The 53,930-nt window shown below is 70.7% G+C and carries 55 protein-coding genes (1 of these 55 cut by a window edge); 30 read left to right on the top strand and 25 right to left on the bottom strand.

Annotated elements, in window-relative coordinates; genetic code table 11:
- The 9 genes from IAI53_RS04575 to IAI53_RS04615 form a co-directional block, all read left to right on the top strand.
- A protein-coding gene (locus IAI53_RS04575; RefSeq protein WP_187716944.1) for an urease accessory protein UreD crosses the window boundary here: on the top strand, positions 1–446 show its 3' portion. The gene continues 439 nt to the left of window position 1, outside the view; the window shows 446 of its 885 coding nt (coding positions 440–885); the start codon falls outside the window, past its left edge; its stop codon occupies positions 444–446.
- A 150-nt stretch (positions 447–596) separates the two neighbouring features.
- A complete protein-coding gene (ureA, locus tag IAI53_RS04580) occupies positions 597–899 on the top strand; it encodes an urease subunit gamma (protein WP_187716945.1) in 303 nt (100 codons plus the stop codon).
- Positions 900–913: 14 nt separating this feature from the next.
- The gene (locus tag IAI53_RS04585; protein ID WP_187716946.1) at positions 914–1,219 is read left to right on the top strand and encodes an urease subunit beta; all 306 of its coding nucleotides are present in this window, start codon (positions 914–916) and stop codon (positions 1,217–1,219) included.
- Positions 1,219–2,928 carry an urease subunit alpha gene (ureC, locus tag IAI53_RS04590; RefSeq protein WP_187716947.1) on the top strand — a complete coding sequence of 570 codons (1,710 nt, stop codon included), beginning with the start codon at positions 1,219–1,221 and terminating at the stop codon, positions 2,926–2,928. The genes IAI53_RS04585 and ureC overlap by 1 nt, the downstream gene beginning before the upstream one ends.
- 101 nt (positions 2,929–3,029) lie before the next feature.
- Positions 3,030–3,515 (top strand): urease accessory protein UreE, encoded by a 486-nt coding sequence (gene ureE / locus IAI53_RS04595; protein WP_187717957.1) that lies wholly within the window; start codon positions 3,030–3,032, stop codon positions 3,513–3,515.
- An 11-nt stretch (positions 3,516–3,526) separates the two neighbouring features.
- Positions 3,527–4,234, top strand: coding sequence for an urease accessory protein UreF (locus tag IAI53_RS04600; protein ID WP_187716948.1), 708 nt, complete (start codon positions 3,527–3,529; stop codon positions 4,232–4,234).
- A gap of 123 nt (positions 4,235–4,357) precedes the next feature.
- Positions 4,358–4,981, top strand: coding sequence for an urease accessory protein UreG (gene ureG, locus IAI53_RS04605; RefSeq protein WP_187716949.1), 624 nt, complete (start codon positions 4,358–4,360; stop codon positions 4,979–4,981).
- Positions 4,982–5,012: 31 nt separating this feature from the next.
- The gene (locus IAI53_RS04610; RefSeq protein WP_187716950.1) at positions 5,013–5,588 is read left to right on the top strand and encodes a HupE/UreJ family protein; all 576 of its coding nucleotides are present in this window, start codon (positions 5,013–5,015) and stop codon (positions 5,586–5,588) included.
- Between the two features lie 199 nt (positions 5,589–5,787).
- A complete protein-coding gene (locus IAI53_RS04615; RefSeq protein ID WP_187716951.1) occupies positions 5,788–7,245 on the top strand; it encodes a TrkH family potassium uptake protein in 1,458 nt (485 codons plus the stop codon).
- Positions 7,246–7,353: 108 nt separating this feature from the next.
- Here IAI53_RS04615 and kdpE read toward each other — a convergent pair whose 3' ends face one another.
- A complete protein-coding gene (gene kdpE / locus IAI53_RS04620; protein WP_187716952.1) occupies positions 7,354–8,049 on the bottom strand; it encodes a two-component system response regulator KdpE in 696 nt (231 codons plus the stop codon).
- Entirely contained in the window at positions 8,046–9,557 is a 1,512-nt protein-coding gene (locus tag IAI53_RS04625; protein ID WP_187716953.1) for a DUF4118 domain-containing protein, read from the bottom strand. Before IAI53_RS04625 ends, kdpE begins: the two co-directional genes overlap by 4 nt.
- Before the next feature lie 115 nt (positions 9,558–9,672).
- Here IAI53_RS04625 and arsS point away from each other — a divergent pair, with 115 nt between their 5' ends.
- Genes arsS through IAI53_RS04640 form a run of 3 tightly spaced genes read left to right on the top strand, consistent with a single transcriptional unit; the run spans position 9,673 to position 12,065 of the window.
- Positions 9,673–10,677 (top strand): arsenosugar biosynthesis radical SAM (seleno)protein ArsS, encoded by a 1,005-nt coding sequence (gene arsS / locus IAI53_RS04630; protein ID WP_187716954.1) that lies wholly within the window; start codon positions 9,673–9,675, stop codon positions 10,675–10,677.
- 33 nt (positions 10,678–10,710) lie between these two features.
- A complete protein-coding gene (locus IAI53_RS04635; RefSeq protein WP_187716955.1) occupies positions 10,711–11,370 on the top strand; it encodes a hypothetical protein in 660 nt (219 codons plus the stop codon).
- Positions 11,371–11,384: 14 nt separating this feature from the next.
- On the top strand, positions 11,385–12,065 hold the full coding sequence (locus IAI53_RS04640; protein WP_187716956.1) for a haloacid dehalogenase type II: 681 nt from the start codon (positions 11,385–11,387) through the stop codon (positions 12,063–12,065).
- A gap of 5 nt (positions 12,066–12,070) precedes the next feature.
- On the opposite strand, the gene IAI53_RS04645 is transcribed toward IAI53_RS04640, so the two are convergent.
- Both IAI53_RS04645 and IAI53_RS04650 read right to left on the bottom strand, forming a co-directional pair.
- The gene (locus IAI53_RS04645) at positions 12,071–12,307 is read right to left on the bottom strand and encodes a zf-HC2 domain-containing protein (RefSeq protein WP_187716957.1); all 237 of its coding nucleotides are present in this window, start codon (positions 12,305–12,307) and stop codon (positions 12,071–12,073) included.
- Positions 12,301–12,939 (bottom strand): sigma-70 family RNA polymerase sigma factor, encoded by a 639-nt coding sequence (locus IAI53_RS04650; RefSeq protein ID WP_187716958.1) that lies wholly within the window; start codon positions 12,937–12,939, stop codon positions 12,301–12,303. The genes IAI53_RS04645 and IAI53_RS04650 overlap by 7 nt, the downstream gene beginning before the upstream one ends.
- A gap of 294 nt (positions 12,940–13,233) precedes the next feature.
- Here IAI53_RS04650 and IAI53_RS04655 point away from each other — a divergent pair, with 294 nt between their 5' ends.
- The 4 genes from IAI53_RS04655 to IAI53_RS04670 are packed head-to-tail and all read left to right on the top strand — an operon-like array spanning position 13,234 to position 15,749.
- Entirely contained in the window at positions 13,234–13,542 is a 309-nt protein-coding gene (locus IAI53_RS04655) for a BufA1 family periplasmic bufferin-type metallophore (RefSeq protein WP_187716959.1), read from the top strand.
- A 23-nt stretch (positions 13,543–13,565) separates the two neighbouring features.
- Positions 13,566–14,453, top strand: a complete 888-nt coding sequence (bufB, locus tag IAI53_RS04660) for an MNIO family bufferin maturase (protein WP_187716960.1) — start codon at positions 13,566–13,568, stop codon at positions 14,451–14,453.
- The gene (locus tag IAI53_RS04665) at positions 14,450–15,226 is read left to right on the top strand and encodes an HvfC/BufC N-terminal domain-containing protein (protein ID WP_187716961.1); all 777 of its coding nucleotides are present in this window, start codon (positions 14,450–14,452) and stop codon (positions 15,224–15,226) included. Before bufB ends, IAI53_RS04665 begins: the two co-directional genes overlap by 4 nt.
- On the top strand, positions 15,219–15,749 hold the full coding sequence (locus IAI53_RS04670; protein WP_187716962.1) for a DoxX family protein: 531 nt from the start codon (positions 15,219–15,221) through the stop codon (positions 15,747–15,749). Before IAI53_RS04665 ends, IAI53_RS04670 begins: the two co-directional genes overlap by 8 nt.
- 13 nt (positions 15,750–15,762) lie before the next feature.
- On the opposite strand, the gene IAI53_RS04675 is transcribed toward IAI53_RS04670, so the two are convergent.
- From IAI53_RS04675 to IAI53_RS04700, 6 genes are all read right to left on the bottom strand, one after another.
- Positions 15,763–17,490: a GGDEF domain-containing protein gene (locus tag IAI53_RS04675; protein ID WP_187716963.1), complete on the bottom strand. Its 1,728-nt coding sequence runs from the start codon at positions 17,488–17,490 to the stop codon at positions 15,763–15,765.
- Position 17,491: 1 nt separating this feature from the next.
- The gene (locus IAI53_RS04680) at positions 17,492–18,562 is read right to left on the bottom strand and encodes an ABC transporter substrate-binding protein (protein ID WP_187716964.1); all 1,071 of its coding nucleotides are present in this window, start codon (positions 18,560–18,562) and stop codon (positions 17,492–17,494) included.
- Positions 18,563–18,657: 95 nt separating this feature from the next.
- A complete protein-coding gene (locus IAI53_RS04685; protein WP_187716965.1) occupies positions 18,658–18,882 on the bottom strand; it encodes a hypothetical protein in 225 nt (74 codons plus the stop codon).
- Between the two features lie 10 nt (positions 18,883–18,892).
- Positions 18,893–19,504: a YitT family protein gene (locus tag IAI53_RS04690; RefSeq protein ID WP_187716966.1), complete on the bottom strand. Its 612-nt coding sequence runs from the start codon at positions 19,502–19,504 to the stop codon at positions 18,893–18,895.
- 146 nt (positions 19,505–19,650) lie between these two features.
- Positions 19,651–21,024, bottom strand: coding sequence for a DUF3999 domain-containing protein (locus tag IAI53_RS04695; protein WP_187716967.1), 1,374 nt, complete (start codon positions 21,022–21,024; stop codon positions 19,651–19,653).
- Positions 21,021–23,771, bottom strand: a complete 2,751-nt coding sequence (locus IAI53_RS04700; protein ID WP_187716968.1) for a DUF2339 domain-containing protein — start codon at positions 23,769–23,771, stop codon at positions 21,021–21,023. Before IAI53_RS04700 ends, IAI53_RS04695 begins: the two co-directional genes overlap by 4 nt.
- A 183-nt stretch (positions 23,772–23,954) precedes the next feature.
- Between IAI53_RS04700 and IAI53_RS04705 the strand changes: the two genes are divergently transcribed.
- From IAI53_RS04705 to IAI53_RS04725, 5 genes are read left to right on the top strand one after another with little or no spacing between them, the layout of a single operon-like run.
- Positions 23,955–26,114, top strand: a complete 2,160-nt coding sequence (locus IAI53_RS04705; protein ID WP_187716969.1) for a dihydrolipoyl dehydrogenase family protein — start codon at positions 23,955–23,957, stop codon at positions 26,112–26,114.
- Between the two features lie 3 nt (positions 26,115–26,117).
- Positions 26,118–26,813 (top strand): TIGR04283 family arsenosugar biosynthesis glycosyltransferase, encoded by a 696-nt coding sequence (locus IAI53_RS04710; protein ID WP_187716970.1) that lies wholly within the window; start codon positions 26,118–26,120, stop codon positions 26,811–26,813.
- Positions 26,814–26,816: 3 nt separating this feature from the next.
- On the top strand, positions 26,817–27,458 hold the full coding sequence (locus IAI53_RS04715) for a TIGR04282 family arsenosugar biosynthesis glycosyltransferase (protein WP_349771891.1): 642 nt from the start codon (positions 26,817–26,819) through the stop codon (positions 27,456–27,458).
- Entirely contained in the window at positions 27,455–28,198 is a 744-nt protein-coding gene (locus IAI53_RS04720; RefSeq protein WP_187716971.1) for a DUF3047 domain-containing protein, read from the top strand. The genes IAI53_RS04715 and IAI53_RS04720 overlap by 4 nt, the downstream gene beginning before the upstream one ends.
- Positions 28,195–29,337, top strand: coding sequence for an FAD-dependent oxidoreductase (locus IAI53_RS04725; RefSeq protein WP_187716972.1), 1,143 nt, complete (start codon positions 28,195–28,197; stop codon positions 29,335–29,337). The genes IAI53_RS04720 and IAI53_RS04725 overlap by 4 nt, the downstream gene beginning before the upstream one ends.
- Here the strand turns inward: IAI53_RS04725 and IAI53_RS04730 are convergent.
- Positions 29,306–30,481: a trans-sulfuration enzyme family protein gene (locus tag IAI53_RS04730; protein WP_187716973.1), complete on the bottom strand. Its 1,176-nt coding sequence runs from the start codon at positions 30,479–30,481 to the stop codon at positions 29,306–29,308. The two genes, IAI53_RS04725 and IAI53_RS04730, sit on opposite strands and share 32 nt — an antisense overlap.
- A gap of 192 nt (positions 30,482–30,673) precedes the next feature.
- Here IAI53_RS04730 and IAI53_RS04735 point away from each other — a divergent pair, with 192 nt between their 5' ends.
- Positions 30,674–31,615, top strand: a complete 942-nt coding sequence (locus IAI53_RS04735; RefSeq protein ID WP_187716974.1) for an alpha/beta hydrolase — start codon at positions 30,674–30,676, stop codon at positions 31,613–31,615.
- 274 nt (positions 31,616–31,889) lie between these two features.
- On the opposite strand, the gene IAI53_RS04740 is transcribed toward IAI53_RS04735, so the two are convergent.
- From IAI53_RS04740 to leuE, 4 genes are all read right to left on the bottom strand, one after another.
- Positions 31,890–33,017, bottom strand: coding sequence for an HD-GYP domain-containing protein (locus IAI53_RS04740; RefSeq protein ID WP_187716975.1), 1,128 nt, complete (start codon positions 33,015–33,017; stop codon positions 31,890–31,892).
- A 137-nt stretch (positions 33,018–33,154) separates the two neighbouring features.
- Positions 33,155–34,015 carry an HDOD domain-containing protein gene (locus IAI53_RS04745; RefSeq protein ID WP_187716976.1) on the bottom strand — a complete coding sequence of 287 codons (861 nt, stop codon included), beginning with the start codon at positions 34,013–34,015 and terminating at the stop codon, positions 33,155–33,157.
- Between the two features lie 56 nt (positions 34,016–34,071).
- Positions 34,072–34,680, bottom strand: a complete 609-nt coding sequence (xpt, locus tag IAI53_RS04750) for a xanthine phosphoribosyltransferase (RefSeq protein ID WP_187716977.1) — start codon at positions 34,678–34,680, stop codon at positions 34,072–34,074.
- A gap of 99 nt (positions 34,681–34,779) precedes the next feature.
- Positions 34,780–35,439, bottom strand: coding sequence for a leucine efflux protein LeuE (leuE, locus tag IAI53_RS04755; RefSeq protein WP_187716978.1), 660 nt, complete (start codon positions 35,437–35,439; stop codon positions 34,780–34,782).
- Positions 35,440–35,655: 216 nt separating this feature from the next.
- Here leuE and IAI53_RS04760 point away from each other — a divergent pair, with 216 nt between their 5' ends.
- Together IAI53_RS04760 and IAI53_RS04765 are read left to right on the top strand one after the other, a co-directional pair.
- On the top strand, positions 35,656–37,095 hold the full coding sequence (locus tag IAI53_RS04760; protein ID WP_187716979.1) for a dihydrolipoyl dehydrogenase: 1,440 nt from the start codon (positions 35,656–35,658) through the stop codon (positions 37,093–37,095).
- Positions 37,096–37,143: 48 nt separating this feature from the next.
- Positions 37,144–37,680: a peroxiredoxin-like family protein gene (locus tag IAI53_RS04765; protein ID WP_187716980.1), complete on the top strand. Its 537-nt coding sequence runs from the start codon at positions 37,144–37,146 to the stop codon at positions 37,678–37,680.
- 19 nt (positions 37,681–37,699) lie between these two features.
- Here the strand turns inward: IAI53_RS04765 and IAI53_RS04770 are convergent, their stop codons facing one another.
- Positions 37,700–38,968, bottom strand: coding sequence for a glycerate kinase type-2 family protein (locus IAI53_RS04770; RefSeq protein ID WP_187716981.1), 1,269 nt, complete (start codon positions 38,966–38,968; stop codon positions 37,700–37,702).
- Between the two features lie 5 nt (positions 38,969–38,973).
- Positions 38,974–39,453 carry a tellurite resistance TerB family protein gene (locus IAI53_RS04775; RefSeq protein ID WP_187716982.1) on the bottom strand — a complete coding sequence of 160 codons (480 nt, stop codon included), beginning with the start codon at positions 39,451–39,453 and terminating at the stop codon, positions 38,974–38,976.
- 152 nt (positions 39,454–39,605) lie between these two features.
- Here IAI53_RS04775 and IAI53_RS04780 point away from each other — a divergent pair, with 152 nt between their 5' ends.
- Both IAI53_RS04780 and IAI53_RS04785 read left to right on the top strand, forming a co-directional pair.
- Entirely contained in the window at positions 39,606–40,556 is a 951-nt protein-coding gene (locus IAI53_RS04780) for an SdiA-regulated domain-containing protein (protein WP_187716983.1), read from the top strand.
- 117 nt (positions 40,557–40,673) lie between these two features.
- Entirely contained in the window at positions 40,674–41,921 is a 1,248-nt protein-coding gene (locus IAI53_RS04785; protein ID WP_187716984.1) for a nitronate monooxygenase, read from the top strand.
- A gap of 107 nt (positions 41,922–42,028) precedes the next feature.
- Here the strand turns inward: IAI53_RS04785 and IAI53_RS04790 are convergent, their stop codons facing one another.
- A complete protein-coding gene (locus IAI53_RS04790) occupies positions 42,029–42,289 on the bottom strand; it encodes a DUF3862 domain-containing protein (RefSeq protein WP_187716985.1) in 261 nt (86 codons plus the stop codon).
- Between the two features lie 352 nt (positions 42,290–42,641).
- Between IAI53_RS04790 and IAI53_RS04795 the strand changes: the two genes are divergently transcribed.
- Together IAI53_RS04795 and IAI53_RS04800 are read left to right on the top strand one after the other, a co-directional pair.
- Positions 42,642–43,352, top strand: coding sequence for a DUF6498-containing protein (locus IAI53_RS04795; RefSeq protein WP_187716986.1), 711 nt, complete (start codon positions 42,642–42,644; stop codon positions 43,350–43,352).
- Positions 43,352–44,158, top strand: a complete 807-nt coding sequence (locus IAI53_RS04800; RefSeq protein WP_187716987.1) for an N-acetylmuramoyl-L-alanine amidase family protein — start codon at positions 43,352–43,354, stop codon at positions 44,156–44,158. The genes IAI53_RS04795 and IAI53_RS04800 overlap by 1 nt, the downstream gene beginning before the upstream one ends.
- Here IAI53_RS04800 and IAI53_RS04805 read toward each other — a convergent pair.
- The 6 genes from IAI53_RS04805 to IAI53_RS04830 form a co-directional block, all read right to left on the bottom strand.
- Entirely contained in the window at positions 44,143–45,777 is a 1,635-nt protein-coding gene (locus IAI53_RS04805; protein ID WP_187716988.1) for a methyl-accepting chemotaxis protein, read from the bottom strand. The two genes, IAI53_RS04800 and IAI53_RS04805, sit on opposite strands and share 16 nt — an antisense overlap.
- A 256-nt stretch (positions 45,778–46,033) precedes the next feature.
- Positions 46,034–46,585, bottom strand: a complete 552-nt coding sequence (locus IAI53_RS04810; protein WP_187716989.1) for a chromate transporter — start codon at positions 46,583–46,585, stop codon at positions 46,034–46,036.
- Positions 46,582–47,175, bottom strand: a complete 594-nt coding sequence (locus IAI53_RS04815) for a chromate transporter (RefSeq protein ID WP_187716990.1) — start codon at positions 47,173–47,175, stop codon at positions 46,582–46,584. Before IAI53_RS04815 ends, IAI53_RS04810 begins: the two co-directional genes overlap by 4 nt.
- A gap of 159 nt (positions 47,176–47,334) precedes the next feature.
- Positions 47,335–48,534 carry a zinc ribbon domain-containing protein gene (locus IAI53_RS04820; protein ID WP_187716991.1) on the bottom strand — a complete coding sequence of 400 codons (1,200 nt, stop codon included), beginning with the start codon at positions 48,532–48,534 and terminating at the stop codon, positions 47,335–47,337.
- 40 nt (positions 48,535–48,574) lie between these two features.
- Positions 48,575–49,216 carry a zinc ribbon domain-containing protein gene (locus tag IAI53_RS04825; RefSeq protein WP_187716992.1) on the bottom strand — a complete coding sequence of 214 codons (642 nt, stop codon included), beginning with the start codon at positions 49,214–49,216 and terminating at the stop codon, positions 48,575–48,577.
- Between the two features lie 88 nt (positions 49,217–49,304).
- Positions 49,305–50,039, bottom strand: coding sequence for an SDR family NAD(P)-dependent oxidoreductase (locus IAI53_RS04830; RefSeq protein ID WP_187716993.1), 735 nt, complete (start codon positions 50,037–50,039; stop codon positions 49,305–49,307).
- Between the two features lie 132 nt (positions 50,040–50,171).
- Between IAI53_RS04830 and IAI53_RS04835 the strand changes: the two genes are divergently transcribed.
- Positions 50,172–51,137, top strand: coding sequence for a TAXI family TRAP transporter solute-binding subunit (locus IAI53_RS04835; protein WP_187716994.1), 966 nt, complete (start codon positions 50,172–50,174; stop codon positions 51,135–51,137).
- Positions 51,138–51,210: 73 nt separating this feature from the next.
- Entirely contained in the window at positions 51,211–53,019 is a 1,809-nt protein-coding gene (locus IAI53_RS04840) for a TRAP transporter permease (RefSeq protein ID WP_187716995.1), read from the top strand.
- 6 nt (positions 53,020–53,025) lie between these two features.
- Here IAI53_RS04840 and IAI53_RS04845 read toward each other — a convergent pair whose 3' ends face one another.
- Positions 53,026–53,601 carry a hypothetical protein gene (locus tag IAI53_RS04845; RefSeq protein WP_187716996.1) on the bottom strand — a complete coding sequence of 192 codons (576 nt, stop codon included), beginning with the start codon at positions 53,599–53,601 and terminating at the stop codon, positions 53,026–53,028.
- Positions 53,602–53,930: the final 329 nt, after the last annotated feature.

Raw genomic sequence — 53,930 nt, forward strand, 5'->3', positions numbered from 1 at the left:
CGGTGGAACTCGCCGGCGACGCCTGCTTCATCGGCAGCGAGATGCTGTGCCTGGGCCGCACCGGTTCCGGCGAGCGCTTCAACCGCGGCGCGCTGGCGCTGTCCACCCGCATCAGCCGCGACGGCCGTCCGCTGTGGCTGGAAGCCGGCCGCATCGACGGCGGCGGCGCGCTGCTCGATTCCCCCGCCGGGCTCGCCGGCCAGCCGGTGGTCGGCACGCTGCTGGCCGCCAGCCCGCAAGTGGACGAGGCGCTGCGCGATGCCTGCCGGGAGATCCCGCCCGCTGCAGGCGAGGGCGGCGTGACCCTGCTGCCCGGGCTGCTGGTAGCGCGCTGGCTGGGGCCGCAGGCCGAAGCCGGGCAGCACTGGCTGCGTGCGTTGTGGCAGGTGTTGCGCCCGGCGCTCGCCGGCCGCGCGGCCGAGAAGCCGCGGATATGGAGTACCTAGTGTCAGGCGAGATTGCGCATGACGCGCCCGTAGGAGCGGCCTTGGCCGCGATCCGGCCTTTGTTGAGCCGAGCGCCGCATCGCGGCCAAGGCCGCTCCTACGGGGCAGGGCGCGCGTCTGGAACGCACAACTAAGAAACGAGGAGAACCCATGGAACTGACCCCCCGCGAGAAGGACAAGCTGCTGCTGTTTACCGCCGGCCTGGTGGCCGAGCGCCGCCTCGCGCGCGGCGTGAAGCTGAACTACCCGGAGGCGGTGGCGCTGATCAGTTGCGCCATTCTGGAAGGCGCGCGCGACGGGCGCACGGTGGCCGAGCTGATGAGCTACGGCGCCACCTTGCTGACCCGCGAGCAGGTCATGGACGGCGTGCCGGAGATGATCCCCGAGATCCAGGTGGAGGCCACCTTCCCGGACGGCACCAAGCTGGTCACCGTGCATCACCCCATCCCCTGAAGGAGCGTGCAGCGATGATTCCCGGAGAAATCCTCACCCGCGAGGGCGAGATCGAACTCAACGCCGGCCGCGCCACCGTGAGCCTGACGGTGACCAACACCGGCGACCGCCCGGTGCAGGTCGGTTCGCACTACCACTTTGCCGAAACCAATGCCGCGCTCGACTTCGACCGCGCCGCCGCCCGCGGCTGCCGGCTGGACATCGCCGCCGGCACCGCGGTGCGCTTCGAGCCCGGCCAGGCGCGCACTGTGCAACTGGTGGAACTCGCCGGCGAGCGCGTGGTGTATGGCTTCAACGCCCAGGTGATGGGGAAACTCTGATGAGCACGAAGATATCCCGCCGCGCCTACGCGGAAATGTTCGGCCCCACCACCGGCGACCGCGTGCGTCTGGCCGATACCGAACTGTGGATCGAGGTCGAGCACGACTACACGGTCTATGGCGACGAGGTGAAGTTCGGCGGCGGCAAGGTGATCCGCGACGGCATGGGGCAGGGCCAGAAGGTGTCCGCCGAAGTGGCCGACACGGTGATCACCAACGCGCTGATCGTCGACCACTGGGGCATCGTCAAGGCGGATGTCGGCCTCAAGGACGGGCGCATCCAGGCCATCGGCAAGGCCGGCAACCCGGACATCCAGCCGGGTGTCACCATCGCCATCGGCGCCGGCACCGAGGTCATCGCCGGCGAGGGGCTCATCCTCACCGCCGGCGGCATCGACAGCCACATCCACTGGATCTGCCCGCAGCAGATCGAGGAGGCGCTGATGAGCGGGGTGACCACCATGCTGGGCGGCGGCACCGGGCCCGCCACCGGCACGCTGGCCACCACCTGCACGCCGGGGCCCTGGCACCTCCACCGCATGCTGGAGGCGGCCGAGGCCTTCCCGATGAACCTGGGCTTCTTCGGCAAGGGCAACGCCTCGCTGCCCGAGCCGCTGCGCGAGCAGGTCGAGGCCGGCGCCATCGGCCTGAAGCTGCACGAAGACTGGGGCACCACCCCGGCGGCCATCGACAACTGCCTCTCCGTGGCCGAGGACTACGACGTGCAGGTCGCCATCCACACCGACACGCTCAACGAATCCGGCTTCGTCGAGACCACCATCGCCGCCTTCAAGGACCGCACCATCCACACCTTCCACACCGAAGGCGCGGGCGGCGGCCACGCGCCGGACATCATCAAGGCGATCGGCCGCCCCAACGTGCTGCCGTCTTCCACCAACCCGACTCGGCCCTACACGGTGAATACCATCGACGAGCACCTCGACATGCTGATGGTGTGCCACCACCTCGATCCGGCCATTGCCGAGGACGTGGCCTTCGCCGAGAGCCGCATCCGCCGCGAGACCATCGCCGCCGAGGACATCCTGCACGACCTGGGCGGCTTCTCGATGATGTCCTCGGACTCGCAGGCCATGGGCCGGGTGGGCGAGGTCATCACCCGCACCTGGCAGACCGCACACAAGATGAAGGTGCAGCGCGGCGCGCTGCCCGAGGATGCGGCCAGCGGCGGTGCGGACAACTTCCGCATCAAGCGCTACATCGCCAAGTACACCATCAACCCGGCCATCACCCACGGCATCGCGCATGTGGTCGGCTCCATCGAGGTCGGCAAGCTCGCCGACCTGGTGCTGTGGCGCCCGGCCTTCTTCGGCGTCAAGCCCAGCCTGATCCTCAAGGGCGGGGCGATCGCCGCGGCGGCGATGGGTGACCCCAACGCCTCCATCCCCACCCCGCAGCCGGTGCACTACCGGCCGATGTTCGCCAGCTACGGCAAGGCGCTTTCGCGTTCGCTTACCTTCGTCTCGCAGGCCGCGCTGGCCAATCCGGCGGTGGCTGCGCTGGGGCTGTCCAAGCCGCTGGAGGCGGTGCGCGGCTGCCGCACCGTGCAGAAGGCCGACATGGTGCATAACGGCGCCACCCCGCAGATCGAGGTGGACCCGGAAACCTACGTGGTGCGCGCCGATGGCGAGCTGCTCGCCTGCGAGCCGGCCGCCGAGCTGCCGATGGCGCAGCGCTACTTCCTCTTCTGAACCGGAGAACGACCATGCTGACCACTCACCATGCCCCGGCAAGCGCCGCGACCGCACCCGCCAGCGCCATTCCTGCCGACACCACTGTCCGGAACCCCGCCATGCTGCTGATCGAAACCCTGTACACCGGCCACGCGGTGGCCAGCGAGCACCTCGAACTGTCCTTCGAATACCGTACCAAGAGCCGCCTGCGCGCCACCCTGAAGTCCGGCGAGGAGGTCGGCCTGTTCCTGCCGCGCGGCACCATCCTGCGCGGCGGCATGAAGCTCGCCGCGGCCGACGGGCGCATCGTCGAAGTGCTCGCCGCCCCCGAGGAGCTGCTCGAAGTGCGCTGCGCCGACGCGCTGGAACTGGCCCGCGCCGCCTACCACCTGGGCAACCGCCACGTCGCGGTGGAACTGGGCGAAGGCTGGCTGCGCATCCAGGCCGACCACGTGCTGGAAGGCATGCTCGCCGGTTTGGGCGCCACGGTGACCGCGGTCACCGCGCCCTTCGAGCCGGAAGCCGGCGCCTACGCGCATGGTCACCAGCATCCGGGCGAAGGCTCCAGCGCCGCGCGCATCCATGTGATGGGCGGCAGCTACTGAGATCGCACGCCATGCTGCCGCTCGTCCGCCTGCTGCAACTGGTCAGTCCCGCGCTGCCGGTGGGTGCCTACACCTATTCGCAGGGCCTGGAATGGGCGGTGGAGGCCGGCACCGTGCGCACCGAGGCCGATGCCGCGCGCTGGATCGGTGACCTGCTCGAACACGGCACCGGCGCCTTCGAAGCGCCGCTCGCCGCCCGCCTGCTCGCCGCCTGGGCGCAGGCCGGGGAGGGCGGTGCGGAGGCGGGTGAGGCACTGGCCGAGGTCGCCGCACTGAACGCCGACTTCCTCGCCAGCCGGGAAACCGCCGAGCTGCGCGCCGAGACCGTGCAGATGGGGTACTCGCTGGTCCGCCTGCTCACCGGTCTGCCAGCTTTCGCGGCATTGCCCGGCTGGGTGGATCGGCTGGAAGCGATCGAAGAACCGGCCTTTCCCACCGCGTGGACGGCTGCCGCGGCCGCCTGGCAGGTGCCGCCGGGCGAGGCGGTGGCCGCCTACCTGTGGGCCTGGGCGGAGAATCAGGTGATGGCCGCGGTCAAGGCGGTGCCCTTGGGACAAAGCGCCGGGCAGCGTCTGCTGGCCACGCTGGGCGAGCGCATCCCGGCGGTGGCCGAGCGCGCGCTGGTGCTGCCGCGCGGCGCCTGGAGCAACTTCTCGCCCGCGCTGGCCATCGCCAGCAGCCGGCACGAAACCCAATACACCCGGCTGTTCCGCTCGTAGAGACACGAATGAATACCCGAACCGGACCCGTAGGAGCGGCCTTGGCCGCGATGCGGTAGTGGGTGTCCTTACAGACCGTATCGCGGCCAAGGCCGCTCCTGCAAACCGAAGGAGTCGTACCCCATGAACAACACCCAACCCCTGCGCGTCGGCATCGGCGGACCGGTCGGCTCCGGCAAGACCGCCCTGACCCTGGCGCTTTGCCTGGCGCTGCGCGACAAGTACAACATCGCGGTGGTCACCAACGACATCTACACCGCCGAGGATGCGCAGTTCCTGGTGCGCAACGAGGCGCTCGCCCCGGAGCGCATCATCGGCGTGGAAACCGGCGGCTGCCCGCACACCGCGATCCGCGAGGACGCCTCGATCAACCTGGAGGCGGTGGACCGCCTGAACCGGCGTTTCCCGGGGCTGGACATCATCTTCGTCGAGTCCGGCGGCGACAACCTGGCGGCGACCTTCTCGCCGGAGCTCTCCGACCTGACCCTCTACGTCATCGATGTGTCGGCCGGCGACAAGATCCCGCGCAAGGGCGGCCCCGGCATCACCCGCAGCGACCTGCTGGTGATCAACAAGATCGACCTCGCGCCGCTGGTCGGCGCCTCGCTGGAAGTCATGGACCGCGACGCGCGCAAGATGCGCGGCGAGCGTCCCTTCGTCTTCAGCAACCAGAAGACCGGCCAGGGCCTGGCCGAGATCATCGACTTCATCGAACGCCAGGGCCTGCTGCTGCCCGCGGCGGCCTGAACGCCCAATCACCTCTCACCAAGGAGCGCACATGAACATCGCCCGTCTCGCCACCGCCGCCGGCCTCGCCCTGTGGGCCGGCGCCGCCGCCGCCCATCCGGGCCACGAATCCGCCAGCTTCTTCTCCGGTATCACGCACCCGTTGGGTGGCGCCGACCACCTGCTGGCCATGCTCGCCGTCGGCCTCTACGCCGCGCGCCAGGCCGGCCGCCAGCGCTGGGCGCTGCCTGCAAGCTTCGTGCTGGCGATGCTGGCCGGTGCCGGGCTGGGCGCGCTGGGCATCATGCTGCCCGCGGTGGAAGCCGGCATCGCCGCCTCGGTGCTGGTGCTGGGCCTGCTGATCGCCTTCGCCGCCCGCCTGCCGGTGGCCGCCGCGCTGCCGCTGGTGGCGGGCTTCGCGCTGTTCCACGGCCATGCCCACCACGCCGAGATGGGCGAGGGCACGCTGGCCGCCTACGCCGCCGGCTTCGCGCTGGCCACCGCGGCGCTGCACGCTGCGGGCTATCTGGTCGGCCGCTGGCTGCCGCAGAGCCTGTGGGCGCAGCGTCTGCAGCGCGCCGCCGGCGCACTGATCGCCGGCGCGGGGGCGGTGTTCCTGGGGGCCTGAAACCTTCCGGCGCAGCGCCTTCGCTGCGCTGCAATATTTACGACATCTTTACGCGCCGCTCACTAGCATCCGCTCACCAGTTGCCGGACCGGCCGGGCTCATCGGGCCGTCCGCCGCAACGCCCCCGACACGGTGAGACGCGTGCTAGGCAACAAGCAATACGCATCCGCCGGCCTCCGTCGCTGAACGGGGCCGGCGCATGCGCCCCTTCTTCCCAACCCTGAATGCGCTGGGCCTGATGCTGGGCCTGTTCGGCGCGGTCATGGCCTTTCCGCTGGCGGTGTCGTGGTGGCTGGACGACGGCGCCACTTACGCCTACGACGAGGCGATCGCCATTACGCTGGCGGCCGGCTTCCTGCTGTGGGCGGCGACCCGCAATGGCCGGCGCGACCTGCGCACGCGCGACGGCTTCCTGCTGGTGGCCGGCACCTGGGTGGTGACCCCGGTGTTCGCCGCGCTGCCGCTGCTGTTCTACCTCCCCGGGCTGTCCTTTACCGACGCCTATTTCGAGGCAGCCTCGGGCCTGACCACCACCGGCGCCACGGTGCTCACCGGGCTGGATACGCTGCCCATCTCGATCAATCTGTGGCGCACCTTCATGCACTGGATAGGCGGCATGGGGGTCATCGTGCTGATGGTGGCGGTGCTGCCGCTGCTGGGCATCGGCGGGCGCCAGCTGTTCAAGGCCGAAGCGCCCGGGCCATTGAAGGAAACCGGCCTCACGCCGCGCATCGCCGAAACCGCCAAGGGGCTGTGGACGGTCTACCTGCTGCTCACCGTGGCCTGCGGCTTCAGCCTGTGGGCAGCGGGCATGGCGCCGTGGGAGGCGCTGATCCATTCCTTCACCATCACCGGGCTGGGCGGCTTCTCCAGCAAGGACGCCTCGCTGGGCTACTTCAACAGCGTGCCGGTCGAAATCGTCACCATGGTCTTCGCGCTGCTCGCCGGGTTGAACTACGCCACCCATTTTCTCGTGTGGCTCCGTCGCAGCCTGCAGCCCTACGCTGCCGACCCGGAGATTCCCTGGTTCTTCGCGGTCCTGGTCCTGAGTACCGCAATGATCACGCTCTTCCTGCTGCCGTCCCACGCGCATGCCAGCCCCGCGGAAACCCTGCGCTACGTGTCCTTCCACGTGGTGTCCATTGCCACCTCGCTTGGCCTGGCGACCTACGACTACACGCTGTGGCCGATGTTCGCCCAGCTGTGGATTCTCTTCCTCGGCAGCTTCGCGCCCTGTTCGGGCTCCACCGGCGGCGGCATCAAGATGATCCGCGCAATCATGCTCTACAAGCAGGTGTACCGTGAGGTCATCCGTTCGCTGCACCCGCGCGCCGAGGCGCCGGTGCGGGTGGGCGGCGCCAATGTGTCCGAGACCGTGCTGCATGCGGTGCTGGGTTTCAGCTTCCTCTACATGGTGTCCATCGTCGCGCTCACCCTGGTGCTCACCGCCAGCGGGCTGGACGTGGTGACCGCCTTCTCGGCGGTGGTGGCCTGCATCAACAACACCGGCCCCGGCCTGGGCGCGGTCGGGCCGGCGGGCAACTACCAGGGGCTGGGCGACTTCCAGATCTGGGTGCTGTCCTTCACCATGATCCTCGGTCGGCTGGAGATCTTCACCCTGCTGGTGGTGCTCACGCCGTCGTTCTGGCGGCGCTGAATCGCGGCCAAGGCCGCTCCTGCGCAGCACCCGCGACCTGTAGGAGCGGCCTTGGCCGCGATACGGACTTTGGGAAGACGACGGCCGCGATCGCGGGCAAGCCCGCTCCTACACCAGGCGGTAGCCGATGCCGGTTTCGGTCAGCAGATGGCGCGGGAAGGCCGGCGTGGCTTCCAGCTTGCGCCGCAGGCTGGCCATGTGCACCCGCAGGTAGTGGGTGTGCTCCACGTGGTTGGGGCCCCAGACCTCGGCCAGCAGGTGGCGGTGGGTGAGCACCCGGCCGGCGTTGGCCACCAGGTGGGCAAGCAGCTTGTATTCGATCGGCGTCAGGTGCACCGCCTCGCCGGCGCGGCGCACGCTGCGCTGGGCGAGGTCCACCTCGACGTCGCCGAAGCGCGCTACCGCCGGCTCGCCGCTGCGCGCCAGCGCGGTGCGGCGCAGCAGGGCGCGCAGGCGGGCGAGCAGTTCGGCCACGCCGAAGGGCTTGGTCAGGTAGTCGTCGGCGCCGGCGTCGAGCGCGGCGACCTTGTCGGCTTCGTCGGTGCGCGCCGACAGGATCAGCACCGGCACCGTGCTCCAGCCGCGCAGCGTGCGGATCAGTTCGATGCCGTCCATGTCCGGCAGGCCGAGGTCGACGATCACCAGGTCGGGCTTGCGCGCGCGCGCCTCGATCAGCCCGCGCTCGCCGTTGGCCGCCTCCACCACCTGACAGTCGCTGGCGGCCAGCGCGCCGCGCAGGAAGCGGCGGATCTGCGGCTCGTCCTCGACCACGACCACCACCGGCGCGGGGGCGGCGCTCTTCATGCGGCCTCCTGCGGCAGCGCCGGGGCAGTGCCGCGCGGCAGGGCGATCTCGAAGCAGGCGCCGCCCTCCGTGCGGTTGAACGCGCGCACCCGGCCGCCGTGCGCGGCAACCACCGCCTGAACGATGGCCAGGCCGAGGCCGACGCCGCCGATGGCGGATTCCTTCTGGCCGCGGGTGAACTTGGCGAACAGCGCGTCGATGCGCCCCGGCGGCAGGCCGGGGCCGTTGTCGCACACCTGCAGGATCATCTCGTCCCCGTCGGCGCGGGCGCGGATCTCGATGCGCGAGCCGGGCGGGGTGTACTTGGCGGCGTTTTCCAGCAGGTTGCACAGCACGCGCTCGAACAGCACGCTGTCGATGTCCACCAGCGGCAGCTCGGCGGGCAGGTCGATGAGCAGTTCATGCCGCCCGAGCAGCGAGGCGCGCGCCTGCAACGCGGCGCCGACCACTTCTTCCAGCGGTTGCCACTCGCGGCGCAGGCGCACGCCGCCCGATTCGATGCGCGCCATGTCCAGCAGGTTGGCCACCTGCGCGCTGGAGCGCTGCGCCTCGGCGCCGATCGCCGCCACCATCTCGGCCTGCTCGGCGGACAGCGGCGGCGGAGTGAGCGCCACCGTGTCGGCCAGCCCGGCGATGGCGGTGAGCGGGGTGCGCAGGTCGTGGGAAAGGGCGGCGAGCAGCGAGTTGCGCAGGCGCTCGGACTCCATCGCCAGCTCGGTGCTGCGCGCCACGGCGACGTAGTGCAGGCGTTCCAGGGCGATCGCCAGCAGGCTGGCGAAGGCGTCCAGCAGCGGCGCCGGCGGGGGCTCGGCGGGGTCGCCGTGCAGCGCCAGCACACCGCGCACCCGCATCGGCGCGCGCAGCGGCAGCCAGCGGATCGGCTTGCCGGCGGCGTCGGTGGTGTGCTGCGCTTGCCCATTGCGCCAGGCGGCCTGCGCGGCCGGCGGCGCTTCGGCCGCGGGGTCGGGGCCGGCGTCGGCAGGCCGCAGGCGGTCCTGCTCGTCCGGCAGCCACAGCACGCAGTCGCAGCCGAATACCTCGCGGGTGAAGCGTTCGGCGTTCGCTGCGATCTGCTCGACCGCGAGCGCGGCCGACAACTCGCGCGCCAGGCCGTAGAGCGCCTGGGTCTGCCGCTCGCGCTGTTCGGCCGCGTCGCGCTGGCGGCGCAGGCGTGCGGCCAGCTCCGCGGTGGTCAGGGCGACCAGCAGCAGCACCGCGAAGGTGAGCAGGTACTGGACGTCGTGCACCCCCAGGGTGAAATGCGGCGGCACGAAGAACAGGTCGAACAGCGCCACCGACAGGAAGGCTGCGAGCACCGCCGGTCCGCGCCCCAGCCTGACCGCCGAGAACAGCACCGCGAGCGGGAACAGCATGGCGATGTTGGCGAGGTCGAGATGCCCGAGCAGCGGGGCGCCGACCGCCGCGATGGCGCCCACCGACAACACCGCCAGCCCATAGTCGCGCCAGCCGGCGCGGTGGGGAGGAGCGGAGGGAACGGAAGCGGGCATGACGTGATCGACCGTGAAGACGGAGGGCGCGTGGCCGCGTATGGTAGCAAGCCGTGCTGTAATGTTCCGCGCCGCTGCCGCGACTGAGCCACAAGCCCCCACAGGAGACCCGTACATGCACGCCACCTTGCCCCTGCTCCGGCAGACGGATTTTCCGCCGCTCGCGCGCGACACCCTGCAGACCCTGCAGGTCAATCTCGGCTACCGCTGCAACCAGAGCTGTGTGCACTGCCATGTGAACGCCGGCCCCAAGCGCACCGAGGAGATGAGCGGCGAGACGGTGGATGCGCTGCTCGCCTTCCTCGATGCCAGCCCTCGGGTGAACACCCTGGACCTCACCGGCGGCGCCCCCGAACTGAACCCGCACTTCCGCCGCCTGGTGGTGGCTGCGCGCGCCCGCGGCCTGCATGTGATCGACCGCTGCAACCTCACCATCCTGTACGAGTCGGGGCAGGAGGGGCTGGCCGAGTTCCTCGCCGACCACCGCGTCGAGGTGGTCGCCTCGCTGCCCTGCTACCTGGAGGACAACGTCGACCGCCAGCGCGGCAAGGGCGTGTTCGCCACCAGCATCCGCGCGCTGCGCCGGCTCAACGAACTTGGCTACGGGCAGGCCGGCGGCGAGCGCGTGCTGTCGCTGGTGTACAACCCGCAGGGCCCCAGCCTGCCGCCGCCCCAGGCGGCGCTGGAGGCGGCCTACCGCGAGCATCTGGGCGAAGAGTTCGGCATCGTGTTCACCCGCCTGTTCACCCTGGCCAACATGCCCATCCAGCGTTTCGGCTCGATGCTGGTCAGCAAGGGCGAGTTCAACCGCTACCTGGACCTGCTGCGCGGCGCGCACCGCGACGAGAACCTCGCCGGGGTGATGTGCCGCAGCCTGGTGAGCGTGGACTGGCAGGGCTATCTGTACGACTGCGACTTCAACCAGCAGCTCGGCCTGCCCTTGGCCGCGCCGGACGGCAGCCCGCGCCTGCACATCACCCAGGCCACCGCTGCGGCCCTGGCCGGCCTGCCGATCCGGGTGGCGGCGCATTGCTGGGGCTGTACCGCGGGGCAGGGCTCGAGTTGCGGCGGCGCGCTGGACGACGGTACGGCCGCCGCCCCGGCCTGTGGCACGCGCTGAGCGCCGCATGGGCGATGACGCCCGGGATGTGCAATGAGCGCACCCCACGCTGACTGTGCCCCTGCGCCCGGCCGTGAGGACGGGCCTGCGCCGCGCCTCGCGGTGCTGCTGCCGATCGCGCAGGATGCCGCACGGGGCTACGCGCAGCTGCGCCTGATGGCACCGCTGCGCCGCTGCGGCGTGGAGCTGATCGCCACCACGGCCGACGCCGATGCGGGGGCCGTGCCGGTGCTGCGCCACATGGCCTCGCGCCTGCTCACCGTGCCGGGGGCGCTGCCCGCCCAGTACAACGCCGCGGCGGCCTTTGCGCGCGCCGACACCCTGCTTCTGCTGCCGGAAGGCGTGCTGTTGCCGTCCTTCGCCGATCAGCTGGTGGAGCGCGCGCTGGAGCAGGCCGGTAGCGACTGGGGCTGGTTCGACATGCGCTGCACCCGGGCGCTGAGCGGCTTGCTGGTCACTGCCTGGATCGGGCTGCGGGCGAGCTGGCGTGCCGGCCTGCACCGCACGCATCCGCTGTTCGTGCGCCGCAGCGCCTTCATGGCGGTGGGGGGCGTGCCGTCCGACGCGGCCTGCGTGCCCGCGGCCCTGGCGCGGCGGCTCGGGGCCTCGGCCCGCAGGCCGGTGCGCATCCGCACGCCTGCGCTCGCAGGCTATCGCTGGGTGGTCGAGCCCGCAGCGTTCGGCACCCGATGATGAAGGAGAAGGCGATGAAGCTCGAAGGAATCCAGGCTTGCGTGTTCGATGCCTATGGCACGCTGTTCGATGTGGCCGCGGTGGCGCGCGGCGCGGACGAGGCGCTGGGCGAGCATGCCCGCGCAATCGTGGAGCTGTGGCGCGCGAAGCAGCTGCAATACACCTGGCTGCGCGGACTGGCCGGGCACCATGCGGACTTCTGGCAGGTCACCGAAGACGCGCTGGGCTTTGCGCTGGCCAGCCATGGACTGGACGACGCGGCGCTGCGCGAACGCCTGATGGCCTGCTACCTGCGCATTCCGGTTTATCCCGAGGTGCCGGATGTGCTGCACAGGCTGCGCGCCGCGGGGATGAAGCTGGCCATCCTGTCCAACGGCACGCCGGCGATGCTTGAATCGGCGGTGGCGCACGCGGGGCTCTCGGACTGTTTCGACGCCGTGCTCTCGGTGGAGGCGGTGGGCGTGTTCAAGCCGCATCCCTCGGTCTACCGGCTGGGCGAGCAGGCCCTGGGCCATCCTGCGCAGGCCATGTGCTTCGTCTCTTCCAATGGCTGGGATGCCTGTTCGGCCCGGGCCTACGGCTACCGGGTGATGTGGTGCAACCGCTTCGGCCAGCCGGCCGAGCGCATCCCGGCCGAGCCGGACGGCATGCTGCCGGATCTGAACGGACTGCCAGCGGTGCTGGGAGTGGCTTAGGCTGCTCAGGCCTCGTCCGTCTTCCGGTTCCCGCCAGCCGCGGAGCGGGCCTCGTCGCGCGCCGCCAGTTCGCCATGCGCGAAGCGCGTCGTCATGCGGCGGATGAAGGCCATCTGCTCCTGGTAGTTGCTGCACCCGGAGCACATCATCAGATGCATGCGCAGGGTGAGCCGCTCGCGCAGGGCGAGCTCGCGGTCCAGCGCTTCGGAGCACAGGCGGGTGGCTTCCTTGCAGTTCAGCATGTGCGGCACGCTCCCTTGACGAACCAGTTGCTCTCCAGGCAGCCGCGCAGGCCGGTGCGGGCGCGGTGCAGGATGACGTGGCAGTTGTTCGCGGTGATGCCCAGTTCGGTGCAGATCTCCGCGGTTTCCAGCCCGAGCATCTCGCGCATCATGAACACCCGCGCGATGTTCTCCGGCAGGTGATCCAGGCAGGCTTCGAACACCGCCCAGAACTGCTTGTTCTCCAGCGATTCCTCCGGCGCCGCCCAGGCCGCCGGGCGGCAGTCCGGGTGCCAGTGGCCATTGGCGCGGAACAGGGCGTCGATGGCGCCGTCCTCGTCCTCGCTCTCGCCGTTGCTGCCGATGACCGTGCTCAGCGCAGGCGAGCGGCTGCCGCGGCGCAGGATGTCCACGATCTTGTTGCGCAGGATGCCGAACACCCAGGTCTTCAGCGCGGCCGTGCCGGCATAGCTGGCGGCATTCACCAGGGCCGCCTCGATGGCCTCCTGGACGGCGTCCTCGGCCAGCTCGGCGTCGCGCAGTTGCAGGCGGGCGAAGCGCAGCATGTCCTGATGCAGGGCGGCGAGCCGGACCGGGTCGGACAGTTGCTGGGCTGCGCTCGCATGCGGCTCGGTGGCTTGGGCGCCGGTCATGGAATCTCCTGTGGACGGATCGGGTGTGCGGCCGCATTCCGGGGCGACATGTGCTGGCCCGCAGATGGTAACGCAGCCGGGCGGGGGCGACGCCGCGGCACCGCCGGACATGTCGCACGAGCTGCCCGGAACCTTACAGCACACATGCGCCGCAGCGCGATCCGGCGCGCGACCGGAAGAATTTCCGCAGGTCGCTGTAAGGAAGTGGCCGCAGCGACGACACAGCCCATGCAAGCACACCGGCACCCGCCGGCGCGCCTGCACCCATCCCGGATCACCCACAAGGAGAGACACATGAACCGCACCGCTACCCGCCAGGCCACCGCCGCCGCCCTCGCGCTCGCCCTCGGCGCAGCACTCAGCATGTCGGCCGTGCCCGCTGCGGCGGCCGATGCCGACAAGGAAAAATGCTACGGCGTGTCGATGAAGGGCAAGAACGACTGCGCCGCCGGCCCCGGCACCACCTGCGCGGGAACGTCCAAGATGGACTACCAGGGCAACGCCTGGAAGTACGTGGCCAAGGGCTCCTGCGAGCAGATGAAGTCGCCGACCTCGCCCACCGGCCAGGGCCAGCTCGAAGCCTTCCAGGAAAAGAAATCCTGAGCGGCCGGCGCGGAGCGTTCGCCATGTCCACGGCCATCCATCCCGCCACGCATGCCGCGGGCGCAGCCGCGCTGCCGCCGCGGGCGGGTCTGGGGCTCAAGCCGGCGCATGTCCGGCAGATCCTCGAGACCCGCCCGGCGGTGGGCTTCTTCGAAGTGCACGCCGAGAACTACATGGTCCCCGGCGGGCCTTTCCATGAACACCTGGGCCGTATCCGCGCCGACTTTCCGCTGTCGGTGCATGGCGTGGGGCTGTCGATCGGCGGGGAGGAGCCGCTGGACGAGGCCCATCTCGACCGCCTCGCGGCGCTGCTCGAGCGCTACGCGCCGCAGGCCTTCTCCGAGCACCTCGCGTGGTCCGGTCACGGCGGGGCCTTCTTCAACGACCTGCTGCCCCTGCCGTACACGCCGGCCACGCTCGCCCGCGTATGCGCGCATGTCGACCGCGTGCAGGAGCGCCTGCGCCGGCCGATGCTGCTGGAGAACCCGGCGACCTATGTGGAATTCGCCGAGTCCACGCTCGCCGAGACCGAGTTCATCGCCGAGGTGGTGCGCCGCACCGGCTGCGGTCTGCTGCTGGATGTGAACAATGCCTACGTGTCCTGCGTGAACCACGGGCGCGAGCCGCGCGCCTACCTGCAGGCCCTGCCGCTTGCCGCGGTGGGCGAGATCCACCTGGCCGGTTTCGCCCGCCAGATGGACGCCGCCGGCGACGAGCTGCTGATCGACAGCCACGGCTCGCCGGTGGACCGCGCGGTGTGGGCGCTCTACGAGTTCGTGCTGGCACGGCTCGGCCCCACGCCGACGCTGATCGAGCGCGACAACGACATTCCGCCCTTCGACGTGCTGCTGGGCGAGGCCGCCGAGGCCGGGCGCCTGCTCGCCGCGGTGCGCAGCGAGGTGACGGCATGAGCGGCCAGGCCGGGTTCGCCGCCGCGCTGCTCGACGCCGGATTGCCCTGCCCGGACGGGCTGGTGGCGTGGAACGGCTCGGACCCCGCGCGGCGCTTCGCGGTGTATCGCAACAACGTGGTGGTGTCGCTGGTCGATGCGCTGGCAGAGGCTTTCCCGGTGGTGCATGCGCTGGTCGGCGGCGAGTTCTTCCGCGCCATGGCGCAGGTCTTCGTCACCACGCGGCCGCCGCGCTCGCGCCTGCTGGCCTTCTACGGCGAGGGCTTCGCCGATTTCGTCGCCGCCTTCCCGCCGGCCGCGGAGCTGCCCTGGCTGGCCGACGTGGCGCGTCTGGAGATGCTGCGCGTGCGTGCCTACCACGCGGCCGATGCCGAGGCGCTGCCGCAGGCCGCCATCGGCGCGCTGCTGGCCGACCCGGCGCGCCTGCCGGGGGCGGGCTTCGGCCTTCATCCGGCGCTCGGCGTGCTGCGTTCGGCGCACGCGGTGGTGGATCTGTGGGCGGCGCACCAGGTCGATGCCCCGGACCTCTCCGGGCTGGACCCGGCGCGCCCGCAGGCCGCCCTGGTGATGCGCGAGCAAGATGCGGTGACGGTGACGGAAATCCCCGTGCCGGCCGCAGCGTTCGTCGAATGCCTGCAGACCGGTGCGAACCTGGGTGAGGCCCTGGACGCGTGCAGCGCGCACGGGGGCTTCGACCCCGCAGCGGCGCTGGGCGCGCTGCTGCGGGCGCAGGCCATCGTGTCGATCCGCGAAGGAGACAAGGACCATGAATAGTCGAACCGATGCAGCGGCTGCGACAGTTACGCCGTCGGTCGGGCCGGCCGCCCTGGTGCGCCGTTTCGTGGCGCTGTGCGAGTGCGTGCCGCATGCGCTGATCGCCTTCCTCGGACGCTTCTCGATCGCCGCGGTGTTCTGGCAGTCCGGGCAGACCAAGGTCGAAGGGCTGGCGATCAACCTGGTCGCGGGCGAGTTCACCCTGGGCTGGCCGCGCCTGTCCGACACCGCGGTGTTCCTGTTCCGCGAGGAATACCGGTTGCCGTTGATCGCGCCGGAGATTGCCGCGCCGCTGGCGGCCTTTGCCGAGCACCTGTTTCCGCTATTGCTGCTGCTCGGCCTGGCGACGCGCTTCTCCGCGCTGGCCCTGCTGGTGATGACGGCGGTGATCCAGCTGCTGGTCTATCCGGGGGCCTATCCCACCCACGGCGTGTGGGCGGCGGTGCTGCTCTACCTGCTGGCGCGCGGGCCGGGCCGGCTGTCGCTGGATCACTGGATCGCGCGCCGCGCCGGCGGCGCCTGAGCAAGGCGCCGGCTTACTCGCCGGCGCCTTCGGCGTACACCCGGAAGCTGTTCCTGCCCTCCAGCTTGGCGTGGTACATCGCGTTGTCGGCGTTGCTCAGCAGGTCGGTGGCTTCTTCGCCGTGGGTCGGGTAGAGGCTTACGCCGATGCTGGCGCCTATCATCGTTGGCTTGCCGTCGATCTGGAAGGGTTCGAGGAAGCAGTCGTGCAGCTTAGCGGCGACCAGCGCCGCGTCCTCGGGGCCTTCCAGATTCTCCTCGAGCACGGTGAATTCGTCGCCGCCCAGGCGGGCCACGGTGTCGTCGGCCCGCACATGGGCGCGCAGGCGGTTGGCGACCGCGCGCAGCACCTCGTCGCCCACCGCGTGGCCGCGCTCGTCGTTGATCTCCTTGAAGTGGTCCAGGTCGACGAAGAGCAGGGCAAACGGCTTGCCGCTGCGTCGCGCACGCGTGATGGCGGCTTCCAGGTAGATCTGGAACATGCGCCGGTTGGGCAGGCCGGTGAGCGAGTCGTGATGCGCCAGATGGTCGAGTTCGCTGCGGCGGTGTTCCAGTTCGTCCAGTTGCGAGGCGATCTGTTGCTGCATGTGTGCCACGCTGCGCGCGAGCACGCCCAGTTCGTCCTGGCGGTGAACCGGGAGCACACCCGCCTTCTCGCCACGCGAGATGGCCATGACCGCGTTTGCCATGGTGTTGACGGGGCCGGTTACCGCGCGGGCGACCAGCGCCGAGATGCCCACCGCGAGCAGGCTGAACAGCAGGACGAGTTCCAGCGTGCTCTGGCGCTGGCTGGTCGACAAGGCGAGCACTTCGTCCAGCGGCTGCGAGAGACCCAGCACCAGGAAGCGGCCGTCGTCGACGTCGCCGAAGGGCAGGCGCACGAAGGCCACCGCCTCGCCATCGCCGTTCCCGGAATCAGGGGTCACCACCACGCTGCCGCGGCGTCCTTCGATCAGCTCGGCGACGGGAGGATAGGTCTGCTGCACCAGCAGCGGCCTGCCGTGTTCGAAACCGAAGGTCTGAGCCGGGTCCGGGTGCACCAGGAAATCGCCACGGTGGTTGGCGAGATACACCCGGTAGCTGGCCGGCAGGTCCTGGTGCAACTGACCGAAGTAACGCTGCAGGTCCAGGGTGATGACCGCGACGCCGAGTACGACGCCGTCGCCGTCGATCACCGGGCTGGCGACCCGCAGGATGGGCTGGCCGGCGACCGTCGGCGCGTCGTCCTCGCGGTTCAGGCCGATGTCCGAGAGGTAGACCTGGCCCGGGCCGCGGCGCAAGGTCTCGAATACATAGGGGGCGTGCCCCTTCTCCTGCAGTGCCAGTCCGGTCAGGCGCACGGTGCCGCTGCCGAGGCGGTCCACCCGCACCTGTTCCAGGCCGTGGTCCGCACCGCCGATCAGGCGGATGCGCGCGTAGCTGGGGTAGCTGGCCATCATTGCGGCGAAGCTCTCCGCGAGGCCGTCGCGCGCCGCCTGTGCGTCGGGGGTGTCCTCCGCGCCGAGCGCGCGAACCGCGTCAGGCAGGCGCGCGAGCACGCCAACATCGCGGGCCACCTTGCCCAACGAGATTTCCAGGCTGCGACCGAGTACTTGTGTCGCCGTGAGCAGATCGCGTTCGGCGGCCAGGCGCAGTCGCTGGCTGCCGTTCAGGTAGGTGTAGTAACCGGTCAGCACCACCGCCAGCACCCCGAATGCGGCCAGCAACAGGCCGAGGCGGGTGGCGATGCCGATGCGCGCCATGTCAGAAGGTCTCCGGCCGGTCGCCGGCCATGATGCGCTGCCACAGACGGGCGCGGCGCGCGTCGTCCTCGACCGGTTCGAGCCAGATCAGGCGCTTGTCCTCGGCCGGCGCGCTGTCTTGCTCGGTGGTGTTGCCCAGTCCGTGGCGTTCGGTGAGCGCCCGGCTTGCGGCCGGTTCGAGCATGAAGTCTATCCAGCGTTCGGCCAGGACCACATCGCGGGCACCGCGCGAGATCGCCCAGCAGTCCAGCCAGGCCAGCGCACCCTCGCGCGGGATGGCGTAGCCGACGTTCAGGCCGGCGTCGCGCAACTGCTTGAGCTGCTGGGTGCCGTAGTTGGCGAACAGCAGCACCGCGCGGTGGCGGCGGAAGAGTTCTACCGAATCCTCGGGCAGGGTGTAGAAGGCCAGCACGTTGCGGCGCAGTTCGATCAGGCTGCGGACGAGGCGGGGAAAGTCGGCGTCGGCGATGCGGAAGGGGTCGATGTCCTCGCGGATCGCCGCCAGCGAGAAGGCATGCGTGCTGCCGTCGTAGGCCAGCACCCGCCCGCGGTAGAGCGGGTTCCACAGTACCGCCAGCGTGTCCGGCGGGGCGGGGAAGGCCTGGCGGTCGTAGATCAGCCCCATCTCCGCATAGGTGTAGGGCACGGCATGGCGCTTGCCGTCGCGCACGATGCCGTCCAGTCCCTGCAGGTCGCGGAAGCGTGGCAGCTGGCGGGCGATGCCGGGAATATGTGCGGCTTCGATCGGCTGCAGCAGGCCATCGGCAATGAAGCGCTCGATCTCGGCGGTATTGGCCGCGACCACGTCGAAATCGCCGCCCGCCCGGGTGGCCAGATGCGCGCGCAGCTGGTCGTCGGAGCCGACCAGGGTGATCTCCACCCGCGCGCCGGTACGCCGTTCGAATATCTCGACGAGATCATCGTCCGCGTAGCCCGGCCAGCTGAGTACCCGGAGTACGCTTTCGGCGTAGGCTGCTCCGCCGCCCAGGCAGCAGCATGCCGCCACCGCGAAGCTCAGCAAGCCGCGCAGCAGCGGGTAGGAATGCAGGGCCGGACAGCGTTTGGTGTCCATCGTCCGCCAAAGGACATAGTGCGCACCATTATTGGCAGTTCCGCGCGAAATGGGAACGGGCCGCGCCGATAAATTGTTACCCATTTCGGGCAGGCTCACGCGTCCTTGTCCGGCGCTGGCGCATGGCCGTCCTGCAGCCAGCAAACCCATTGCCCGCAGGCATTGCGCGGACCGCGCAGGCTGCCGTGCCACGGGCCTTCGACGCAGGGGCCGCGCAGGCGCTGGGGGTCGGGCAGCACGGTAGCGCCATCGCCGGCATGCTCGCGTACGCCGCCCCAGCGCTTGCAGGTGGGGCAGCGCCCCGTTTCGGCAGGCTGCACCGGGCCGCTCCTAGACGCCGAAGTAGCGGCCGGGGCGGTGGTTGATGGCGATGACCAGGTTCACCGCCAGGGCGCCCAGCACCGAGAGGGCGACCAGCCACGGAGCGATCCAGATCAGCGCGGCGCCCAGGATCAGCACGTCGGCGATCATCTGCACGGTGCCGGCGCGCCAGCCCTTGTTGCGCTGCAGCCAGATGGCCAGCACACCGATGCCGCCCAGACTGGCGTGGTGACGGATCAGCATCAGCAGGCCGGTGCCGGCGAGCAGGCCGCCCATCACCGCGCCGAAGGCCGGGTGCAGCGTGCCCAGGCTGATCACCTGGGGCAGGACCTCGGTATACACGGACAGCAGCAGCACCGCGCAGAAGGTCTTGATGGTGAACTCCCAGCCCATCGCGCGGACCGCGAACACATAGAAGGGGATGTTGATCAGGAAGTAGATCAGGCCGAAGTTGTGGCCGCTGGCGTAGTGCACCAGCAGGGTCAGCCCCGCGGTGCCGCCGATCAGCAGCCCGGCGTGCTTGAAGAAGAGCACCGACAGGGCGACGAACAGAGAGCCGGCGAGCAGGCCCTGGGCGTCTTCGAGCAGGTTGTGGCGGGCGGAGGAACTGGCTGAGGGCATGGGCGCGGAAATCCGGTGTATCGCCGCGGGTGGCGGCTCGTGACGGCGCCCGCGAAGGCCGCGATAGGCGGCGTCCGGGGCGCGGCGATCATAACGCGCCGGGCCGGCCGCAGGTAAGCGCGGGTTTCCCCGCAGACGCGCTTGTCCTACTCCCCGTGTTCGGTCAGGCGCGACAGCTTCCAGGCCATGGCGCCGAGTACCGCCACGGCGGTGAGCAGACTGGCCCACAACATCCAGCGCCGTGCGTCCACCGGGGCGGCCAGGCGATCGGGGCCGCCGGCGGCGACCGCTTCGCCGAGTGCGGCGTCGGCGATCGGCAGATGGCTCTGGTCTTCGCGCTCGTAGCCGGGCACCAGGCCGTCGATGGCAAATGCCGCGTTGCCGGCGCGATGGCGGCCATAGGCCAGCGTGAAGGGCGGGTTGCCGCGCGCAGCGAACACCAGGGCGTGCGGCACCCAGCCAATCTCGACCACCGGCGTGCCAGTGCCGAAGCCGCCGCCGCGCGCGTCGGCGCGCAGCATCAGTTCGGCCGCCGGCCGCACCGGCAGGTCCGGGTTGCGCCGCTCGCCGCCGTCCTCGCTCAGGCGGTACACGCTGTGGCGGCCGAGCGAGCGCCAGGGCGCGTCGCCGTGGGCGCGGGTGAACAGCTCCACCGGCACCACGCTGTTGGCCTGCGGCAGGTCCACCCGCAGGCGGTCGGCGGGCATTGCGCCCGGTACCGCGAACACGTATTCGGCATGATCGCCGACCTTGCGCACCGCAGGCGCCTCCAGCGCGAGCCAGGTGCGCGGCACCTCGACCGCGGCGGGCACCGGTTCGACGCGGGCCGCTTCGAACACCCGCTCGCGCATGCCCTCCGGCGGTGCGCCCGACCAGGTCAGGCGCAGGTAGCGTGCCTCGGTGGCCGGCCAGTCGATGCGCAGGCGGGCGAGTTCGTGATCTTCGGCCTGCAGTTGCAGCAGCGGCGCGCTGGCCACCAGGGTGCGCCATTGCGCCAGGTCCTTGCTGGCCTCCACCCGCATGCGCCCGGAAAACTGGCGCTCGCGGTCGGCCACCACCAGTTCCAGTGCGCGGATGCGCTGGCCGATCTGGCTGGCGTCCACCAGCCAGGCACCGGCGGGGCCGCGCGCGCGGGCGGACTCCGGCCCCAGGTTGACCACCGCGCCGCGCTCGTTGGTCTCGATGCGCAGGTTGAGCGCGCGCCCGCTGTCGGCTGCGGCGCCGAGCACGAACAATGGCACGGCGACCGGCGTGCCCGGCAGGTTGCGCTCCAGCGTGCGTGGCTCCAGCGCGTGGGGCACGACCTCGCCGTCGGCGTTGAACACGCGCAGGTCGGAGAGGTCGTCGTGGGTCAGGCTGCGGTATACCGTGGGCGGCAGTTCGACGCGCTGGAAGGGCGCCTGGCGGGCAATGCTCACCGGCGCGGCGTAGGCGTAGTCGTCGATCTCCTCGGCCTGTGCGCCCGCGGCGAACAACACGCCGAGCAGGGCGCAGCAACGGCGGGCCAGGTTTCCAGTCATCTTGCGGTCTCCGCTGCTTTCGGGGGAACGGGGGCGAACCAGCCGATCACCAGCATCAGCAGGCCGACGCCGAGGAAGGACACCACGCGTTCGATGCCGCCAATGTTGGACAGGTCCACCAGGAAGAGTTTTACCACCACCACGCCCATCAGCGCAGCGCCGGCGATCCATGGCGCCCGCCGGGCACGCCGCGCACCGAACACCATCACCGCCAGCGCGATCAGCGTCCAGAACAGGGCCAGCGCGGCATGCACCAGCCGCGAGTCGATCAGCAGATCGAAGTCCCAGGGGATGCCGGCATAGTGGTGCAGGCTGCGCAGCAGCACGCCGTTGGCGAGCGCGAAGGCCAGCGCGGCGAAGACGCCCAGCACCAGGCGGTGGCCTTGTGCGGTGCCGGCGATCAGCCCTTCGCGGCGCAGCGCCGCGTACCACCAGGCGGCGAGCAGCAGCGCGGCGGCCAGGCCGAGTTCCAGCGGGTTGAGCAGCGGCAGGTAGGGCAGCGGGTCGGCGCGCCCGTCGTTGGCCCAGTTGGCGAGCTGGCTCCAGGCGAGCAGGAAGGCCGCCAACGGCGCGCCGCCCAGCAGCAGGTAGCCGCGCCGCTGGGTGCCCAGCGGCCAGCGCGTGCTGCGGAGGGAAGCGAGGCCGGCGATCAGCGCGCCCGGCACCAGCGCGATGCCCACCAGCGACCACGCCGAGGCACCGTCCACCAGCCGGTCGATGCCGCGCGCTGCGGCCAGCCCGCCGACCAGCGCGAACACCCACAGGCCGAGCGCGTGCAGCCAGGGCGCGGCGCGCGGGTGGGCGGCCTCGCGGCAGCGCAGGGCGAACAGATGCGCACCAAGCGCTGCCGGCCAGGCCAGCCAGCCCAGCGCGGCGAGCGGGTTGCGGGAGGTGTCCAGCGTGCCGAGCGCGGCCAGCGCGATCACCGGGCTGATCGCCAGGCTGGCCGTGCCGCCGTGCGCCCACGCGGTGCGCCGTGCGAAGGCCGCCAGCACGGCCGCCGAGGCGGCGAGGAAGAGCAGCAAGGCGTTGGCTTCCAGCGGATAGGCCAGGTGGCGGTCGATCTGCAGCGCGCCGGCCGCCGCCCACCAGCCCAGGCCCCAGGCCAGCAGCACTGGCGCCACGACGCGTTCGTACCGATGGACCGTCCCGCGCATGCGGTCGAGATACCAGGCGCAGAACAGCCCGGCGAAGGCGATCAGCGCGCAGCCGAGGAATTGCGCATTGAGCACCGGCAGCGCGCCGCCGCCCGGCAGGTCGAGCAGGAAGGCCGCGCCCGCGCCCAGCTGCAGCAGCACCGCGAAGGCGCGCGCCGGCAGCCGCGCCTGGCGCACGCCGATCCACAGGATGGCCGCGGCTTCCAGCGCCCACGCGGCGGCGGTCCACCGGCCTTCGAAAGCCAGCGGAATGGCCAGCGTGGCGAACACGATGCCCAGCGCGTAGTAGGCATCGACCAGCAGGCGCAGGCGCGCGCCGCTGCGCGCCCACAGCGTGCGCGCGAGCAGCAGGTAGAGCGCACCGAGCGCCACCGCGCTGAAGGCCGCGCCGTATTCGAAGGCGCTCACCAGGCGCAGCTGCAGGCCGAAGGCGACCAGCGGCACGCCGAACACCAGCGAGGCGTCGACGTAGGCCTGTACCCGGCCCGGTGCGGGCGGCGCATCGTCCGCTTCGCCCAGGCGGCGCAGCGCGTAGCCCACCGGTACCGCGAGGTACATCAGGAAGAACAGCAGCAGGAAGGGCTCGACGCTGGCGAACAGCTCCGCGCGGTAGTAGCGCGCGCCCCACAGCGCGCCGATGACGAAGGTGAAGGCGAAGCCGAGCAGGTTGAACTCGCGCCAGGTGCGCCGCCAGGCCAGCGCCAGCACGCCGGTGTTGAGCACCGCGTAGTAGGAGAACAGCGCCACGTGGCTGCCGCTGCCGGTGGACGCGAGCAGCGGGGCGAGGAAGCCGCCGCAGGTGCCCAGCACTGCAAGGGAGCGGCCGTTCTGCAGCAACGCCAGCACGCCGGAGAAGGCCGCGATGGCCACCAGCGCGGCGAAGGCCGCCGGGGCGGGGATCAGCTGGTAGAGGCGCAGCGCGGCGAACACGGTGAGGTAGAGCAGGCCGACCGCGCCGCCCTGCAGGGCCAGCGCGTAGCCTTCGCGCCGGGTGCGCAGCCGCCAGCCGAGCACCAGCATGACGATGGCGCCGAGCGCCACGCCGCTCAGGCGCAGCTCGATCGGCACCTGCACGCGCTCGTAGGCGTACTTGAGCAGGAAGGCGACGCCGAAGAACAGGATCACGATGCCGATGCGCACCACCATGTTGCCGCCGAACAGCCAGTGGTGCAGCCAGTCGGGCAGGGCGGGGGCGCGGATGGACGGCGGCTGCGGCAGCGGGGTGGGGCGCGGCAGGGACGCGTCGGTGGGCGTTCCGGCGGCGGGCCGGGGCAGCTGTTCCGGCGGCAGGCTGAGATCGAGCTCCAGCGCCGGCGAGGGGGGCGGGGCGGGCGGATGAGCTGCGGCGATTTCGGCCGGCGGTGCCGCGGGCCTCGCCGCGGCCGGTGTGGCGGGCACGGTTTCCAGGGCCGCCACCCGGCGGGCGAGCGCCTCCTGGGTGTGCTGCAGGGCGTCCAGCCGCTCGGCCAGGCGCTGCAACTGCCCGGCGTCGGCCGACGCGCCGCGGCGCGCCAGACGTCCGCCGAGCAGGCCGCCGACGAAGCCGACCAGCAGGATGCCGCCGATGACTGCGAGAACGATGCCTTCCATGGGTCGCTGTTTCTTTCCGGTCTGAGGGAGAAGACCCGCGTCATGCGTCGATGACAGACGGGCTTGCCGCCGGCATGGCCGGCGCACGGTGGCGCAAGAATACCCCGGCTTGCTGTAACGTATCCGCCTGTCGCGACGACAACAGGTCAGGTTCCACTCTTCCGGCCATCCGGTATCGCCTCCATGCACTCGAAACGTCTGCTGATCCTTGCGGTATTGCTTGCAGCCATCGCGCTGTTCTTCGCGCTCGACCTCGGCCAGTACCTCACGCTGGAGGCCTTCAAGACCCGTCAGGCGGAGATCGAGGCCTGGCGGGCGGCCAATCCGTGGCTGGCCGCGGGGGTGTTCTTCGCGGTGTATGTGGCGGTCACCGCGCTGTCGCTGCCCGGCGCGGCGGTGATGACGCTGGCGGTGGGGGCGGTGTTCGGGCTGCTGTGGGGCACCTTGCTGGTGTCCTTCGCGTCCACCATCGGCGCCACGCTGGCCTTCCTGGTCTCGCGCTTCCTGCTGCGCGACTGGGTGCAGGCGCGCTTCGGCGAGCGTCTGCGGGCGGTCAACGCCGGGGTGGAGAGGGACGGCGCCTTCTATCTGTTCACCCTGCGCCTGGTGCCGCTCTTTCCCTTCTTCGTCATCAACCTGGTGATGGGGCTCACGCCGATGCGCGCGCGCACCTTCTACTGGGTGAGCCAGCTCGGCATGCTGGCCGGCACCGTAGTGTATGTGAATGCCGGCACCCAGCTCGCGCAGATCGACTCACCCGCCGGCATTCTGTCGCCCGGCCTGCTCGGCGCCTTCGTGCTGCTGGGGGTGTTTCCGCTGCTCGCGCGCAAGGCGGTGGACTGGGTGCGGGCGCGCCGGGTGTATGCCGGCTGGCTGCGCCCCTCGCGTTTCGAGCGCAACCTGGTGGTGATCGGCGCCGGCAGCGCCGGGCTGGTGACCGCCTACATCGCCGCCGCGGTGAAGGCCAAGGTGACCCTGGTGGAGAAGCACCGCATGGGCGGCGACTGCCTGAACACAGGCTGCGTGCCGTCGAAGACGCTGATCCGCAGCGCGCGCCTGGTCGCCGAACTGCGCCGCGCGGGCGAGTTCGGCATCGAGGCCGGTACGCCGCGGGTGGACTTCGCCGCGGTCATGGAGCGCGTGCAACGCGTGGTGCGCGCGATCGAGCCGCACGACTCGGTGGAACGCTATACCGGGCTGGGCGTGGAGGTGCTGCAGGGCGAGGCGCGCATCGTCTCGCCCTGGGAGGTCGAGGTGCGCGACGCGGAAGGCGGCGCGCGCCGGCTGAGTACGCGCAGCATCGTCATCGCCACCGGGGCGCGGCCTTTCGTGCCGCCGATACCCGGGTTGGCGGAGACGGGTTATCTGACCTCCGATACCGTGTGGTCCCTGCGGGAACTGCCGGCGCGCCTGCTGGTGCTGGGCGGCGGGCCGATCGGCTGCGAGCTCGCCCAGGCCTTCGCGCGGCTTGGTTCGCAGGTCGCCCAGGTGGAGATGCTGCCGCGCCTGATGGCGCGCGAGGACGAGGAGGTTTCGGCGCTGGTCGAGGAAGGCTTCCGTGCCGAGGGCATCGCGCTCTACCTGCAGCACGAGGCGGTGCGGGTGGTGGCGGATGCGCAGGGCAAGCGCATGGTGGTGCGCGACCTTTCGCGTGACGGCGCCGAGGCCGAGATCGCCTTCGACGCGGTGCTGGTTGCGGTGGGCCGCGCCGCCAACCTCAAGGGTTATGGGCTGGAGGAACTGGGCATTCCCGCCGGGCGCACGGTGGAGGTGAACGAGTTCCTGCAGACCAGGTATCCGAACATCTACGCCGCCGGTGACGTGGCCGGTCCCTACCAGTTCACCCACACTGCGGCGCACCAGGCCTGGTACGCGGCGGTCAATGCGCTGTTCGATCCGCTGAAGAAGTTCCGCGCCGACTACTCGGTGATCCCCTGGGCCACCTTCACCGACCCTGAGGTCGCGCGCGTCGGCCTGAACGAGCAGGACGCCAAGGCCGCCGGCGTGAAGTATGAAGTCACCCGCTACGGCATCGACGACCTCGACCGCGCGATCGCCGAGGGGGCGGCCGAAGGCTTCGTCAAGGTGCTCACCGAACCGGGGCGCGACCGCATCCTCGGTGCGACCATCGTCGGCGCACACGCCGGCGAGCTGATTGCCGAGTTCGTGCTGGCGATGCGCCACCGCATCGGTCTGAACAAGCTGCTCGGCACCATCCACATCTACCCGACGATGGCCGAGGCCAACAAGTACGCCGCCGGCGCGTGGAAGCGCGCGCACGCCCCGCAGCGCCTGCTCGCCTGGGTGGCGCGTTTCCACGCCTGGCGGCGCGGGAGCGCCTGAGGCATGGCGGCGGCGCTGTCCATCATCCTGCCGGTGCTCGACGAGGCCGCGGGCATCGAAGCCTGCCTCGCCCGCCTGCAGGCGCTGCGCGCGCGCGGCGTGGAGGTGATCGTCGCCGACGGCGGCAGCACGGACGACACCCTGCGCCTGGCCCGCCCGCTGGCCGACCGGGTGGTGGCGGCGCCGCGCGGGCGCGCCAGCCAGATGAACGCCGGCGCACGCGAGGCGAGCGGCCGGGTGCTGCTCTTCCTGCATGCCGACACCGCACTGCCCGAGGCGGCCGACCGCCTGATCGCCGGCGCGGTGGGGGCAGGGCGCGAGTGGGGGCGCTTCGACGTGGACATCGTCGGCCGCCACCGCATGCTGCCGGTGATCGCCGCGCTGATGAACTGGCGCTCGCGCCACACCGGCATCGCCACCGGCGACCAGGCCATCTTCGTCACCCGCAAGGCCTTCGACGCGGTGGGCGGCTATCCGGACATCGCGCTGATGGAAGACATCGCGCTGTCGCGCGCACTGCTGCGGCGTTCCGAACCCGCCTTTATCGCCGCCCGCGTTCACACCTCCGGCCGCCGTTGGGAGCAGCACGGCGTGTGGCGCACCATCTGGCTGATGTGGCGCCTGCGCGCGGCCTACCGCCTGGGGGCGGACCCGGCCGAACTGGCGCGGCGCTACGGCTACCGGCCGCGCGAGGAGTAACCGGTGACGGTAGAAGCCCCCATCGTTCACATCGCCGTCTTCGCCCGCGCCCCGTTGCCGGGGCAGGCCAAGACCCGGCTGATCCCGGCGCTCGGCGCGGCGGGCGCGGCACGCCTGCACCGCCGCCTGGTGCTGCATGCGCTGGCGGCCGCGCGGGCCGCGGCGCTGGGGCCGGTGACGCTGTGGTGCGCGCCGGATGCCGGGCAGCGCTTCTTCCGCGCGCTGGCCCGCCGCGGGGTGAACTGCCGGGTACAGGCCGCGGGCGACCTGGGCGCACGCATGCGTGCGGCGCTGCAGGCCACGCCGCCCGCGCCGACCTTGCTGATCGGCAGCGACTGCCCGGCGCTCGAACCCGCACACTTGCACGCGGCGGCCGACTGCCTGCGCCGCGGCGACGACGCGGTGTTCCTGCCTGCCGAGGACGGCGGCTACGTGCTGGTGGGGCTGGCCGGTGAGGCGCCGGCCGCCCTGTTCGAGGACATGCCCTGGGGCGGCGACCAGGTGATGGCCGAAACCCGAGTCCGCCTGCAGGCTGCCGGCCTGCGCTGGAGCGAACCGGCCCGCCTGTGGGACGTGGACCGGCCGGGGGATCTGGCGCGTCTGGCGGAGCTGGAGGCCGTGCGCGCGGAAGGAGCTTGCACATGAACGGACGAGGGCTCATCGGCGCGATCCTCTTGGTGCTGTCCGCCACCGCGCTGGCGCAGGCGCCGCCGGCCGTGATCGCACCGTTCTCGCTTGCCGCCCCCGGCGCTACCCCGCCGGCACCCTGGCAGCATCAGCCGCTGCCCAAGGTCGAGCGCGAGAACCGCTTCACCTTGGTCGAGGACACCCCCGGCGGCCGGGCGCAGACCGTGTTGCGCATCGATTCCGAAGCCGCCGCCTCCACGCTGGCCCATCCGCTGTCCGTCGATCCGGGCGAGCGCCCCTGGCTGAGCTGGCGCTGGAAGGTGTCGGCGCCGGTGGCCGGCTCGGACTTCCGCCGCAAGGAGGGCGACGACTACGCAGCGCGGGTGTATGTGCTGTTCGACTATCCGGTGGAACGCCTGTCCTTCGGCGAACGCGCCGCGATTGCCCTGGCGCGCGTGCTGCACGGCGCCGAACTGCCCACCGCGGCGCTCGCCTACGTGTGGGGTACGGCGCAGGCGGCCGGGGCGATCGGCCCCAATCCCTACACCGACCGGGTGCGCATGGTGGTGGTCGACAGCGGCGCGGTGCGCGCCGGGCAGTGGGTGGGCGTGCGGCGCAACGTCGCCGAGGACTTCCGCGCCGCCTTCGGCGAGGAGGCCCCGCCCATCACCGGCATCGCCGTCGCTGCCGACACCGACAACACTGGCGAGGCGGTCACCGCCTGGTTCGAGGACCTGCGGCTCGAGGCCGCGCGATGAAGCGCCTGGTGCTGCTCGGGGGCGGCCATGCGCATGTATACGTGCTCGATCGCCTGGCCCGGGAAAGGCTCGCGGACACCGAGGTGGTGCTGGTTTCGCCCTACGCGCGCCAGGTGTACTCGGGCATGTTGCCCGGCTGGATCGCCGGCCGCTACGCGCTGCGCGACTGCGTGCTGCCGCTCGATGCGCTGGCTGACCGCGCCGGCGTGCAGCGGGTGGAGCAGGCCTGCGTGGCGCTGGATGTTGACGCCCGCGAGCTGAGGCTGGCCGACGGCAGCCGGCTCGGCTTCGACCTGCTGTCCATCGATGCCGGCCCGGCCACCGACATCGCGGCGCTGCCGGGTGCGGCGGAGCATGCGCTGCCGGTGCGCCCGATCGAGACCTTCATCGCCGCCATCGACGGCTGGCTGGACGCCTATGGCCGTGGCGAGGCGGGTGATCTGGCCATCGTCGGCGGCGGTGCCGCCGGGGTGGAACTGGCCTTCGCGCTGGACGCACGCCTGCGCGCCCTGGGCCTGCGCGGCGCGGCCGGCAGCGGGCCGGCCTTGCGGGTGATCGGTGGCGCAGTGCGACCGCTCGCCGGCCTGCCGCGCGTGCTGCAGTGGCGGGCGGCGGCGCTGCTGCGCGCGCGCGGCATCGAATGGCTGGGCGGGCGGCGGGTCGAGGCGGTGGGCGCCGGATTCGTGCGCCTGGACGACGGCCGCGAACTGCCCGCACGCCACACCCTGCTGGTCACCGGCGCGGCGGCCCATCCCTGGCTGGCGGCCAGCGGGCTGGCGGTGGACGAGGGCGGCTTCGTGCGCGTGTCGCGCAGCCTGCGGTCCTTGTCACATCCGGCGGTGTTCGCCGCCGGCGACTGCGCCGCCTACGCCGACGCACGCCCCAAGTCCGGCGTCTATGCGGTACGCGCCGGCCCGCCGCTGGCGGAAAACCTGCTGCGCGCGCTGCGCGGCGAAGCGCTGGAAGACTGGACCCCGCAGCGCCGCGCGCTCTACCTGATCAACACCGCGGACGGCAGCGCGCTTGCGGCCTGGGGCGCGCTGGCCTGGTGGGGCGGCTGGGTGTGGCGCTGGAAGGACCGCATCGACCGCGCCTTCATGGCGCGCTTCACGCCGGACGGCGATCCGCCATCCGTGTAGGAGCGTCCAGCGCCTGGTCCAGGTCGGCGAGCAGGTCGTCCACCGCCTCGATGCCGATCGACAGGCGCAGCAGGTCGGGCGGGCAAAGCGTGCCGGGGCCCTCGACGCTGGCGCGGTGCTCGACCAGGCTCTCCACCGAGCCGAGCGAGGTGGCGCGCTTGAACACCTGCAGCCGGCCGGCGACGGCCATCGCCGCGGCTTCGCCGCCTGCCACGCGGATCGACAGCATGCCGCCAAAGCCGCCCTGCATCTGCGCGGCGGCCACTGCGTGGCCGGGGTGGCTGGGCAGGCCGGGGTAGAGCACCTGGGCGACGCGTGCGTCGCCGTGCAGGGTCTCGGCGATGCGCTGCGCCGAGGCGCAGGCCTGGCGCACGCGCAGCGGCAGGGTGCGCATGCCGCGCAGCAGCAGCCAGGCTTCGAAGGGGCCGAGCACCGCGCCGCCCTGGGCGCGGTTCTGCCGCACCCGCTGCCATACCGGCGAGTCCTCGCGGCATACCAGTGCGCCGGCCACCACGTCGGAGTGGCCGTTGAGGTACTTGGTGGCCGAATGCATGACGAAGTCCGCGCCCAGCGCCAGCGGGCGGGTGAGCAGCGGCGTGGGCACGGTGGAATCCACCGCCACCAGGGTGCCGGCGGCGCGCGCGGCGGCGCAGGCGGCGGCAATGTCGGTGACTTCCCAGGTGGGGTTGGCCGGGGTTTCGATCCACAGCAGGCGCGGCGGCATGGTGCGCAGCACCGCGGCCAGCGCCTCGCCGTCGGCGTTGTCGTAGAAATCCAGCGCGATCTGGCGGCGGGTGGCGAGCTCCTGCAGCCAGTTGCGCAGCCCCCAGTACATGGCGTGCGGGGCCAGCACGCGCGCCCCCGGTTCCAGGGCCTGGACCAGGGCGGTGGCGGCGGCCATGCCGGAGGGGAAGAGTAGGGCCTGGTGGCCGCCTTCGAGGGCGGCGAGCAGGGTTTCGGCCTGGTCGTAGGCCGGGCTCTGGTCGCGTGAGTAGAGGCGGCCGCCGGGGTAGCTGCCGTCGGCGGCGCGTTCGAAGGTGCTGGCCGGGTGGATGGTGGGGGCGAGGTCGCGGTGCTGGGGAGCGATCCAGCCCAGGGCCTGGGCGGCGAGGGTGTCTGGCGAGAGTGTCCGGGGAGCGTTCATCGGTGTGGGGTCCTGCGTGGCGGCCCGCTGCGGGCCTGGGGTAAGGGTTGCGCCGCCTGCTTCGGGGCGGCGCCACCCCTGCAGCATAGCCGCTCGCGCGCGGCCTGCGGCGCGCAGGCGTCGCGGATCCGGCAAACGCATCCTAGAATGTCGCCCTTCTCAACGCTGCCGCCGCCCGGCAATCGTCATCCCATGCCCTTGTCCCCCCAGGCCCGAGCCCTGCTCGACATGGTGTACCGCGTCGGTGCGCCCCGCTTTCATGACTTGTCGGTGGCGCAGGCCCGCCATTCCTTCCAGAAGCTGCAGTTCGCCTTCCGCCCCGAGGCGCCGGCGGTGGCCTCGGTGACCGAGGTGCCGGTGCCCCGCCCGGACGGCAGCGTGCTGCTGGCCCGCCTGTACCGCCCGCTGTCGGCCGGGCCGGACGAGGTGCTGGGCCTGCTGGTGTATTTCCACGGCGGCGGCTGGTGCGTGGGCGATGTGGAGAGCTACGACGTGCTGTGCCGCGAGCTGGCCAACGGCGCCGGCTGCGCGGTGCTGTCGGTGGATTACCGCCTGGCGCCCGAGCACCCCTTTCCGGCCGCGGTCAATGACGCGCGCCTGGCCTTCGACTGGGCGGCGGAGCATGCCGGGCTGCTCGGCATCGATCCGCAGCGCATCGCGCTGGGCGGCGACAGTGCCGGCGGCAACCTGTCCATCGTCACCGCGCTGGCCCTGCGCGACGCGGACGGCTGCCAGCCGTGCTTCCTGCTGCTGGTCTATCCGAGCACCGAGATCCTCAGCGAACGGCCGTCCCGCCAGACCTACGGCGACGGCTACTTCCTGGATCGCGAGAGCCTGCAGTGGTTCTTCGAGCGCTACCTGCCCGGCGGCGAAACCGAGGACTGGCGTGCCTCGCCGATGCGCGCGGCCTCGCTCGCCGGCCTGCCGCCCATGCTGCTGGTGACCGCGGAATGCGACCCGCTCACCGACGACTGCCTGGCCTTTGCCGAACGGGTGCGTGCCGAAGGCGGCGAGCTGACGCATCTGCCGGTGGCCGGCATGGTGCATGGCTTTCTCACCCTGGGTAAGTTCTTTCCGGAAGCCAGGGACACGGTCGCCGCCGCCGCGGCGGCCTTGCGGCGCGTGCTCGCGTAGCAGGCGCAAGCGGGCAGCGGAAACTCGAGAAAACGTGTAGGAGCGGCCTCGGCCGCGATCACGGCGTCGCTTCTCCGGCGGACGCATCGCGGCCAAGGCCGCTCCTACGGAAAACCCCGTGCCTGGGGGTACAGCCGGACACGCGTCCGATGGACGTGAAGCGGGCGGGGGTGGTTGGTTCAGGAGACCGTGTAGGAGCGGCCTTGGCCGCGATTGCGGCGTCGTTTCATCAGCGCACGCATCGCGGCCCAGGGGTGCTGCTACGGAGCGCGGTTCAGCCAGCCGTTGGCGGGGCGCCGGTGGCGTGCTGCTGCCAGATCGCTTCGATCCGTTTGCGGGCGTGGAACATGGCGTCCACGCAGTCGCGGTCCAGCTTGTCGCCGGCCAGCGTCTGCAGCTGGGTGAGGGCGTCGTCCAGGCTCCAGGGGCGCTTGTAGGGCCGTTGGCAGGTCAGTGCGTCGAACACGTCGGCGGTGCTGACGATGCGGGCGCTCATCGGGATGGCGTCGCCGTGGATGCCGTAGGGGTAGCCGCTGCCGTCCAGGCATTCGTGGTGCCAGGCCACCACGTCGTGCAGGGTCTGCATGCCGGGCGTGTCGTGCAGGCGGAAGTCCTGGATCAGGCGCTCGACCATGCTGTGGCCGAGGGTGACGTGTTCCTTCATCAGCTCCCACTCGTGGGCCTCGAAGCGCCCCGGCTTGAGGAGGATGGCGTCCGGGATGCCGACCTTGCCGATGTCGTGCAGCGGGCCGAAGAGGGCGAGTTCGGCGATGAACTCCTCGCCCAGCCCGTGCGCGGCGGACAGCTCGGTGGCGAGCGCGAGGATGTAGTCGCGCAGGCGCAGCTGGTGCTCCCCGGTTTCGCGGTCGCGGGTAAGGGTGAAATCCAGCGCGAAACGCGTGGTGCCGATCAGCGTGTGCACCGACTCGATGCTCTGCGCCAGCAGGCTGGCGGCCAGCGGCCCCCAGGCGAGCAGTTCGCGGATGTCGTGGGCGGGCAGCGCCACCGCCGGGTCGGATTCGATCACCAGGAAGCCGTAGAAGCTGCGACCGCGGCTCACCGGCATGGCGATCAGCGGGCAGGTGCGCTCGCCGGCGGCCCATTCCAGCGCCGGATCGATGCGGATGAAGGTGGTCTGGGCGCTGCCGCTGGCGCCGCAACGCGACAGGGCCGGATTGCCCGGCAGGCTGGCCAGACCGCTGGGGCAGGGCAGCACGCGGTCCTCGCTGTCGGCCCAGGTGGTCAGCCGGGCCTGGTCCGCATCCACCAGGAACACACCGACGCGGACGATGTCGGGCAGCACGTTGGCGATCTGCTGGTGCAGGTCCTTGAGGCGGGCGGGCAGGGTGCCGGCCAGGAAGGTGTCGGCGATCTGCGGGTCGGTGCGAACGTAGGTGGTCATGGCGCTCTCCCGGATTCACGGCGTGTTCCGGAGTGGGACCGACCTGTCGGCGCTGAATTCCCCGGAATGGGGAGTTTGTGCGATTTCCCTGCAGGAGAGCAGGAACTGCTTCGCAGTGCGGTGCGTTCTAGGCCGTCTCAGCCCACCACTGCGGCCAGCAGTTCCTGTCGGCCGGCCCGCGCCGCGTCGATCAGCTCGTCGTACTTGCTGCGGTCGATGCCGGCGATGCAGGTTTCCAGCAGCGCCGCGCGGTTGTCCAGGCCGAGCAGCGAATCGAAGGGATTTGGCATCTCGGCCGCCAGGCCGGCGATGAAGACGATGTCGGAGAGGTCCTCGGGCGGCCAGTTGCCGCCGTAGGGGTCTTCGTACTGGAAGGCGTCGAGGATGGCCGGGGGCAGCTCGAAGGCTTCCAGGATGGCGCGGCCCACCGGTTCGTCCCAGGTGGAGACGAATTCCGCGAAGCGGTTCATGTTGCCCTCCAGCGCCGGGTAGTCGGCGGCGCGAGCGAGCAGGAAGAACTGGCCGATGTCGACCATCATCCCGGCGAGCATCGCGGTATCCGGATTGACCGTGCGCAAGTGGCGGGCAAAGGCGTAGGACCAGGCCGCCACGTCCACCGAGTGCATCCACAGGCCGGAGGCCACCAGGCGCATCTCGCGCGAACGGTGGTCCTGGGCCAGCTGCTCGGCGGCCACCGCGAAGGCCAGGCAGCGCAGCGCGGACAGGCCGATGCGCTTGACCGCCTCATTGACCGCGGTGACCGGCTTGCCATAGGGGTTGAGCAGCACCGCGTTGGCCATGCGCACTGCCTTGGCGCTCAGCACCGGCTCGGCGCGGACGACGGCGGCGATCTCGTCCATGGTCGACTCGGGGTTGTCCGCCAGGCGCTTGATGCGCAGCGACACGTCGAGGGCAGTGGGAAAATTCAGCCGGCCTTCCTGCAACTCCTCCTCGATCTGGGAGGCGAAGGCCTGGGCCTGCTGTTCGAATTCCTGCATGAGCCTGACTCCTGGACGCGGAGTCCGCAGTGTAGCGCGAGAAGCCCCGGTGGGGCTCAGGCCTGCGGCTGACGCAACACGGCCTTGCCGTGCTCCAGGCGCTCGACCTGGGCCAGCGTGGCCACCGGCACGCCGAGCGCTTCGACCGCCTCATGGCCGCGCTTGAAGCGTTTTTCGACGATGAAGCCGGCGGCCAGCACCTCGGCGCCGGCCTCGCGCGCCATCTCCACCAGGGCCACCGCGGTGCGCCCGTTGGACAGGAAGTCGTCCACCAGCACCACGCGGGCGCCGGGTTGCACGTAGCGCTGGGACATCACCAGCTTGGTCTCGCCGCCCTTGGTGGGCGAGGGGATCACCCGCGAGATGAAGGGCGATTCGACCTGCGGCGCGTACTTCTTGGCATACACCAGCGGCACGTTGAGTACCTGTGCCACCACCAGGCCCGGCGCGATGCCGCTGGCCTCAGCGGTGAGGATCATCGTGGGATGAAAGGCGGACATGCGCCGCGCCAGTTCACGGCCCATGTCCACGATGAAGGCCGGTTCGATGCGATGGTTGAGGAAGTGGTCGATCCGGAGGATCTGGTCGCCGATCACCGTCGCCTCGGCCTCGATGCGGCGGACCAGGGGTTCGTGGGGGGCGGTGAGATCGTGAGCGTCGGTCATGGCAGGGGTCTTCAGAGTGCGGGCGCCCGGTACGTGTCCGGGAAAGGGGCGCGATTCTAACGCAGGCGGCGTGCCACCTGCATGGCTTCCGAACGTCTCTCAGTTCAGCGTGGCGGTGGCGAGCTTGGCGCCGAAGCCGATGAACAGCCCGCCCACGCTGCCGGTGGCGGCCGCGGCCAGGCGCCGGCGCCGGCGGAACTGCGCCGCCAGATAGGCGCCGCCGAAGATCAGCGCCGACAGGTAGAGCGCGCTGCACACCTGCACGATGGCGCCGAGGATGACGAAGGACAGGCCCGGGTGGGCGTAGCCGGGGTCGACGAACTGGATGAAGAAGGACACGAAGAACAGGATGGCCTTCGGGTTCATCAGGCTGATCAGCAGCGCGCTGCGGAAGGGGTGTGCGGTGCTGGCCGCCGGTGGCTGGGGCTGCATGTCCGCCTCGCCGGCGAGCCGGCGACGCCAGTTGGCGATGGATGCGCGCAGCAGGCCGAGCCCGACCCAGGCCAGATAGGCGGCCCCGGCGTACTTGATGACCATGAACAGCTCGGGCGTGGCGCGCAGCAGCGAAGCGGTGCCGGTGGCCGCCAGAACCATGAGGATGGCATCGCCGACAAAAATGCCGCAGGCGCCGCGGTAGCCGGCCCCCACGCCCCAGCGCGAGGCGACCGACATCACGTAGAGCGAATTCGGCCCGGGCAGCAGGACGATGAAGATGGTGCCGAGGATGAAGGTGGGCAGGTCGGTGATGCCGTAGAACATGGTGCACTCCAGACGGGAGCCGCGCGCGATCCGGCGCGAAGAGCGGATCTTAGCAAGCAGCAGGCGATACTGGCAGGGGGGCAACTGTAGGGGCGGCCTTGGCCGCGATTTGTGTGACAGTTCAGCCAAAGGCTGAATCGCGGCCAAGGCCGCTCCTACCCCGGGGCGCATCGAGGCGCTACGCTGAAAAAGGCAATCTTTCCAAGCGAGGACGACATGGACCTGCTCGACACCGACGTGGCCATCATCGGCGCCGGCACTGCCGGCATGAGCGCATGGCGTGCGGCGCGTGCGCACACCGAGCGGGTGGTGCTGATCGAGGGCGGAGTTTACGGCACCACTTGTGCACGGGTGGGCTGCATGCCCAGCAAGCTGCTGATCGCCGCGGCCGAGGCCGCGCATGCGGTGCGCGGGGCGGCGCGTTTCGGCGTGCATGCCGGACCTCCCGAGATCGACGGCGAGGCGGTGATGCGCCGGGTGCGGGCCGAGCGCGACCGCTTCGTCGGCTTCGTCCTCGAGACCGTGGAGGGCTGGCCCGAGTCGCTGCGCCTGCGCGGCGAGGCACGCTTCATCGACGCCCATCACCTGCAGGTGGGCGAGCACACTCGGGTGCGGGCGGCGCGCGTCGTCGTCGCCACCGGCTCCTCGCCGTATGTGCCGCCGGGCTGGCGCGAAACGCTGGGCGAGCGCCTGCTGCTGAGCGACCAGGTGTTCGACTGGCAGACCCTGCCCGCATCGGTGGCCGTGGCCGGCACCGGGGTGATCGGTCTGGAGCTCGCGCAGGCCCTGCACCGCCTGGGGGTGAGGGTGCGCCTGTACGGCCGCGGCGGGCGCATCGGACCGCTGAGCGATCCTGCGTTGCAGGCTCGGGCCCGCGAGATCCTCGCGGAGGAGCTGCCGCTGTGTGCAGACGCCGGGGATCTGCAGTTGCGCCGGGAAGGCGGTGAGGTGGTGGTGGGCGCGCGCGAAGGCGGCCAGCTGCACGAGGAGCGCTTCGACTACCTGCTCGCCGCCACCGGCCGGCGGCCGAATCTCGCCAGCCTGGGCCTGGAACACACCGGCCTGGAACTGGACGAGCGCGGCGTGCCGCTGCACGACCGGTACACCGGGCAGGCGGGCGACGGCCATGTGTTCATCGCCGGCGATGCCGCCGCGGATCATCCCTTGCTGCACGAGGCGGCCGACGACGGGCGTATCGCCGGCGACAACGCCGGGCGCTACCCGGACCTGCGTGCGCACCCGCGCCGCGCAGGGCTGACCGTGGTGTTCAGCGATCCGCAGATGATGATCGCCGGGCGCTCGCACGCCGAGCTGTGCGCCGCCGGGGTGGATTTCGCGTGTGGCGAGGTGTCTTTCGAGGACCAGGGACGCAGCCGCGTGATGCTGAAGAACCGCGGCCTGTTGCGGGTGTACGGCGAGCGTTCGACCGGGAACTTCCTCGGTGCGGAGATGATAGGGCCGGCCGCCGAGCATCTCGGCCATCTGCTCGCCTGGTCGGCGCAGCGCGGCGACACGGTGCGGCAGATGCTCGACTGCCCGTTCTATCATCCAGTGATCGAGGAAGGCCTGCGCAGCGCGCTGCGCGAGCTGAACCGCGCCCTGCACATGGGACCGCCGCCGGTGCGCCGCTGCATGGACTGCGGCCCGGGTGCCTGACTCGATGCCCCGCATGCGCAGCAACACATGACGACAAGGAGATCCACAGTGCTCACCCCCCGACAGACCGTACCCGCCCTGGCCGTGCCCACGCTGGCGCACGGCGACTTCGATCTCGCCACCGAGGCGCCACAGCGCTTCACCATGCTGGTCTTCTACCGCGGCCTGCATTGCCCGGTGTGCGCCAAGTACCTGGCCGAACTGGGCCGGCTGCTGCCCGAGTTCGAAGAGCGCGGCGTGGGCGTGATTGCGCTGTCCTCCGACGGGCGCGAGCGCGCGCAGGCGATGGCCGACAAGATCGGCGCGACGGACTTGCGTTTCGGCTACGAGCTGACCCTGGCGAAGGCGCGCGAATGGGGGCTGTACCTGTCCAGCTCGCGCGGCAAGACCTCGATCGGCATCGAGGAGCCGGCGCTGTTCTCCGAGCCGGGCCTGTTCCTGGTGCGTCCCGATGGCACGCTGTACTACGGCGCGGTGCAGACCATGCCCTTTGCACGGCCGCACTTCGACGAGCTGCTGGGGGCGATCGACTTCGCCATCCAGAAGGACTACCCGGCGCGCGGCGAGTACACCGGCGCGGTGTGAGCGGGAACGGCGTCCGCGCCTACAGCACCAGGATCGCGCGGAAGTCGTTCACATTGGTCAGCGTCGGCCCGGTGACCACCGCGTCGCCCAGCGTGCCGAAGAAGCCGTGGCCGTCGTTGTCGTCCAGCGCCGCGCGCGGGACCAGCCCGAGCGCGCGGGCGCGCGCCAGGGTGTCCGGCGTCACCAAGGCGCCGGCGATTTCCTCCTGGCCGTCCACGCCGTCGGTGTCGCCTGCCAGCGCCCAGGTGCCGGGCTGGCCGTCGAGCGCCAGTGCGAGCGCGAGCAGGAATTCCACGTTGCGCCCGCCGCGCCCCTGGCCGTGCACGGTCACCGTGGTCTCGCCGCCGGACAGCAGCACCAGCGGCGCGGTGCCCGGCTGGCCGTGGCGGCGCACCTGGCGGGCGATGCCGGCCAGCACGCGGGCCGCCTCACGTGCCTCGCCCTCGATGCTGTCGCCAAGGATCACCGGGGTGATGCCCGACTGGCGCGCCACCTCGGCGGCAGCCTCCAGTGCCATCTGTGGGGTGGCGATGAAGCGGGTGTCGATCGCCGGCAGGCGCGGGTCGCCCGGCTTGAGCGATTCGCCCGCGCCGCTCTCCAGCAACTGCCGCACCGCGGGGGCGGGGTCGATGGCGTAGCGGCGCAGGATGGCCAGCGCATCGGCGCAGGTGCTGGGATCGGGCACGGTGGGGCCGGAGGCGATGTCGGTGGGGCCATCGCCGGGCACGTCGGAGATCAGCAGGTTCACCACCCGCGCGGGGTGGCAGGCGGCGGCCAAGCGCCCGCCCTTGATCGCCGACAGGTGGCGGCGCACGCAATTGATCTCGCCGATCGTGGCGCCCGACTGCAGCAGCGCGCGGCCCAGCGCCTGCTTGTCGGCCAGCGTGAGTCCGGGGGCGGGCAGGGGCAGCAGGGCAGAGCCGCCGCCGGACACCAGGCAGATCACCAGATCGTCGGCGGAAAGACCCGCCACCGTGTCGAGGATGCGGCGCGCAGCGGCTTCGCCGGCGGCGTCCGGCACCGGGTGGGCGGCCTCGACGATCTCGATGCGCTCGCAGGGCACCGCGTAGCCGTAGCGGGTGACCACCAGGCCGGAGAGCTCGCCCGGCCAGTGCGATTCGAGCGCACGCGCCATTTCGGCCGAACCCTTGCCGAAGCCGATCACTACGGTGCGCCCCGCTGGCGGTTCGGGCAGCAAGGGCGGCAGGCAGATGGCCGGTTGGGCGGCGGCGATCGCCGCATCGAACATGCGGCGCAGCAGGGCGCGCGGGTCCGTGTCGGGCGTCATCGCGCTCAATGGCCTTCCGGTTTCAGGCCGGCTGCGGCGCGGGCGCGCTGCTTGGCGGCGACGAAATCGCCGCGCGGGATGTAGAGCAGGTCGCCGAGCTTGAGCATCAGGTGGTTCTCATGGTTGCTGAGGTGGCCGTCGGCGAAGGCGACCTGCCAGAGGTATTCGACGATGCGCACCTTCTTTGCCGCGCTGAAGCCGCGGTTGAGTTGCGAGGTGAAACCCTGCAGGTCAGGGGCGTCGCGCGAGGCCGATTGAGCCAGCTCGAACAGGCGGTCGACCTCGTCGGCCTGCAGGGCGAACTTCTCGCCCAGCGCGCGCACGATGGCGGTGCGCTCGTCGTCGCCAGACGCTGCGTCGGCGCGCATCACCTCCACCATCAGTACCGCGGTGGCAAGCTGCAGGCGGTGTTCCTGCTGCTCGGGGCGGTCGGCGGGCGAAGGCTCGGCAAGCGTGTTGAACAGTTCCTTGAGGGTGCGGAGCATGGCGGAAAATGCGGATGGGCAAGGGACAAGTCGTAGTATCGGCTGAGTGAACGCGCGGGAAAAGAGTTCCTGGGCGATGGAACTCGCGCACCCGGCGCCGTACCAATGCAGGGCCGCCATGCGGGCGGATGACGTGAACGAAAGGGATTTCGATGGACCGACGGACGACTCGGCGCCGCTGGCTGACGGCGATGCTGGTGTTGCTGGTGCTGCTCGGCGGACTGGGCTGGAAGTACCAGTTGTTCGGCCTGGCGCACCACTGGCTGAAGATGAAGCAGGGCGAGGCGCGCTGGGCGGCCAGCAGCATCTGGCTGCCGGCCTACCGGGTGAGCATCGAAGCCCGCGAAGTGCAGGGCATTGCCGACGATGCGTCCGGACTGACCTTCGATCCGGTGCGCGGCACGCTGTTTACCGTGATCAACAGTCCGCCGGCGGTCGCCGAGTTGAGCCGGGATGGTCGCCTGCTGCGCTACATCCGGCTACGCGGCATGGAGGACGCGGAAGGCATCACCCATGTCCGCGACGACCTCTTCGTGCTGGCCGACGAACGCCTCCAGCAACTGCTGCTGGTGCGCATCGGCGACGATACGAAGGAGATCGACACCCGCGACGCGCCGCGCCTGGGGCTGGCCATCGAGCTGAGCGGCAATCTCGGCTTCGAGGGCGTGTCCTGGGATTCGGCGCGCGAGCGCCTGCTGGTGGCCAAGGAGAAGTCGCCGCTGCGCATCTACGAGATCAACGGCCTGCCGGGAGTGCTGCGCGGCGAACGCTTCGACCTGCAGATCAGCGAGTGGAAGGAGTCGCGCTCCCCCGGGCTCTTCATGCGCGACCTGTCCTCGCTGACCCTGCACGAGCCGACCGGCCACATGCTGTTGTTGAGCGATGATTCGAAGCTGGTGGTGGAGTACGACACCGAGGGCAATCCGCTGAGCCTGATGCCGCTATGGCGCGGCTGGCACGGACTGGCGCGCAGCGTGCCGCAGCCGGAGGGCGTGGCGGTGGACGACGAGGGCGCGCTCTATCTGCTGTCCGAACCCAACCTGTTCTACCGCTTCGAGCGCACCGCCCGCCCGCCGTGGTTGCCGCCGCAGCCGGCGCCTTGAGACGCTTCGACGCAGGTGGATCGCGGAAACCCCGCGCCATCGGGCCTCGGTTTCCCTAGCCGAGGAGGGGCATCTCGGGCGATAATCACGGGCTACGCCAGAAGGGATACTGAAGTAATGAAGCGTGTGGATGACTTTCGCCTGAAGTTCGGCAAGCATGAGCTGGTGCCGATCATGATCGGCGGCATGGGGGTGGACATCTCGACCGCCGAACTCTCGCTCGAAGCCGCGCGCCTGGGCGGTATCGGCCACATCTCGGATGCCATGGTGCCCACGGTGTCCGACCGCCGCTTCAAGACCAAGTACGTCAAGAACAAGCTCCAGCAGTACAAGTTCAACGTCGACAACGCCGACAAGTCGGTGGTGCAGTTCGACCTCGGCCTGCTCGCGGAAGCCACCGCGCTGCACGTCGGGCGCACCATGGAGGCCAAGCGCGGCCCCGGCATGGTGTTCATCAACTGCATGGAAAAGCTGACGATGAACGCCCCCAAGGAAACCCTGCGGGTGCGCCTGACCGCGGCGCTGGATGCCGGCATCGACGGCATCACGCTGGCCGCCGGCCTGCACCTGGGCTCCTTTGCGCTGATCGAGGATCACCCGCGCTTCCGCGACGCCAAGCTGGGCATCATCGTCTCCTCGCTGCGCGCCCTGCAGCTCTTCCTGAAGAAGAGCGCGCGCACCGGGCGCCTGCCCGACTACGTGGTGGTCGAAGGCCCGCTGGCCGGCGGCCACCTCGGTTTCGGCATGGACTGGTCGCAGTACGACCTGGCCACCATCGTCGCCGAGATCCGCGACTGGCTGGCCGCCGAGCAGCTCGACATTCCGCTGATCCCGGCCGGTGGCATCTTCACCGGCACCGACGCCGCAGCTTTCCTCGAAGCCGGCGCGGCGGCGGTGCAGGTGGCCACCCGCTTCACCGTGACCCGCGAATGCGGCCTGCCGGAGGACGTGCAGCAGGAGTACTTCCGCGCCAGCGAGCAGGACATCGAGGTCAACATGATCTCGCCCACCGGCTATCCGATGCGCATGCTCAAGAGCAGCCCCGCGATCGGCAACGGCATCCGCCCGAACTGCGAGGCCTACGGCTACCTGCTCGACGCCAAGGGCAACTGCCAGTACATCGACGCCTACAACCGCGAGGTTGCCCTGCATCCGGAAGGCACCAAGGTGAAGGTGTTCGACAAGACCTGCATGTGCACCCACATGCGCAACTTCGACCTGTGGACCTGTGGCCACTTCACCTACAAGCTGAAGGACACCACGCGCAAGGACGAAAGCGGGCAGTACGAGATCCTCTCGGCCGAGCACGTGTTCCAAGACTACCAGTTCAGCACCGAAGGCAAGATCGCGCTGCCGGCCATGTAGGAGCGGCCTTGGCCGCGATACGGCCAACGAGGAAACGACGGCTGCATCGCGGCCAAGGCCGCTCCTACGGGCGTGCCGGACAAGCCTTCAACAGGCCCGGCGGCGGACTAGCGGATGTTCTCGGAGTGGAACAGCACGGCCTGGTCGCCGACGAAACTCACGTTGATGTAGCTTTTCTCGTCGCCCCAGGTGCAGCTGCGCGCGGCGAGCAGGTCGCTACAGTTGTCCGGCTTGCCCAGGATGGCGCGCACTTCCTCGTAGGTCATGCCCGACTTCAGCTTGTTGTAGTTGTCGGCGGTGACCTTGCTGCAGGCCGTCAGCGACAGGGCGAGGGCGGCAGCCGCCAGCAGGCGGATGGGGTGCTTCATGCGGGACTCCGTGGGATTGCGTGACAGGCCGATTATCCTAGAAAGCGCAGTTGGACGTGCTCGAGTGTGCGCCTGGCGTGCCGTCTGGCTAGGCGCGACGACGCAGCATGGTCATTCCCTGCAAGGAGGAGCAACGCCGCCAGGCGGCGCGCCGGGTGTGCAATCGGGCGCGTAGCGCGCTCACCCGGCCGGTGAGCGGCATCGCAAGCAGGTATCCCAAGGCTTGCAAGGCGTTTTTCATCGTCGAGAGCGGTCAACTGCGGTTTCTAGGATTATGCATCGACGCCCGTTCCGCGGCTGTGTCGAATCCTTGCCGGGTTAGACTCGCGGCTCGTCCCTGCTTCCCATCGCCATGCAATCCGCCGAACGCCTCCCCGCGCCCGACTGGCGCGAAGCCGACCGCCTGCCGCTCGCCGCCCTGATCGCCGCCAACCTGCTGCCGCTGGCCGGCGTGTTCGCCTTCGACTGGGATGCCGGCGGGCTGCTGATCCTCTACTGGATGGAGAACCTGGTCGTCGGCGCCTATACCTTGCTGAGGATGATCCGCGCCAGCGGGCTGGCCGGGGTGTTCACCGGCCTGTTCTTCCTGGTGCATTACGGCGGTTTCTGCGGCGGACACGGTTTCTTCCTGCTGGCCTTCCTCAATCAGGGCGACATGGAGGGCGGCACCGGAGATCTGCTCGGCGAGGCGCTCGACGATGCCTGGCTGGGCCCCCTGGTGTTCGTCCAGTTGCTGGTGGCGGTGGTCAGGACGGTGGCCATGCAGGCACCGGAGTACTTTGGCCTGCCGCTGCTCGCCTTCGTGCTCAGCCACGGGCTGTCCACCTTCGTGCACCACGTGCGCGGCGGCGAGGACGCGGGGCGCAACGCCGGACAGATCATGGGCGACCCCTACCGGCGCATCGTCGTGCTGCATGTGGCGATCATCGCCGGCGGCATCCTGGTGATGAAGACCGGTTCCAGCCTGCCGATGCTCATGGTGCTGGTGGCCCTGAAGATAGGCATCGACATCGTCCTGCACCGCAGGGCGCACGCGCGCCGCCACGGCGAGGGCACGCGCTGATGCGCGGCTGTTTGCTTGCCGGTGCCGTCGCTGCTGCCGTGCTGGCGCAGGCGCCCGCCGCCGCGGACGTGCCCAAGGTGGCGGTCGATATCGGCCACACCGAAACTGCGCCGGGAGCAGCCAGCGCGCGTGGGCGCAGCGAGCTGTCGTTCAACCGCGAGCTGGCCGCCCAACTGGTGCGCGCGCTCGACGCCCGCGGGCTCGCGACCGTGCTGGTCAACGCCGACGGCCGGATCGCCTCATTGCACGAGCGGCCGCGTGCCGCCGAGGCGGCCGGGGCGGATCTGCTGTTGTCCATCCACCACGATTCGGTCAGCGAGCATGAACTGCGGGCCTGGCAGTGGGCGGGCCGGGAGCATTTCTACAGCGACCGCTGGGCAGGGCATTCGCTGTTCGTCTCGCGCGACAACCCGGACACTGCGCGCAGCGTGCTGTGCGCGCGCATCATGGGTGCGCGCCTGCAGCGCATGGGCTTTGCGCCCACGCACAAGAACGGCCGGCGGCGCGAGTACGCCGACCACGCCCACGCGGTGCATTACTACGATGCCCTGGCGGTGCTGCGCCACGCGCGCATGCCGGCAGTGCTGTTCGAGGCCGGGGTGATCCGCCACCGCGAGGAGGAGCTGCTGCTGGCCGATCCGCAGCGCCAGGCGCGCATGGCCGACGCCCTGGCCACCGCGATCGCCGCCTGCCTGAGCGCCGGCGTGGCCGCGGACGACGAGGCCACGGCCGACCGCCGCGGCGAAGCGCATCCGCCCCGCCTGCCGGACGAGGCGGGGGGCGACGCGGCTCAGATGCTGAACTGAGCCACCGACTTGCGCATCCGCTCCACCGCTTCCTCGAGCAGGTTCACCGCGCCGTGGGTCTGCGCGGCGACCGACACGTTCTGATCGGTCATCGCCGCCACCCGCTCGACGCTCTGCGCCATCGCCACCATGGCGTTCTGCTGCTCGCTGGAGGAATGCGAGATGTCGTTGACCATGTCCAGGGTGCGCACCATCTGGGTGGTGATCTCCTGCAGCGCCTGCTGCGCCTCCTGCACCAGCTTGACGCCGTCCTCCACCTGGTGCGCGCCGGAGCGCATCCCTTCGACCGCCTTCTGCGTTTCGTTCTGGATGGCGCCGATCATGCCGCCGATCTCGTTGGTCGCCTGACTGGTGCGCTCGGCGAGCTTGCGTACCTCGTCGGCCACCACGGCAAAGCCGCGGCCCTGTTCGCCGGCGCGCGCGGCCTCGATGGCCGCATTGAGCGCCAGCAGGTTGGTCTGGTCGGCAATCTCGCGGATCACCCCGGTGATGCGGGAGATCTCCGCCGACTGGCTGCCCAGCAACTCCACCTGACTGGCGGTGCGGCGCACCGTGCCGGCCAGGTCGACGATGCGGGCGCTGGCGCGGGCGGAGAGCTCCGCGCCGCGGGCCGACACCGTGCTGGCGGTCTGTGCCGCGTTGCGGGTGGCCGCCGCGTGCTCGGCCACCTCGCCGATCGAAACGGTGATCTGCTCGATGCCGGCCGCCGCGCTGGAGGTGGCGTCGCTCTGCACCCGGGCGGATTCATTGACGTTGCCCACGCCCAGGCCGACTTCCGACGACGCAACCGCCACCCGCTCGGCGGTGTCGCCCATGCCCTGCATGGTGGCCTGCACCGCGGACACGAAGCGGTCCATCTCGCGGGAAATCTCGCCCAGTTGATCGGCGCGTTCGAGCGCGAAGCGCTTGCGCAGGTCGCCGGTGGTGAGCAGCTGGTCCAGATGCGCGCGGAAGCTGCCCACGTCCCTGACCAGGCGGGGGAAGAAGACGGTGAGGAAGTACAGCGCCCACAGCCCGGCAATCGCGTCGATGCCCAGGGTGATGCGTGACAGCAGTGCGGACGGGAAGGCGTGCGAGGTCGCGGTGACGATTGCCATCACCAGCAGCAGCAAGGCGGTGCCGCCCAGTTGGGTGGGGGCCGAATTGAAGCGCGCCAGCAGCGAGCGGCGCGCGGGCACCACCCGGCCATGCTCGATGCGGATCGAGCGGTCGCCTTCGCGGATGCGCCGGTAGGCGGTCTCGGCGGCGGCCACCTCTTCGCGGCTGGGGCGCGAGCGGATCGACTGGTATCCGACGATGCGCCCCTGCTCGCGCACCGGCGAGGCATTGGCCACCACCCAGTAGTAGCCACCGTCGCTGCGGCGGTTCTTCACCAGCCCGCGCCAGGGGCGGCCGGCCTTGAGGTCGCGCCACATGTCGGCGAAGGCCTCGGGTGGCATGTCGGGATGGCGCACCATGTTGTGCGGCTGGCCGATCATGTCCTCGCGCCGGTAGCCGCTGATCCGCGCGAAGGCCTCGTTGGCTTCGACGATGTAGCTCTTCAGGTCGGTGCGCGAGTAGATGAACTCGCCTTCGGGAAGCAGGGTTTCGACGTTGTTGACCGGCAGATTCTGGCGCATGGGTGCCTCGTGAGCGTGGAGGGTCGGCAGTGATCCGTCTCGCATACGCATGGACACAATTTCAATTTGTGCAAGCAAATGTCCAGGACAACAATGCTGAGAACGCAGGAGGAATCCTATCAGCAAGATTATTAAAAGGGTTAATTGATTATATTGTCCAGGACAAACACGCGTCTTGATGCGATCGAAAACGGCGCGGCAACTCGGCCGCGCCGACCATGAGTCGAGCGGTGCGGGTAGTGCGAAGGCGGGGGGATCAGATCAGGCCGAAGGCGCCGGCAAGGCCGCCGGCGAGAATCAGCCAGATCGGCGCGAGCTTGGTCCGGTGCATGAGCAGCACGGTGAGCCCGATCAGCGCGAGTGCGCCGTAGGGCTGGGCGCCGCCACCGATGAAGGGCTGGGCGAGCACCCAGCCGGTGGCGAGCAGCAGGCCGACGGTCACCGGTGCGAAACCGGCGGTAAAGGCCTGCACGCCCAGCGTGTCGCGCCGCGAGCTGCCCCAGCGGCTCACGCCCAGCGAGAGCAGCGTGGAGGGCAGCAGGATGCCGATCAGCGCCACGCCGGCGCCGAGCAGGCCGGCGATCTGGTAGCCGAGTACCGGCACGAAGATGACGTTGGGGCCGGGGGCGGCCTGCGCCAGCGCGATCGACGAGGTGAAGCCGGCGTCGTCCAGCCAGCCGCGCTCGACCACGAAGTAGCGGTGCATCTCCGGCGCGGTGGACATCGCGCCGCCGATGGACAGCAGCGAGAGCAGCAGGAAGCGCAGGAAGAGATCGGCCAGGTCGGCCGCGCTCAGCATGGCGCTCATGTCCGCTGCGCCGCCTGCCACAGACGCCAGCGTGCCACCGACCAGCCGATGGCGCCGAAACCGGGCACCACCCAGGCGAGCGGCAGGCGCAGCACCGCGATCGCCACGATGGTCGCCAGCACGAACAAGGCGCAGACGACGGGCCCCATCGGATTCCTGCGCAAGCCGCCGACCAGCTTCAGCGCCATGGCCACCATCAGGCCAGCCGCCACCGCCCCCATGCCGCGCAGCGCGCCGTCGACCATGGGCTGGTCGGCGAACTGCCCGTAGCTGGCGGCCAGCAACAAAACGATGGCCAGCGGAGCGGCCAGCATGCCGGCGATGGCGGCCAGCGCGCCGCGCCAGCCGAAGAAGCGGTCGCCGAGCATCAGCGCCATGTTGACGATGTTGGGCCCGGGGAGCAGCTGCGATACCGAGTAGGTGTCCAGAAATTCTTCCCGGCTCAGCCAGCGCTTGCGGTCCACCAGTTCGCGCTGGGCCACCGCCAGCACGCCGCCGAAACCCTGCAGGGCGAGCACGGTGAAGGTGAGGAACAGGTCCAGCGGGGAGGCGGGAACGGCGCGCGTCGGGGCAGATTCGGCGGACGGCATGGCGGCGGCACTGGGCGGGCTGGCGGGCGGGGAGGCAAGGTTAACACGGCCCGGCAATGCCGGCGCGCGTCCGCAGTCTTTGGTAGGAGCGGCCTTGGCCGCGATGCGGCGTCGTGTCCTTGTCGGCCGCATCGCGGCCAAGGCTGCTCCTACGGGTGGTCAGGAACTGGCCGTCAGGCGGTGGCCGCACTGGCCGCAGAAGGCGTCCTGCGGCCCGACCGCGGCGCCGCAGACCGGGCAGGCGGCTGCTTCGGCTTCGGTGCGAGGTGCCTCGTCAGGTGCATCGCTGGCGGCGGGCGGGGGCGCGGGGTCGTCCGGTGTCTGGCGTCCTGTGCCGCGTTCGGCCACCGCGGCGCGGGCGGCGCCGGCGCGACGGCGGACTTCTTCCTGCGCGTCGCGGGCTCGGCGCTCGGCCTCCTGCCTGAGTTGCGCGGCCTTCTCGCGGGTCCTGCGCATGCCCTCGTCCAGGGTCGCCTCGGCCTCGCTGAAATCCAGGTCCGCGGTCAGGTGGCGGTAGATGCCGCAACTGCCGTGGATCATCACCGCAAACACCGCGGCGCCGACCAGGGCGTACACCAGCCCGGCGCCCATCATGCCGGCCAGCGCGCTGCCGCCCATGCCGGCCGCGCCGTGCGACATCATCGGGCCGAATGCGGGGCCGAAGTCGAGGATGGCCGCGCTCAGGCCGGTGACGAAGAACACGCCGGAGCTGGCCACGCCGAAGAGCACGAAGCCCGCCACGAAGACCAGCAGGGACAGCATCAGCGCGGCGATGGCCGCCTGTACCGGCTTGCGCAGGATCAGCGTGTACAGCCGGGCGAGGGTCTGGCGCAGGCTGGCGCCGCTCCACAAGGCCGGGCCGGCGAGCAGGAAGAAGAGGTAGCAGGCGGCGAGGTAGAAGGCCGAGGCCAGCGCCAGCAGCGGGAACAGAATCGCGTACAGCACCGGCCCGAGGCCGGGAATCTTGCACAGGAACAGCACCAGGCTCACCGCGAGACCGTACAGCGCGGTGAGCACCACCGCGCCGACGCCCAGCAGCACGAAGCGCAGGGCGCAGAACAGGCCGTCGGTGAGCGCCGCGCGCAGCTCGCGCTGCACCGCGCCGGTCGCCTGGTCCATCAGCAGCACGCCGGCGGTCGATACGCCGGTGAGCAGCACGCCGATGGCGACGAAGGAGGCGAACAGGGTCAGCAGGATGTTGCCGCGTGCGGCGCCCGCGCTGCCGACGCCCAGCACCAGTACGGCCAGGGCGGCGGTGGCGCACAGCGCGAGCAGCGCGCGCCAGTTGCGCCATGCTTCGCCGGCGTGCAGCAAGGTGCCGAGCAGTTCGCCGGTCTGGCGACTGGTGGTGTCCGTCATGGTCTTGTCCTCTTGTGGTTCAGGGCGGGGCGAGGGCTGCTCAAGGGTTGTGCTCGCCGGTGGCGCATTCCGGCACGCTGTTCCAGCGCTCGGCGCAATGGCGCCAGCGCGCCTTCTCGCGGCAGGGAATGCGTGAGAAGAAGTTGAGCTGCTCGCAGCGTGCGAGCTCCTGGCGCAGAGTCGTCAGCCAGTCGCCAGGGTCTGCGGCGTCCGGCGCTGCCGTGCGTTCGTCTGGCGAGGCGACAGAAGCTTCCGGCGGGCGGGGCGCTTGTGCTTCGGTGGCGGGCGCTGGGGGTGTTGCCGACTGCATGGGCTGCGGTGCCGGGGACGTCGGCGGGGCTTCGGCGGGTGCCGGTTCGACGGCGGCGGCATCGCTCGCGGGCGGCTCTGCCGCGCCCGGCGCTTCTGCCGCCGGGGCGTTGTCGGCAGGCGGTGCCGCCAGCGGTCCGGGTGTCAGCGGGTCGGGCGTGGAGCCCAGCAGCCAGAAGCCGAGCATGGTGGCCAGCAGCAGCGCGAAGGCGAGCAGGCCGGGCACCAGGGCGCGGGATCGCAGCGGAACGGCCGGTGCCGTCGTCGCCCCGTCCGGGCGCGGGCCGGCCGCCGCGGCGGACAGGGCCGTGCCGCAGGTGGTGCAGAAGCGTGCATCTTGGCGGTTCTGGTGGCCGCAGTGGGTGCATTGCATGGGAAACCTTGGGGGTGTCGCGGTGCTGTCTGCGCACGGGATGGGCGCCATTATAGGACGCTGCCATTGCCCCGCGGACGGCGGTGCCTCAGCCGGCGATGCGTGCCGAGGCGCCGCCGTCGATCAGCAGCGTCTCGCCGGTGATGAAGGTATTGGCCGGGGAAGCGAGAAAGGCTGCGGCGTTGGCGATCTCGTCGGCGGTGGCCACCCGGCCGAGCGGGGTGGCGGCCAGCCACTGGCGGCGCGCCTCGGATTCGGCGTGCTGCATGCCGGCGGCCACCGGGCCGGGGGCCACGGCGTTCACCAGGATGTGCTGCGCGGCAAGCTCGACCGCCAGCGCGCGGGTCAGGGCCAGCATCGCGCCCTTGCTCATCGCGTAGGCCGAGCGTTCGCCCGCTGTGCGCAGGCCGTGTACCGAGGCGATGTTCACGATGCGCCCGCCGCCGCCGGCGGCCATCAGCCGCGCCGCATGCTGCAGCGCCAGGAAGCTGCCGGTGATGTTCACCGCGCACAGCGCTTCGAGCTCGGCCGCGGCCATGTCCAGGAAAGGTGCGCGGCGGATCACGCCCGCGGCATTGACCAGGGCGGCCAGCGGGCCCCGGTTCGCGATCTCGGCGAAGGCGGCGGCGATGCTGTGCGGTTCTCCGAGGTCGCAGGCGAGGAAGGCGGCGCGGGCGCCGGATGCGCCGGCGAGCACGGGCTGGGCCTCGGCGCGGCAGTGTTCCAGGTCCAGCAGGAAGACGAAATCGCCCGCGTCGAGCAGCCGCTGCACGACGCTGCGACCCAGCCCGCCGCAGGCGCCGAGCACGGCGCAGATGCGCATGGAGTTGTCTCCGGGGCGTTGCGGAAAGGGACGGATCATAAGCTATCATGGCCCGGCCCACGGAACCCCCGGCGCGGCCAGGGCTGCGGACGGAGACGAAGAACCAATCCACAACACGAACGGGGTCACCTGATGAACAAACTGGTACGTACCATGCTGCTCGCCGGCACCGCTGCCGCGCTCGGCGCCACCTCGCTGGCGGTCCACGCGCAGGCCCGGGTCACCTACAAGTCGGCCGCGGCCGGCACCGCCTACTACCAGATGGGCGTGGAGCTTTCCGAAGGCATCAAGACCGGCGCCGACGGCAAGGTGGTGCTCACCCTGGAAGAGAGCCAGGGCTCGGTGCAGAACGTCATGGAAGTTCTCGGCCGGCGCGGCAACTATGTGTTCACGACGCCGCCGGCGCTGGTCAAGCAGGCGATGGCCGGCGAAGGGCCGTTTGCCGAGCGCAAGGGGCCGCAGTTCCAGGAGATCCGCGGCCTGTTCCCGATCCCGGCGATTACCATGCACATCGTCGCCGCCGGCGGCCCGGGGGTGATCTCGCTGGACGATCTGAAGGGCAAGCACATCCTGATCGGCCGCGGCTCCTTCGGCGCGCGCGAGGCGGAGCGCTACCTGAAGCTGTTCGGCCTGATGGACCAGGTGCGGGTGGCCGCCGCCGAGATCGGCAGCGGACCGGATGCGCTGAAGAACGGCCAGATCGACGCCTTCGTGACCGCCAGCTCCTTTCCGACGCCCAACGTGATCGAGACCGCGGCCAGCACCACGATCAGCCTGGTGTCGATGACCGACGCGCAGATCGAGCAGACCGGCGCGGCACGCCAGGTGATTCCGGTCGGGACCTACAAGGGCGTGGACCAGGCGGTCAACACCACCTCGCTGCCGGTGATCGCCTACACCACCACTGGCATGGATGCCGACACGGCCTACACCATCACCCGCGCGTTCTGGGAGCGCCGCGAGGCCATGGCGGCCACTTCGCCGTGGTGGAGCGGCATCACCACCGACATGATCGGCAACATCGCCGGCAAGCTGCACCCGGGCGCGCTGCGTTACTACGACGAGGCGGGAATCAAGGTGCCGGACAGCCTGCGCTGATCCCTTGCTCCGCAATACGGGGGCAGGCGCCGGTGCGTTCCGGGCCTGTCCCCGATGTTTTTGGTAGATCCCGATGTCCCCCTTGACCGCCACCACCACGGACGAGGCGCCCGCCGCCGCGTCCACCCGCCCGCATCATCCCTTGTGGATCGTGCTCGGCGCGCTGACCTGCGCCTTCCATCTCGGACTGATCTTCTACGGGCTCACGCCGGCCCTGATCAGCCGGCCCATCCACATGGCGCTGGCCCTGCCGTGGGTGCTGGTGTTCGCCGCCCGCACGCCCGCACAGCGCTGGAGCGGCTGGGTGCTCACCCTGGTCGGCTTCGCCGCCTGTGGCTACATCGCGCTCAACGAGACCGCGCTCTCCGACCAGTACGGCTTCATCGATACCCCGCTGCAGATGACCATCGGCGTGGCGCTGATCGCGCTGGCGCTGGAGGCCGCGCGTCGCGCCATCGGCTGGCCGCTGCCCATGGTGGCCCTGGTGGCGTTGCTCTACGGCGTGTTCGGCGAGCATGTGCCGGGCGAGTTCGGCCACCCCGGCTTGCCGATGTCGAGCTTCGTCGGCACGCTGACCATCGCCGAAGGCGGCCTGTGGGGTTCGCTCACCGGGGTGAGCGTGGGCGTGGTGGCGATCTTCGTGATCTTCGGCGCGGTGCTCAACGCCGGCGAGGCCGGGCGCGGCTTCATGAACCTGGCCTCCGCGCTGGCCGGGCGCCTGTCCGGCGGTGCGGCCAAGGTGTCGGTGATCTCCTCCGCGCTGGTCGGCTCGATCTCCGGTTCGGCGTCGGCCAACGTGGCCTCCACCGGGGCGATCACCATCCCGACAATGGTGCGCCTGGGCTATCCGCGCTCGCTGGCCGGGGCGGTGGAGGCGGTGGCTTCGTCCGGCGGGCAGATCATGCCGCCGTTGATGGGGGCGGGCGCCTTCGTCATGGTGGAGCTGACCGGCACACCCTACACCCAGATCATGGCCGCGGCGCTGCTGCCGGCCGTGCTGTTCTTCCTCACCGTGTGGGTGGGCATCAACGCCTATGCCACCCGCCACGACCTGCGCCCGATCGCCGCCCACGAGCAGCCCGGGCGCTACGAGGTGCTGGTGACCTCGGCGTTCTTCGCCGTGCCTTTCGCGGTGCTGCTCGAGCGCATCTTCATTGGGGGGCGCACGCCGCAGTATGCCGCCAGCCTGGCGGTGTTCGTCGGCATGGCGCTGCTGCTCGTCGACATGCACCTGCGCTTCTCGCTCGCCGGTTTCGCCCGCCGCATGGCCGACGCCGCGGTTACCGCCGGGCGGCAGGTGGCGGTGATCGGCGCCATCATCATCTGCGCCTCGCTGGTCATCGGCGTGCTGTCGATGACCGGGCTGGGGGTGAAGATCACCTCGGCCATCCTGTCGATCTCGCGCGACGCGCTGTGGCCGGCGCTCTTCCTCACCGCCATCGCCTGCCTGGTGCTGGGCATGGAACTGCCCACCACCGCGGCCTACGTGATCTGCGTGTCGGTGGCCGGCCCGGCGCTCACCGCGCTGGGGCTGCCGCCGCTGCTCGCCCATCTCTTCGTGTTCTGGTACGCGCTGCTGTCCACCATCACCCCGCCGGTGTGCGGCACGGTGTTCATCGCCGCCGGCATGGTGGAGGAGAACTGGCTCAAGGTCGCATTCAGCGCGATGGCGCTGGGCATCGGCCTGTACGTGATCCCGCTGGCCATGGTGGCCAATCCGGACATCATCCGCCTGAGCGCCGACCCGGTGGCGGCGGTGATCGACGCGGTGAAGATCGCGGTGGGCCTCACCGCGTTGTCGTTTGGCGTGATTGCGCGCCGGGCGGCATGGCACAGAGTGGCACTGATTCTGGTCGGCGTAGCGGTGATCTTCGCCGTCTGAAGGCGCTTAGCGGCGGAAGTCGCGCAGCACCGGCGCATCCGGCCAGAGCACCAGTTCGCCCTGCGGCGGCCGCGGGCCGAACAGCACCCAGGCGTCCAGCGCCGGCCCGAGCGGCTGCAGCATGCGCAGCCGTCCGGGGTGGCGGGCGAGCACCTCTTCCGCACACAGACCGGCATCGTAGCGCCCGGCGAGCAGGCCTTCGGCCACCGCGACGACGCTCGGCTCCTCGACCTGCCGTCCCCAGCGCGAGAGGTCGGTGTAGTGCCGGGTGGCCGGCTGCAGGCCGATGCTCGCCGGTGCGGCCACCTCCGCCCGTGCCAGCACCGCCAGCGGTCTGCTGCGGGCGATGAAGGTATCCACCGGAAAGGCGCCGCTACGGTAGCGCCCCACACAGTCGCCGTGCGCCGGATGCGCCGAGCACTGCAACAGGTAGTCGGCGTCGCCCGTGAGCAGGGCGTCGAAGGCGGGTTCGAACGCGTCGAACAGAATGATGCGGCTGGCGGCCAGCCTGCGCGCCATCAGATAGCGCTGCAGCACCAGTTCGTGATTGCTGCCGGTCGGGCCTAGGGTGGCAAAGATCATGGTGGGCTGGTCGTCTTGCTGCGGATAGGGGGCGTGCGCGGGTAGCCAGTATGCGCGGGTGCCAGGATCAGGTGAACCAGCGCTGCGTCCCGTGGCAGTTTGCTGGCAGTTCGATGGCAGGCAAGGTGCCGTGGATGGCATCGGGATCATGCTTGCGTGCGCGGGTTCCGGCAACGAAAGTGCGCAGGATTGCGTGAAGTCCATGTGTGCGGAGAAGCCTGCCGGGTTGGCACGGCTGTTGCGTTGATGAACCCGGAAGCCGCGTCCCGACGCGCTCGCCAGCCGGGCCGGACGACGCAGCATCCACTCGCTCGTCGTGCGCTGGCAGG

It is taken from the genome of Thauera sedimentorum, from assembly GCF_014489115.1.
Taxonomy (GTDB): Bacteria; Pseudomonadota; Gammaproteobacteria; order Burkholderiales; family Rhodocyclaceae; genus Pseudothauera; species Pseudothauera sedimentorum.

Bases quoted from the DNA above. Each gene is read 5' to 3' on its own strand.
- ureA (WP_187716945.1), top strand. From the start codon at position 597: ATGGAACTGACCCCCCGCGAGAAGGACAAGCTGCTGCTGTTTACCGCC.
- IAI53_RS04585 (WP_187716946.1), top strand. From the start codon at position 914: ATGATTCCCGGAGAAATCCTCACCCGCGAGGGCGAGATCGAACTCAAC.
- ureC (WP_187716947.1), top strand. From the start codon at position 1,219: ATGAGCACGAAGATATCCCGCCGCGCCTACGCGGAAATGTTCGGCCCC.
- ureE (WP_187717957.1), top strand. From the start codon at position 3,030: ATGCTGCTGATCGAAACCCTGTACACCGGCCACGCGGTGGCCAGCGAG.
- IAI53_RS04600 (WP_187716948.1), top strand. From the start codon at position 3,527: ATGCTGCCGCTCGTCCGCCTGCTGCAACTGGTCAGTCCCGCGCTGCCG.
- ureG (WP_187716949.1), top strand. From the start codon at position 4,358: ATGAACAACACCCAACCCCTGCGCGTCGGCATCGGCGGACCGGTCGGC.
- IAI53_RS04610 (WP_187716950.1), top strand. From the start codon at position 5,013: ATGAACATCGCCCGTCTCGCCACCGCCGCCGGCCTCGCCCTGTGGGCC.
- IAI53_RS04615 (WP_187716951.1), top strand. From the start codon at position 5,788: ATGCGCCCCTTCTTCCCAACCCTGAATGCGCTGGGCCTGATGCTGGGC.
- kdpE (WP_187716952.1), bottom strand. From the start codon at position 8,049: ATGAAGAGCGCCGCCCCCGCGCCGGTGGTGGTCGTGGTCGAGGACGAG.
- IAI53_RS04625 (WP_187716953.1), bottom strand. From the start codon at position 9,557: ATGCCCGCTTCCGTTCCCTCCGCTCCTCCCCACCGCGCCGGCTGGCGC.
- arsS (WP_187716954.1), top strand. From the start codon at position 9,673: ATGCACGCCACCTTGCCCCTGCTCCGGCAGACGGATTTTCCGCCGCTC.
- IAI53_RS04635 (WP_187716955.1), top strand. From the start codon at position 10,711: ATGAGCGCACCCCACGCTGACTGTGCCCCTGCGCCCGGCCGTGAGGAC.
- IAI53_RS04640 (WP_187716956.1), top strand. From the start codon at position 11,385: ATGAAGCTCGAAGGAATCCAGGCTTGCGTGTTCGATGCCTATGGCACG.
- IAI53_RS04645 (WP_187716957.1), bottom strand. From the start codon at position 12,307: ATGCTGAACTGCAAGGAAGCCACCCGCCTGTGCTCCGAAGCGCTGGAC.
- IAI53_RS04650 (WP_187716958.1), bottom strand. From the start codon at position 12,939: ATGACCGGCGCCCAAGCCACCGAGCCGCATGCGAGCGCAGCCCAGCAA.
- IAI53_RS04655 (WP_187716959.1), top strand. From the start codon at position 13,234: ATGAACCGCACCGCTACCCGCCAGGCCACCGCCGCCGCCCTCGCGCTC.
- bufB (WP_187716960.1), top strand. From the start codon at position 13,566: ATGTCCACGGCCATCCATCCCGCCACGCATGCCGCGGGCGCAGCCGCG.
- IAI53_RS04665 (WP_187716961.1), top strand. From the start codon at position 14,450: ATGAGCGGCCAGGCCGGGTTCGCCGCCGCGCTGCTCGACGCCGGATTG.
- IAI53_RS04670 (WP_187716962.1), top strand. From the start codon at position 15,219: ATGAATAGTCGAACCGATGCAGCGGCTGCGACAGTTACGCCGTCGGTC.
- IAI53_RS04675 (WP_187716963.1), bottom strand. From the start codon at position 17,490: ATGGCGCGCATCGGCATCGCCACCCGCCTCGGCCTGTTGCTGGCCGCA.
- IAI53_RS04680 (WP_187716964.1), bottom strand. From the start codon at position 18,562: ATGGACACCAAACGCTGTCCGGCCCTGCATTCCTACCCGCTGCTGCGC.
- IAI53_RS04690 (WP_187716966.1), bottom strand. From the start codon at position 19,504: ATGCCCTCAGCCAGTTCCTCCGCCCGCCACAACCTGCTCGAAGACGCC.
- IAI53_RS04695 (WP_187716967.1), bottom strand. From the start codon at position 21,024: ATGACTGGAAACCTGGCCCGCCGTTGCTGCGCCCTGCTCGGCGTGTTG.
- IAI53_RS04700 (WP_187716968.1), bottom strand. From the start codon at position 23,771: ATGGAAGGCATCGTTCTCGCAGTCATCGGCGGCATCCTGCTGGTCGGC.
- IAI53_RS04705 (WP_187716969.1), top strand. From the start codon at position 23,955: ATGCACTCGAAACGTCTGCTGATCCTTGCGGTATTGCTTGCAGCCATC.
- IAI53_RS04710 (WP_187716970.1), top strand. From the start codon at position 26,118: ATGGCGGCGGCGCTGTCCATCATCCTGCCGGTGCTCGACGAGGCCGCG.
- IAI53_RS04720 (WP_187716971.1), top strand. From the start codon at position 27,455: ATGAACGGACGAGGGCTCATCGGCGCGATCCTCTTGGTGCTGTCCGCC.
- IAI53_RS04725 (WP_187716972.1), top strand. From the start codon at position 28,195: ATGAAGCGCCTGGTGCTGCTCGGGGGCGGCCATGCGCATGTATACGTG.
- IAI53_RS04730 (WP_187716973.1), bottom strand. From the start codon at position 30,481: ATGAACGCTCCCCGGACACTCTCGCCAGACACCCTCGCCGCCCAGGCC.
- IAI53_RS04735 (WP_187716974.1), top strand. From the start codon at position 30,674: ATGCCCTTGTCCCCCCAGGCCCGAGCCCTGCTCGACATGGTGTACCGC.
- IAI53_RS04740 (WP_187716975.1), bottom strand. From the start codon at position 33,017: ATGACCACCTACGTTCGCACCGACCCGCAGATCGCCGACACCTTCCTG.
- IAI53_RS04745 (WP_187716976.1), bottom strand. From the start codon at position 34,015: ATGCAGGAATTCGAACAGCAGGCCCAGGCCTTCGCCTCCCAGATCGAG.
- xpt (WP_187716977.1), bottom strand. From the start codon at position 34,680: ATGACCGACGCTCACGATCTCACCGCCCCCCACGAACCCCTGGTCCGC.
- leuE (WP_187716978.1), bottom strand. From the start codon at position 35,439: ATGTTCTACGGCATCACCGACCTGCCCACCTTCATCCTCGGCACCATC.
- IAI53_RS04760 (WP_187716979.1), top strand. From the start codon at position 35,656: ATGGACCTGCTCGACACCGACGTGGCCATCATCGGCGCCGGCACTGCC.
- IAI53_RS04770 (WP_187716981.1), bottom strand. From the start codon at position 38,968: ATGACGCCCGACACGGACCCGCGCGCCCTGCTGCGCCGCATGTTCGAT.
- IAI53_RS04775 (WP_187716982.1), bottom strand. From the start codon at position 39,453: ATGCTCCGCACCCTCAAGGAACTGTTCAACACGCTTGCCGAGCCTTCG.
- IAI53_RS04780 (WP_187716983.1), top strand. From the start codon at position 39,606: ATGGACCGACGGACGACTCGGCGCCGCTGGCTGACGGCGATGCTGGTG.
- IAI53_RS04785 (WP_187716984.1), top strand. From the start codon at position 40,674: ATGAAGCGTGTGGATGACTTTCGCCTGAAGTTCGGCAAGCATGAGCTG.
- IAI53_RS04790 (WP_187716985.1), bottom strand. From the start codon at position 42,289: ATGAAGCACCCCATCCGCCTGCTGGCGGCTGCCGCCCTCGCCCTGTCG.
- IAI53_RS04795 (WP_187716986.1), top strand. From the start codon at position 42,642: ATGCAATCCGCCGAACGCCTCCCCGCGCCCGACTGGCGCGAAGCCGAC.
- IAI53_RS04800 (WP_187716987.1), top strand. From the start codon at position 43,352: ATGCGCGGCTGTTTGCTTGCCGGTGCCGTCGCTGCTGCCGTGCTGGCG.
- IAI53_RS04805 (WP_187716988.1), bottom strand. From the start codon at position 45,777: ATGCGCCAGAATCTGCCGGTCAACAACGTCGAAACCCTGCTTCCCGAA.
- IAI53_RS04810 (WP_187716989.1), bottom strand. From the start codon at position 46,585: ATGAGCGCCATGCTGAGCGCGGCCGACCTGGCCGATCTCTTCCTGCGC.
- IAI53_RS04815 (WP_187716990.1), bottom strand. From the start codon at position 47,175: ATGCCGTCCGCCGAATCTGCCCCGACGCGCGCCGTTCCCGCCTCCCCG.
- IAI53_RS04820 (WP_187716991.1), bottom strand. From the start codon at position 48,534: ATGACGGACACCACCAGTCGCCAGACCGGCGAACTGCTCGGCACCTTG.
- IAI53_RS04825 (WP_187716992.1), bottom strand. From the start codon at position 49,216: ATGCAATGCACCCACTGCGGCCACCAGAACCGCCAAGATGCACGCTTC.
- IAI53_RS04830 (WP_187716993.1), bottom strand. From the start codon at position 50,039: ATGCGCATCTGCGCCGTGCTCGGCGCCTGCGGCGGGCTGGGTCGCAGC.
- IAI53_RS04835 (WP_187716994.1), top strand. From the start codon at position 50,172: ATGAACAAACTGGTACGTACCATGCTGCTCGCCGGCACCGCTGCCGCG.
- IAI53_RS04840 (WP_187716995.1), top strand. From the start codon at position 51,211: ATGTCCCCCTTGACCGCCACCACCACGGACGAGGCGCCCGCCGCCGCG.
- IAI53_RS04845 (WP_187716996.1), bottom strand. From the start codon at position 53,601: ATGATCTTTGCCACCCTAGGCCCGACCGGCAGCAATCACGAACTGGTG.